Origin of the sequence: Lysobacter sp. CFH 32150 (assembly GCF_022758295.1) — a bacterium.
Lineage (GTDB): Bacteria > Pseudomonadota > Gammaproteobacteria > Xanthomonadales > Xanthomonadaceae > CFH-32150.
Window position 1 is genome coordinate 57,043 of sequence record NZ_JALDWJ010000004.1, and the last position, 56,519, is coordinate 113,561.

The 56,519-nt window shown below is 65.5% G+C and carries 55 protein-coding genes (2 of these 55 only partly in view); 27 read left to right on the top strand and 28 right to left on the bottom strand.

The genetic code is table 11. The features are described 5' to 3' along the window. The 4 genes in view from MO486_RS08365 to MO486_RS08380 are tightly spaced (at most 37 nt apart) and all read right to left on the bottom strand, a layout consistent with a single transcriptional unit that may run on beyond the window. Positions 1-132, bottom strand: partial view of a TRAP transporter large permease gene (locus MO486_RS08365; protein WP_242906166.1) — the 5' end (the start) only. Its footprint begins 1,149 nt before the window's first position; 132 of the gene's 1,281 nt are visible here — the first part of the coding sequence; the start codon lies at positions 130-132; its stop codon lies beyond the left edge, outside the window. Positions 133-134: 2 nt separating this feature from the next. Beyond that, on the bottom strand, positions 135-653 hold the full coding sequence (locus MO486_RS08370; protein ID WP_242906169.1) for a TRAP transporter small permease: 519 nt from the start codon (positions 651-653) through the stop codon (positions 135-137). Between the two features lie 37 nt (positions 654-690). After that, positions 691-1,683, bottom strand: coding sequence for a TRAP transporter substrate-binding protein (locus MO486_RS08375; RefSeq protein WP_242906171.1), 993 nt, complete (start codon positions 1,681-1,683; stop codon positions 691-693). Beyond that, positions 1,680-2,513, bottom strand: a complete 834-nt coding sequence (locus MO486_RS08380) for a 2-keto-4-pentenoate hydratase (protein WP_242906173.1) — start codon at positions 2,511-2,513, stop codon at positions 1,680-1,682. Before MO486_RS08380 ends, MO486_RS08375 begins: the two co-directional genes overlap by 4 nt. 110 nt (positions 2,514-2,623) lie before the next feature. On the opposite strand from MO486_RS08380, the gene MO486_RS08385 reads away from it, so the two are divergent. Both MO486_RS08385 and MO486_RS08390 read left to right on the top strand, forming a co-directional pair. Beyond that, positions 2,624-4,003 carry a hypothetical protein gene (locus MO486_RS08385; protein ID WP_242906175.1) on the top strand — a complete coding sequence of 460 codons (1,380 nt, stop codon included), beginning with the start codon at positions 2,624-2,626 and terminating at the stop codon, positions 4,001-4,003. A 17-nt stretch (positions 4,004-4,020) separates the two neighbouring features. Beyond that, a complete protein-coding gene (locus MO486_RS08390) occupies positions 4,021-5,610 on the top strand; it encodes a carboxylesterase/lipase family protein (protein ID WP_242906176.1) in 1,590 nt (529 codons plus the stop codon). A gap of 15 nt (positions 5,611-5,625) precedes the next feature. On the opposite strand, the gene MO486_RS08395 is transcribed toward MO486_RS08390, so the two are convergent. From MO486_RS08395 to MO486_RS08405, 3 genes are all read right to left on the bottom strand, one after another. After that, positions 5,626-6,417, bottom strand: coding sequence for a rhamnogalacturonan acetylesterase (locus MO486_RS08395; protein ID WP_242906177.1), 792 nt, complete (start codon positions 6,415-6,417; stop codon positions 5,626-5,628). A 4-nt stretch (positions 6,418-6,421) separates the two neighbouring features. Further along, positions 6,422-7,771: a hypothetical protein gene (locus MO486_RS08400; protein WP_242906179.1), complete on the bottom strand. Its 1,350-nt coding sequence runs from the start codon at positions 7,769-7,771 to the stop codon at positions 6,422-6,424. A 223-nt stretch (positions 7,772-7,994) separates the two neighbouring features. Next, entirely contained in the window at positions 7,995-10,826 is a 2,832-nt protein-coding gene (locus MO486_RS08405; protein ID WP_242906180.1) for a TonB-dependent receptor, read from the bottom strand. A 175-nt stretch (positions 10,827-11,001) separates the two neighbouring features. Between MO486_RS08405 and MO486_RS08410 the strand changes: the two genes are divergently transcribed. The 5 genes from MO486_RS08410 (at position 11,002) to MO486_RS08430 (ending at position 15,441) form a co-directional block, all read left to right on the top strand. Continuing rightward, the gene (locus MO486_RS08410; RefSeq protein ID WP_242906181.1) at positions 11,002-12,021 is read left to right on the top strand and encodes a sugar kinase; all 1,020 of its coding nucleotides are present in this window, start codon (positions 11,002-11,004) and stop codon (positions 12,019-12,021) included. Between the two features lie 271 nt (positions 12,022-12,292). Beyond that, complete coding sequence (locus MO486_RS08415) at positions 12,293-12,808, top strand: c-type cytochrome (RefSeq protein ID WP_242906189.1); 516 nt, start codon at positions 12,293-12,295, stop codon at positions 12,806-12,808. 88 nt (positions 12,809-12,896) lie between these two features. After that, positions 12,897-13,568, top strand: a complete 672-nt coding sequence (locus MO486_RS08420) for an alpha/beta family hydrolase (protein ID WP_242906190.1) — start codon at positions 12,897-12,899, stop codon at positions 13,566-13,568. Next, the gene (gene zapE, locus MO486_RS08425; protein WP_242906192.1) at positions 13,565-14,659 is read left to right on the top strand and encodes a cell division protein ZapE; all 1,095 of its coding nucleotides are present in this window, start codon (positions 13,565-13,567) and stop codon (positions 14,657-14,659) included. Before MO486_RS08420 ends, zapE begins: the two co-directional genes overlap by 4 nt. Before the next feature lie 29 nt (positions 14,660-14,688). After that, on the top strand, positions 14,689-15,441 hold the full coding sequence (locus MO486_RS08430) for a glutathione S-transferase family protein (RefSeq protein ID WP_242906198.1): 753 nt from the start codon (positions 14,689-14,691) through the stop codon (positions 15,439-15,441). Positions 15,442-15,496: 55 nt separating this feature from the next. Here MO486_RS08430 and MO486_RS08435 read toward each other — a convergent pair whose 3' ends face one another. Continuing rightward, complete coding sequence (locus MO486_RS08435) at positions 15,497-16,903, bottom strand: APC family permease (RefSeq protein WP_242906199.1); 1,407 nt, start codon at positions 16,901-16,903, stop codon at positions 15,497-15,499. Positions 16,904-16,920: 17 nt separating this feature from the next. On the opposite strand from MO486_RS08435, the gene queF reads away from it, so the two are divergent. The 6 genes from queF to MO486_RS08465 all read left to right on the top strand — a co-directional run bounded on the left by queF (position 16,921) and on the right by MO486_RS08465 (position 25,990). Further along, entirely contained in the window at positions 16,921-17,748 is an 828-nt protein-coding gene (gene queF, locus MO486_RS08440) for an NADPH-dependent 7-cyano-7-deazaguanine reductase QueF (protein ID WP_242906201.1), read from the top strand. A gap of 135 nt (positions 17,749-17,883) precedes the next feature. Next, a complete protein-coding gene (locus MO486_RS08445) occupies positions 17,884-18,213 on the top strand; it encodes a LysM peptidoglycan-binding domain-containing protein (RefSeq protein ID WP_242906202.1) in 330 nt (109 codons plus the stop codon). Positions 18,214-18,322: 109 nt separating this feature from the next. Next, positions 18,323-18,829: a hypothetical protein gene (locus tag MO486_RS08450; protein ID WP_242906204.1), complete on the top strand. Its 507-nt coding sequence runs from the start codon at positions 18,323-18,325 to the stop codon at positions 18,827-18,829. Positions 18,830-18,943: 114 nt separating this feature from the next. Beyond that, the gene (locus MO486_RS08455) at positions 18,944-19,651 is read left to right on the top strand and encodes a UPF0149 family protein (RefSeq protein ID WP_242906207.1); all 708 of its coding nucleotides are present in this window, start codon (positions 18,944-18,946) and stop codon (positions 19,649-19,651) included. A gap of 81 nt (positions 19,652-19,732) precedes the next feature. Further along, positions 19,733-22,768 (top strand): SBBP repeat-containing protein, encoded by a 3,036-nt coding sequence (locus tag MO486_RS08460; RefSeq protein ID WP_242906216.1) that lies wholly within the window; start codon positions 19,733-19,735, stop codon positions 22,766-22,768. 192 nt (positions 22,769-22,960) lie between these two features. Then, positions 22,961-25,990, top strand: coding sequence for an SBBP repeat-containing protein (locus tag MO486_RS08465; protein WP_242906218.1), 3,030 nt, complete (start codon positions 22,961-22,963; stop codon positions 25,988-25,990). A gap of 108 nt (positions 25,991-26,098) precedes the next feature. Here MO486_RS08465 and MO486_RS08470 read toward each other — a convergent pair whose 3' ends face one another. From MO486_RS08470 to MO486_RS08495, 6 genes are all read right to left on the bottom strand, one after another. Further along, the gene (locus MO486_RS08470; RefSeq protein ID WP_242906220.1) at positions 26,099-26,398 is read right to left on the bottom strand and encodes a hypothetical protein; all 300 of its coding nucleotides are present in this window, start codon (positions 26,396-26,398) and stop codon (positions 26,099-26,101) included. Beyond that, positions 26,395-26,958, bottom strand: a complete 564-nt coding sequence (locus MO486_RS08475) for a sigma-70 family RNA polymerase sigma factor (protein WP_242906225.1) — start codon at positions 26,956-26,958, stop codon at positions 26,395-26,397. Before MO486_RS08475 ends, MO486_RS08470 begins: the two co-directional genes overlap by 4 nt. Next, a complete protein-coding gene (locus MO486_RS08480; protein WP_242906226.1) occupies positions 26,942-27,280 on the bottom strand; it encodes a DUF6249 domain-containing protein in 339 nt (112 codons plus the stop codon). The genes MO486_RS08475 and MO486_RS08480 overlap by 17 nt, the downstream gene beginning before the upstream one ends. A gap of 26 nt (positions 27,281-27,306) precedes the next feature. Continuing rightward, complete coding sequence (locus MO486_RS08485; protein WP_242906227.1) at positions 27,307-28,806, bottom strand: alpha/beta fold hydrolase; 1,500 nt, start codon at positions 28,804-28,806, stop codon at positions 27,307-27,309. A 62-nt stretch (positions 28,807-28,868) separates the two neighbouring features. Further along, positions 28,869-29,393, bottom strand: a complete 525-nt coding sequence (locus MO486_RS08490) for a dihydrofolate reductase family protein (RefSeq protein ID WP_242906228.1) — start codon at positions 29,391-29,393, stop codon at positions 28,869-28,871. 33 nt (positions 29,394-29,426) lie between these two features. Beyond that, positions 29,427-29,942, bottom strand: coding sequence for a hypothetical protein (locus tag MO486_RS08495; RefSeq protein WP_242906230.1), 516 nt, complete (start codon positions 29,940-29,942; stop codon positions 29,427-29,429). A gap of 230 nt (positions 29,943-30,172) precedes the next feature. Here MO486_RS08495 and icd point away from each other — a divergent pair, with 230 nt between their 5' ends. Then, positions 30,173-31,501 carry an isocitrate dehydrogenase (NADP(+)) gene (icd, locus tag MO486_RS08500; protein WP_242906231.1) on the top strand — a complete coding sequence of 443 codons (1,329 nt, stop codon included), beginning with the start codon at positions 30,173-30,175 and terminating at the stop codon, positions 31,499-31,501. Positions 31,502-31,607: 106 nt separating this feature from the next. On the opposite strand, the gene MO486_RS08505 is transcribed toward icd, so the two are convergent. Next, positions 31,608-31,790 (bottom strand): hypothetical protein, encoded by a 183-nt coding sequence (locus tag MO486_RS08505; RefSeq protein WP_242906232.1) that lies wholly within the window; start codon positions 31,788-31,790, stop codon positions 31,608-31,610. A 130-nt stretch (positions 31,791-31,920) separates the two neighbouring features. Here MO486_RS08505 and aceK point away from each other — a divergent pair, with 130 nt between their 5' ends. Further along, entirely contained in the window at positions 31,921-33,660 is a 1,740-nt protein-coding gene (aceK, locus tag MO486_RS08510; RefSeq protein WP_242906235.1) for a bifunctional isocitrate dehydrogenase kinase/phosphatase, read from the top strand. A gap of 100 nt (positions 33,661-33,760) precedes the next feature. Here aceK and MO486_RS08515 read toward each other — a convergent pair whose 3' ends face one another. From MO486_RS08515 to MO486_RS08525, 3 genes are read right to left on the bottom strand one after another with little or no spacing between them, the layout of a single operon-like run. Continuing rightward, positions 33,761-34,060 (bottom strand): antibiotic biosynthesis monooxygenase, encoded by a 300-nt coding sequence (locus MO486_RS08515; RefSeq protein WP_242906236.1) that lies wholly within the window; start codon positions 34,058-34,060, stop codon positions 33,761-33,763. A 20-nt stretch (positions 34,061-34,080) separates the two neighbouring features. Continuing rightward, the gene (locus MO486_RS08520; RefSeq protein ID WP_242906237.1) at positions 34,081-34,392 is read right to left on the bottom strand and encodes a hypothetical protein; all 312 of its coding nucleotides are present in this window, start codon (positions 34,390-34,392) and stop codon (positions 34,081-34,083) included. A 15-nt stretch (positions 34,393-34,407) separates the two neighbouring features. Continuing rightward, entirely contained in the window at positions 34,408-34,602 is a 195-nt protein-coding gene (locus MO486_RS08525) for a hypothetical protein (RefSeq protein WP_242906238.1), read from the bottom strand. Between the two features lie 109 nt (positions 34,603-34,711). Between MO486_RS08525 and MO486_RS08530 the strand changes: the two genes are divergently transcribed. From MO486_RS08530 to MO486_RS08540, 3 genes are read left to right on the top strand one after another with little or no spacing between them, the layout of a single operon-like run. Beyond that, a complete protein-coding gene (locus MO486_RS08530) occupies positions 34,712-35,632 on the top strand; it encodes a LysR substrate-binding domain-containing protein (RefSeq protein ID WP_242906243.1) in 921 nt (306 codons plus the stop codon). 23 nt (positions 35,633-35,655) lie between these two features. After that, positions 35,656-36,528, top strand: coding sequence for a methyltransferase (locus MO486_RS08535; RefSeq protein WP_242906245.1), 873 nt, complete (start codon positions 35,656-35,658; stop codon positions 36,526-36,528). A gap of 1 nt (position 36,529) precedes the next feature. Continuing rightward, the gene (locus tag MO486_RS08540; protein ID WP_242906248.1) at positions 36,530-37,063 is read left to right on the top strand and encodes a pseudouridine synthase; all 534 of its coding nucleotides are present in this window, start codon (positions 36,530-36,532) and stop codon (positions 37,061-37,063) included. Between the two features lie 60 nt (positions 37,064-37,123). Here MO486_RS08540 and MO486_RS08545 read toward each other — a convergent pair whose 3' ends face one another. Further along, positions 37,124-38,071: a DMT family transporter gene (locus tag MO486_RS08545; RefSeq protein WP_242906250.1), complete on the bottom strand. Its 948-nt coding sequence runs from the start codon at positions 38,069-38,071 to the stop codon at positions 37,124-37,126. Between the two features lie 142 nt (positions 38,072-38,213). Here MO486_RS08545 and MO486_RS08550 point away from each other — a divergent pair, with 142 nt between their 5' ends. Next, on the top strand, positions 38,214-39,323 hold the full coding sequence (locus MO486_RS08550; protein ID WP_242906252.1) for a hybrid sensor histidine kinase/response regulator: 1,110 nt from the start codon (positions 38,214-38,216) through the stop codon (positions 39,321-39,323). On the opposite strand, the gene MO486_RS08555 is transcribed toward MO486_RS08550, so the two are convergent. Beyond that, on the bottom strand, positions 39,316-39,702 hold the full coding sequence (locus MO486_RS08555) for a hypothetical protein (RefSeq protein ID WP_242906253.1): 387 nt from the start codon (positions 39,700-39,702) through the stop codon (positions 39,316-39,318). The genes MO486_RS08550 and MO486_RS08555 overlap by 8 nt on opposite strands. An 88-nt stretch (positions 39,703-39,790) precedes the next feature. Beyond that, positions 39,791-42,292, bottom strand: coding sequence for an ATP-dependent helicase HrpB (hrpB, locus tag MO486_RS08560; RefSeq protein ID WP_242906255.1), 2,502 nt, complete (start codon positions 42,290-42,292; stop codon positions 39,791-39,793). A 128-nt stretch (positions 42,293-42,420) separates the two neighbouring features. Between hrpB and MO486_RS08565 the strand changes: the two genes are divergently transcribed. After that, positions 42,421-43,218 (top strand): TatD family hydrolase, encoded by a 798-nt coding sequence (locus tag MO486_RS08565; protein WP_242906263.1) that lies wholly within the window; start codon positions 42,421-42,423, stop codon positions 43,216-43,218. Between the two features lie 6 nt (positions 43,219-43,224). On the opposite strand, the gene MO486_RS08570 is transcribed toward MO486_RS08565, so the two are convergent. The 5 genes from MO486_RS08570 to MO486_RS08590 all read right to left on the bottom strand — a co-directional run bounded on the left by MO486_RS08570 (position 43,225) and on the right by MO486_RS08590 (position 49,587). Further along, entirely contained in the window at positions 43,225-46,038 is a 2,814-nt protein-coding gene (locus MO486_RS08570; protein WP_242906265.1) for a serine/threonine-protein kinase, read from the bottom strand. Positions 46,039-46,041: 3 nt separating this feature from the next. Next, positions 46,042-46,596: an ECF-type sigma factor gene (locus MO486_RS08575; protein ID WP_242906267.1), complete on the bottom strand. Its 555-nt coding sequence runs from the start codon at positions 46,594-46,596 to the stop codon at positions 46,042-46,044. Between the two features lie 187 nt (positions 46,597-46,783). Further along, the gene (locus tag MO486_RS08580) at positions 46,784-47,689 is read right to left on the bottom strand and encodes a DUF2167 domain-containing protein (protein WP_242906269.1); all 906 of its coding nucleotides are present in this window, start codon (positions 47,687-47,689) and stop codon (positions 46,784-46,786) included. Between the two features lie 120 nt (positions 47,690-47,809). Next, entirely contained in the window at positions 47,810-48,619 is an 810-nt protein-coding gene (locus MO486_RS08585; RefSeq protein ID WP_242906271.1) for an ABC transporter permease, read from the bottom strand. Further along, positions 48,616-49,587, bottom strand: coding sequence for an ABC transporter ATP-binding protein (locus tag MO486_RS08590; RefSeq protein ID WP_242906275.1), 972 nt, complete (start codon positions 49,585-49,587; stop codon positions 48,616-48,618). The genes MO486_RS08585 and MO486_RS08590 overlap by 4 nt, the downstream gene beginning before the upstream one ends. A gap of 108 nt (positions 49,588-49,695) precedes the next feature. On the opposite strand from MO486_RS08590, the gene MO486_RS08595 reads away from it, so the two are divergent. From MO486_RS08595 to MO486_RS08625, 7 genes are all read left to right on the top strand, one after another. Next, the gene (locus tag MO486_RS08595; RefSeq protein WP_345779206.1) at positions 49,696-50,448 is read left to right on the top strand and encodes an FAD-binding oxidoreductase; all 753 of its coding nucleotides are present in this window, start codon (positions 49,696-49,698) and stop codon (positions 50,446-50,448) included. Between the two features lie 122 nt (positions 50,449-50,570). Beyond that, positions 50,571-50,735 (top strand): hypothetical protein, encoded by a 165-nt coding sequence (locus MO486_RS08600; RefSeq protein ID WP_242906282.1) that lies wholly within the window; start codon positions 50,571-50,573, stop codon positions 50,733-50,735. Between the two features lie 3 nt (positions 50,736-50,738). Continuing rightward, a complete protein-coding gene (locus tag MO486_RS08605; RefSeq protein ID WP_242906283.1) occupies positions 50,739-51,314 on the top strand; it encodes a hypothetical protein in 576 nt (191 codons plus the stop codon). A gap of 7 nt (positions 51,315-51,321) precedes the next feature. Beyond that, complete coding sequence (locus tag MO486_RS08610; RefSeq protein WP_242906286.1) at positions 51,322-51,519, top strand: helix-turn-helix transcriptional regulator; 198 nt, start codon at positions 51,322-51,324, stop codon at positions 51,517-51,519. Between the two features lie 86 nt (positions 51,520-51,605). Then, the gene (locus MO486_RS08615) at positions 51,606-53,156 is read left to right on the top strand and encodes an alpha/beta fold hydrolase (protein WP_242906288.1); all 1,551 of its coding nucleotides are present in this window, start codon (positions 51,606-51,608) and stop codon (positions 53,154-53,156) included. Between the two features lie 31 nt (positions 53,157-53,187). After that, positions 53,188-53,937: an ATP-binding cassette domain-containing protein gene (locus MO486_RS08620; RefSeq protein ID WP_242906297.1), complete on the top strand. Its 750-nt coding sequence runs from the start codon at positions 53,188-53,190 to the stop codon at positions 53,935-53,937. Beyond that, positions 53,934-55,103 carry an ABC transporter permease gene (locus tag MO486_RS08625; protein WP_242906299.1) on the top strand — a complete coding sequence of 390 codons (1,170 nt, stop codon included), beginning with the start codon at positions 53,934-53,936 and terminating at the stop codon, positions 55,101-55,103. Before MO486_RS08620 ends, MO486_RS08625 begins: the two co-directional genes overlap by 4 nt. Positions 55,104-55,175: 72 nt before the next feature. On the opposite strand, the gene MO486_RS08630 is transcribed toward MO486_RS08625, so the two are convergent. After that, the gene (locus MO486_RS08630) at positions 55,176-56,120 is read right to left on the bottom strand and encodes an energy transducer TonB (protein ID WP_242906300.1); all 945 of its coding nucleotides are present in this window, start codon (positions 56,118-56,120) and stop codon (positions 55,176-55,178) included. A gap of 175 nt (positions 56,121-56,295) precedes the next feature. Continuing rightward, a protein-coding gene (mnmE, locus tag MO486_RS08635; RefSeq protein WP_242906703.1) for a tRNA uridine-5-carboxymethylaminomethyl(34) synthesis GTPase MnmE crosses the window boundary here: on the bottom strand, positions 56,296-56,519 show its end. It continues 1,132 nt past the right edge of the window; the window shows 224 of its 1,356 coding nt (coding positions 1,133-1,356); its start codon lies beyond the right edge, outside the window — the gene reads right to left on this strand; the stop codon is at positions 56,296-56,298.

Below are 56,519 nucleotides of genomic sequence, written 5' to 3' on the forward strand. Positions count from 1 at the left end.
CTGTGCGACTGCGATCGCAGGCAACCCGAGATACAGCAACGTCGCCAGCGAGGCGGCGAACAACGAGAACGCCACCGGCACGCCCAGCACCAGCAGGCCGAGGAACACGCAGAACAGGAGCGCGGTCGCCATCGTCAGTGTCCTTGCACGGGCGCCTTGCCCGCGAACAGGTGGTGCAGTGCGAACAAGGCGATCAGGACACCGCCTGCGCTCAAGGGCAGGTAGAACGTGCCTTCCGGGATGCGCGCGCCGGCCATCGGCACCTGCCAGCTGTCGATCGCGAGCCGCGCTCCCCACCACGCCAGCAGCACACCGGTCGCGGCGACGATCGCGTGGCTCAACGCCTGCATCGCGCGACCGATGCGTGGCGGCGCGGCCTGGCGTGCGATGAAGAAACCGAAGTGCGAGTCCGCGCGCACGCCGACCGCCGCGCCGAACATCATCGCGGTGTTGAGCAGCAGCAACGCCACCGGTTCGGTCCAGTCCGGCGATGCGTTGAGCACGTAACGCGCGAACACCTGCCAGGCCTGCACGGCGGCCATCGCCAGCAGCGCGCCACCGGCGGTCCACGCAGCCAGCTGCGCGATGCGATCCAGCCAGTCGGCCGGCGCATGGATGGCGTCGATGGGTTGTTGCAGTTGTTCGTCGTTCACCAACCCCTCCAGGCGATGTTCATCGTCGGCGCCGCACTCAGATCGCGGCGCGCACGTCTTCGTAGAGTTTTGCCAGCACCGGATCGCGCAGGTAATCGCGCGCAACGGCCTCGGTGGCGCGACGCATCGCGTCGCGATCGACTTCATTGGCTTTCACCGACGAGGCCAGTACCGTGCCGCGCGCCGCGCCTTCGGCCTTGTCCCACAGGCCGCGCATATACGGCACGGATGCCGCCGCAGCTTCGCGCACCAGCTCGCGATCGCCCGGCGCCAGCGCCTGCAATGCCAGTCGCGACATCAGCAACACGTCCGGCGTATACGCATGCCGCGATTCCGACCAGTAGTGCGCCACTTCGAAATGGCGGCTGGACTGGAAACTCTTGATGTTGTTTTCGGCGCCGTCGATCAGGTGCGTCTGCAGCCCTGAGAAAATCTCGCCGAACGGCAAGGGCGTCGCGTTGGCACCGAGGGCGTGGACCAGGCGCACGAAGATTTCCGAAACCGGGACCCGCATCTTCAACCCGCGCAGGTCGGCAGGTTCGTGGATCGGACGCTGCGTGTTGTACAGGTTGCGCGAACCCGAATCGTAGAACGCCAGGCCCACCAGGTCGCGGCGTTCGAAGCCGGCCAACAGTGCCTTGCCCAAACGCCCGTCGAGCGCACGGCGCAGGTGCGGCGTCGAATCGATCAGGTACGGCAGCGACAGGATGCGCGTGGCCGGCACTGAATCGTTCATCGCCGCCAGGAAAACCCGGGCCATCGCCAGCGCATTGAATCGCGTCAGGTCGACCGTCACCGATTCGCGGCCGAGTTGTCCGGAGTGATAGACCAGCGTGTCGAGACGGCCGTCGGTGCGTTCGCGCAGATAGCGTCCGATCCAGCGCACGGCTTCCACGGTCGGATATCCGTCGACGTGCACGTCGGCGGTGCGCAGCAGCATCGGAGCCGTGACGGAGAACGCGCGCAGCGGAACGGCTGCGCTGGCGAGCGTGCCCAGGCCCATCGCGATGAAACGGCGACGCGCTATCACGTTCCATTCCTCGGTTGCGCCGGCACCGCGACGCAATGGATCGTGCCGATGCCTGCGAACTCGACGCGGGCACGTTGCCCGGCATGGATGTCGTGGATGCCGGTGGCGGCACCGGTGGAGACCAGCTGCCCGGCCTTCAACGGCCTGCCGCGTCGCGCACAGCGCGCCAGCGCGAACCGCAACGCCGCCAGCGTGCCGCCACTGATGGAACTCGCGCGACCGGTACCGACCGAACGATCATCGATGAAGGTTTCGCACAACAGCGCATCCTCGGTCTGCCTGCGCCAATCCGGAATCGCCGGGCCGAGCACCAGGCCGGCATTGTTGCCGAAGTCGGACACGACCACGGCCGGCCCCCACGCGTTGATCATCGCCATCGGGCTGCCCGCCAGTTCCACGCCGACCATCAAGGCGTCGACCAGCGCGGCCGCCTCGGCGTCGCTCCATTCGTACTTGTTCGGCGGTGCGTCGGCGCCCAGGCGAAAGACGAACTCGGCCTCGACCGCGGCGAACCCGCCATCGATGACTTCGAAGCGCGCGGCCTCCGCATCGGTGGCCTGCTGAATCGCATCGACGAAGATCGGCCCGACCAGGCGCTCCTCACCCATCCGCGCCAGCCATTCGTCCGGGATGCGGCCGACTTTCCAGCCTGCGACCTGCGAGGGCCACAGGCCAATCGCCGCTTCCTGGCTGGCATAACCCGCGGCCAGGGTCTGCGGCCGGGTCCCGGGATAGGCCGTCAAGGACTCTGCCTGAAGCCGGGCGCGCACCAGGCGCCGGGCGATCTCCCAGCTCTCGCCGTCATCCCCTCCCAAGGCGATCCGATCCATCCCAGCCTGTCTCCGTATCCCGATTCGGTGTTTTCCAGTTGTATAGGAAACCGGTGTCATTGACAATCTGCGGTGCACCGTAACGATGGCGGCAGACCTTGGGAGGCGCGATGGGCATGCTGGGACAGTGGGGATCGCGGCAAGCGTGGGCGGCCGCCAGCCGCAGTGGCCTGATCGGCCTGGCGCTCTGCCTGCCAATGCTGCCGGCGACAGCCGTCGACCCGGCGCCATCAACGGCCGAAGGTGCACTCGCGTTCCCTGGCGCACAGGGCTGGGCGGCACGCACGCCGGGCGGGCGCGGCGGCAAGCTGCTGCGCGTGACCACGCTGGCGGCCGAAGGCCCGGGCTCGCTGCTGGAAGCGTTGTCCACCGCAGGACCGCGCACGATCGTGTTCGAGGTCGGCGGGGTGATCGACCTGCAACGCAAGACAGTGAGGATCACCGAGCCCTACCTCACCATCGCCGGCCAGACCGCACCGCAACCCGGTATCACGCTGATCCGCGGCGGCATCGACATCGCCACCCACGATGTCGTCATCCGCCATCTGCGCGTGCGCCCCGGCAGCACCGGCCTGGGCCGGATGGCCGGCGTGGATTTCGATGCGATTTCCACCGTCGCCGCGCACGACGTGATCGTCGATCACTGCTCGTTGACCTGGGCCACCGACGAAAACCTGTCCGCGTCCGGCCCACGCTTCGCCGGCGGTGCGCGCGACAGCGAAGGGTATGCCGACGCCACGTCGCGCCGCATCACCTTCAGCAACAACCTCATTGCCGAAGGCCTGGCCGACTCGACGCATGGCAAAGGCGAACATTCCAAGGGTTCGCTCATCCACGACCACGTGCGCGACATCCTGATCGTCGGCAACCTGTACGCGCACAACTACGAGCGCAATCCAATGTTCAAGGGCGGCGTGCACGGACAGGTGATCAACAACCTGATCTACAACCCTGGCCAGCGCGCGGTGCACTACAACCTGATCGCCGAAGAATGGCTCGGCCACGAGTACGAAACCGGGCGGATGGTGGTGCGCGGCAACGTGATGCGCGCCGGGCCGTCCACCGAGGAACTGGCGTTCTTCATGACCGGCGGCTCCGGCGATATCGATCTGTATGCAGACGACAACCTGGCAGTGGACCGCATCGGCCGGCCGGTGCCGCAGCAGGGTCGTTACACCACTACACCGGTCAAGGTGAATGCACTGAAGAAAGCGCCGGAATTGCCTTTCGGCGTCAAGGTGCTGCCTTCGCAACAGGTGCAGGACGCCGTGGTCGCCAGTGCCGGCGCGCGACCCTGGGATCGCGACGATGTCGATCGCCGGATCCTCGCCGACGTGATCGAGGGACGCGGCAAGATCATCGACAGCGAGGAAGAAGTCGGCGGCTATCCGAAGCCGAAGGAAACGCGGCAAGCCTTCGTGCCGGAAGACTGGAACCTCGACACGATGGAACCGCTGAAGCCGTTGCAGCGACGCGAACCCCTGCGCTGATCCGGGGTGGATGCGGCATGGACACAGCGGGCCGTCGCAGCTTCCTGAAATCTTTCGCACTGCTCGGCACCAGTGCGTTGTTGCCGGTTCCTGTGCGCGCATCCGCCTGCCGCGAATCGCTGGCCACGACTCGCAGCGGCCGCGTCCGGGGTTACTGCGACGACAACGTCCACGTGTTCAAGGGCATTCCTTACGGCGCCGATACCGCTTCGCGCCGCTTCATGCCGGCACTGCAGGAAACGCCGTGGAGCGGCGTCCGCGATGCAACCCGGCACGGTGCCGCCGCGCCGCAGGTCAAGGCCGACGAGGCGACGAGCGAGGATTGCCTGTTCCTCAACGTCCATACGCCGGGCCTGCGCGATGGCGGCAAGCGGCCGGTGCTGTTCTACATCCACGGCGGCGGCTACAACAACGGTTCCGGCAGCAGCCCGTTGTATGACGGCGGCAACCTGTGCCGACGCGGCGACGTGGTGGTGGTCACCGTCAACCATCGGCTCAATGCTTTCGGCTATCTCTACCTCGCACAGTTCGGCGAACCAGACTTCGCGTGCTCGGGCAACGTCGGCCAGCTCGATCTCGTGCAGGCGCTGCAATGGGTGCGCCAGCACGCGCATGAATTCGGCGGCGATGCCGGCAACGTCACCGTCTTCGGACAATCCGGCGGCGGCGCCAAGATCGCGACATTGATGGCGATGCCGGCGGCGCGCGGCCTGTTCCATCGCGCGATGACGATGAGCGGCCAGCAAGTCACTGCGGCGGGTCCGCGTGCAGCTACCCAGCGCGCGCAACTTTTCATGGAGGCGTTGAAGCTTGCGCCCAAGGATGTGGTCCGACTCCGCACGTTGCCCGTGGAGCGCTTGCTGGAAGCAACCGCGGTGCGCGACTACTCGCGCATCGAGGACACCTCGTTGTACTTCGGCCCGGTGATGGACGCGCAGTCGCTGCACCGGCATCCGTTCTGGCCCGACGCGCCGCCGCAGTCGGCGCACATCCTGATGGTGATCGGCAACACCCGGGACGAGACCCGCGCCTTCCTTGGCAACGATCCGGCCAACTTCGCATTGACTTGGGAGCAGTTGTCAGATCGGTTGCGTACCCAGCAATACATCGACATCGATCCGGCCGTCGTCGTTGCCGAATACCGGCGTTTGTATCCCGATTACACGCCCTCCGATGTCTTCTTCGCCGCAACCACGGCGGGACGCTCGTGGCGCGGTGCGATCGAGGAAGCCGAAGCGCGTGCGCGGCAAGGTGCCCCGACCTGGGTCTATCAGTTGGACTGGGGCTCGCCACTCGATGGCGGCAAGTTCGGCGCCATGCACACGCTCGATATTCCGCTGGTGTTCGACAACATCCGCGCGCCGGGTTCGCGCACCGGCGATGGCGCCGACGCGCAGAAACTCGCCGACCTGATGAGCGATGCGTTGATCGCACTGGCCCGGCACGGGAAGCCGACGCACCGTGGCTTGCCGGCGTGGAAGCCGTATTCGCTGGAGCAGCGCGAGACGATGCTGTTCGATGTCGAACCGCGCCTCGCGAACGATCCGCGTGGCGGCGAGCGCCGGCTCTACCAGCGCGCGCCGTTCATCCAGCGCGGTACGTTCTGACGCACATGACCCGCTTCATTTCGGCGGCATGCCACCCGCTTCCGGTTGCAACGCCGCGCTGAGCGGCAGATCGAGCTGGCGCAAACCGTCCGCTACGGCCTCGGCCATCCGCTGCGCGCCGATCGGTGAGAAGTGGGTGTTGTCCTCGAGCCCGGCGGGATAGTTTGGATGTTCGCCTGGCGCCAGCCACAGGAACATCGGTTTCGATCCGTCATCGCCAGCCGTGCGCAGGATGGTTTCGCTCCGCGCCAGCAGGTCGATCAGCGCGACGTTCTGCTCTCTCGCGATCGCACGCACGATCTGTGGATACTCGCCGTGGCTGGGCAGCAATTGTCCGTCATCGAACTTGCGTCGTGCCACCGGCGTCAACAGGATTGGCGTGGCCTTGCGCGCATGGACATCGGCGACGAAGCGTTCGAGGTTGCGGCGATAGTCCGCGGGCGGCGTGTAGCGATCTTTCTTCTGCACCGACCCATCGTTGTGTCCGAACTGGATGAACACGTAGTCGCCAGGGCGGATGTAATCGATCAACGCCTGCCAGCGCCCTTCTTCGATGAACGTCCGCGTGCTGCGACCGTTGCGCGCGCGGTTGTCGACGACCACCTTGCCCGGCAGGAACTGCACGCCGAGGTACTCGCCCCAGCCTGTTTCAGGACGTTTGCTCGCGAGCTTCTCGGCGATCGTCGAATCGCCGGCGAGGAACAGCGTGACGGGTTGTTCCGCAACGTCTGCCGGCGGCGACACCGGTGATTCGGCGCGCGCCGCCAGCGACAGGAACAGGCAGGCGATCGTGATCAGTTTGTGCATGGAATCACTTGAAAGGTCCAGCCCCTTGGATCACCGATGTCGGCACGGCGCCGGTCGGCTCGATCGGCCCGTGCAACGACGGCGTCCATTCGACACTGTCGATCAGGCTGCCGCCGCTGGTCTCATTGAACGCGGCCACCACGTCGACCGCACTGGCGGCGGAGACGCCATTGAGCAGGGTGCCGGTCGCGAAGATCCGCTGGCCGTTGATGCGATCGATCAAGAAGTCCGGTGTGACCGCATCGCTGACCCGGAAGTGATTGTTCTCGGCGTAGATCTGCGACTCGATGCCCACGCCCCAGCTGTAGCCGTAATGCGGAGCTGCTTCGTCGCTGATCTTGTAGTGGTTGTTGTAGACATGCACCTGGCCGTAGCGCACGCGCGGCACGCGCTGGCCGAGGTCGGCGAACAGGTTGTGGTGCATCGTGATGCGCAGCTTGCCGCGATCGGCAATCGCACTGTCGGAGGAACCAAACAGTATCGCCTTGTCGTGGTGGTTCAGGTGGTTCCAGGACAGCGTCACCAGATCGGATTCGTTGGTCACGTCGATCAGGCCGTCGTGCATCTGGTACAGCTTGCCAAAGTAGACCGGCAAGTTGGCATCAGCGGTGACGACATCTTCGAACCGGTTGTGGTCGATCCAGACGTGGGTGGAATTGCGCACCGAGATCGCGTCGTACTGCGCATTCCAGTTACCCGCTGCGCCGTCGGTCGGCGACCACTGCGGAAAACAATCGTAGGTATCCTCGAAACTCAGGTTGCGGATGATCACGTTCATCGGCTGGCTGCCGCTCGTGCTGCCCGGGCGCACGTCGAACCAGGCGCCGCGCAATCCGGCACCACGACCGACGCCGACAATCGTGGTGTTGGCCGGAATGCGGATGCGCACGCGCGCCTGCTGCGCGGCGACCGAAGCGACGCGTGCGCGCTCGAGCGGACCGCTGGGATTGGCCCGACCCCAAATGGCCGGGTCGTAGGCGGCGAGAAACGCCTCCAGCGAATAGACAATCCCGGTCTGCGGATCAGGGCGTGCGTAATCGACGCAGGACAGCGCTGCGCCGTCGGCACCGACGTTGGCATCGATCACGCCCTCGATGCGGATGATCTTCGGCGTCGCATCCGGAAAGGCGAGCGCGGCCACCAGCGCGTTACGGTCGTGCACGGTGTGGACGCGACTGGGATCGGCGGACGCGCCGCCGGTGGTCCCCTGCGGCAGCGCCGCGGTCGGCAAGGAGGCCCAGCCATCGCCGGCAGGCAAAGTGTCACGGTCCAGATCGGGAAGCGTCCCCGCGTGTGCGGTCGCCATCAACGTGGCCAGTACGAAGGCGACCAGCAAGGGCTTCGGATTGCTCATCGGTATCGCTCCTGAAGTGATCGCGCTGGGCTGATGCCGCGTACGAACGACGAGCGCGATGGGTGTCGAGGCGGCAACGGCATGCGCTTGCAAGCGACCGCGTGACGGGTGAAGTGAAGGGGGTGCTCACTCCGGTCCGGCACGCGGCCATGAAACGGTGCGTTATCGGTGTTGCGACCAGCTTTAGGACGGCCTTCGACCGTCCCCTTGTGGCTGGCCGCAATCAGAACTTGAAACGCGCTCCGACCAGGTACTGCCGCCCGCTGTGCGTGTAGCTCTCGACGCGCTGCGCGACCGAATCGTTCCAGGTGCTCGCCCATTCGTTGGTCAGGTTCAGGCCTTCCAGCGTGAGCTCCCAATGGTCATTGAGCTTCCACGACAACGACGCGTCGATGTTGGTGGTGCCATGCGTTCCCTGTACGTCGTTGCCGACGTCGGCGGCCGGCACCGCGGTCAGGTAGTCGTCGCGCTTGGCGGCACTGACGCGGCCCGAGAAGCGATTGCCGTCGTAGTACAAGGTTGCGCCGTAGGCGTTGCGCGACAGTCCGGTCAGGTCGGTCTTCAGCGACAAGCTGCCGGTGTTGTTCATGTACTGGATCTTCGAGTCGACGTAGGTGTAGTTGAACTGCACGCCGAGGTTGCTCCAGTTGCCCGGCAGGAAACTGAAGGGTTGCTGGTAGTTCAACTCCACGCCTTTCAGCGGCCCGCCTGGCGTGTTGAGCGGGATGGTGAAGGTGAATTCGTCCTCCGGTCCTGCGCCGGTGCCAGCGAGCAGGCTCACGGGCAATCCGCTGGTGCTGTATGGACGCGTTTCACGCGCGTTCTGCACGAAGCTTTCGATGTCCTTGTAGAAGAATCCCAATCCGAGCAATGCGCCTTCCTGGAAGTACCACTCGAAACTGAGGTCGCCCGTGGTCGCGCGGAACGGATCGAGGTTCGGATTGCCGCCGGTGACGGTACGTGCGCCGCCAGCGACGTTCACCGTCACGCCCGGCGTGAGGAAGCCCAGGCCCGGGCGCGCCATTACCTTGGCGCCGGCGAGGCGGATCAGGAAGTCCGGCGTGATCTCGGCGACGAGGTTGAACGATGGCAGGGTGTCGGTGTATTCGCGCTCCACCGTGGTCCGCACCGGCGTACCGCTGACGGTGGCGAAGCCGGTGGAGGTCTGCTTGGTCTTGACGTAGCGCACACCGAAGTTGCCCGACAGCGGGATGCTGCCGAGATCCATGTCGAATTCGCCCTGGATGTAGACGCCGTTGTCCTTCTCCTCGACGCTGCGTGTGTTCACCGGCCGGTCGGAGACGGCGAAGATGCCCGTGTTGCCATTGACGTTGAATTCGTTCACGAACTTCTGGTAGTCCGGAACGACCCAGGTCGAATTGCCGGGTGCATTGATGCCATAGAGGCTGGCCAGGACCACCCAGCTCGCTGGCACGGTAGTGGTTCCGTCGGAGAACGTCGGCACGACCAGTTCAGACGGGCGCCGCCATTCGTTCGAATCAAACACATACTTCTTCGACAGCACGCCGCCTTTCAGGCGGAAGCCCGGGCTGATGCCCCAGTCGAAATCCAGTTGCGCGTTGTCGAAGGTATTCACCACGCGCGATGGCCGCACGCGCACCTCGGCCAGCGTCCAGCCAGTTGGATCGGTGGGGCTGACGCCGTAGCTGATCACCGGCAAGCGGCTGTTGCCGCGGTAATCCCAGCTGTAACCATCGACATTGAGCTTGTCCATGATGATCGTGGTTTCGATTGGCTTGTCGAAGTCGGACTTGGAGCGTCCGACCAGGCCACTCATCGAGAAGTCATCGCTGAACTTATGGTCGAACGAAAGGCCGACCTGGGTGAACGTGGTGGTCGCCTTGTCGAAGCGCGATTCCGAGCGCACATCGACGTTGTCGAACAAGCCGTAGACGAGATTGTTGTTGCCGTCGATCTCGCCGTCGATCACCACCGTCTGCGGCTTGCCGCCTTGCGAGGCACCGCGGCTGAAGGAAATCGCCTCGATGTAGTCCTCGGTGCGGTTGGCCTTGAACTTCGCGTACAGCGCGTCGAGGCTGACCTCGGTGCGGTCACTCGGCGCGAACTGCAGCGAGGTCGTGATGCCGAGTCGCTTCTGGTCGTGCTCCTGCAGGATGTAGCGCGGGAAGCGCGGATGCATGGTGCTCGCCAGTCTTGCGGCCGCGAACGGCGAACTCGGGTCGAAGTTGCCGTTGCTGGTGCCCTGCGCCCAACGTCCGCTGCCCGCACCCTCTTCGACCGTCGTGCGATCCGTGTAGGCCACGGAGAACAGCGCGCCGAAGCGTTGGTCAGCCCAGGTATTGCTGATCAGCATGGAACCGCGCGGCTTGGCGTCGTCGGATAGATCGCTGTAGCCCATCTGGCCCGAAGCGCTGAAGGTGAAACCCTCATAGTCGAACGGGCGTGCGGTACGCAGGTCGACCGTCGCGCCGAGCGACCCTTCCTCGACCTCCGGCGATGCGGTCTTGCGCACGAGCATCTGGCTGAACAGTTCGGAGGCGAAGGTGTTGAAATCGAAGCTGCGGCCGCGATTGACGCCGCCGGAGCCATCGGTCGCACCGATCGTGGCCAGTGCCTCCATGCCGTTGATGCGCACGCGGGTGAAGTCCGCGTTCAAGCCGCGCACCGAGATCTGGCGGCCTTCGCCCGCGTCGCGCATGACGGTCACGCCGGGCACGCGCTGCAGCGATTCGGCCAAGTTCAGGTCGGGGAATTTGCCGACGTCATCAGCGACGATGGCGTCGACCACGCCTTTTTCGGTGCGCTTGATGTCTAGCGCCTTCTCCAGGCTGATGCGGTAACTCCCCGTTACCACCACGCTGTCCAGTTCCGTGCCCCGGTCCTGCGCTGGCGTCGCGGTTTGCGCGGGCACCGCTTGCGCGGCCGCGGGGTCGTTCCCTTGCGCCGGGGCATCGGTCGTGGCTTCGGTCGCCTGTTGCGCCAACACCGCGCCTGGTTGCATCTGCAGCGCCAGCCCGATCGCGAGCGCAAGTAAGGTAACCGGTGTCTTTTTTGCTTGGAAAGCCGTTTGCATGATCCCCTCCCAGGGAAGTCGATGCCGCCTTTGCAGCGGTTCTTGACTGGCTAATGGCGCTTGGTATGGTGTCTGGGCAAGCAAAAATGACACCGCTGGTCAAAACCCTAGCAAAAGGTTTCCGTCTAGGCATGCTGCGGTGCGGAAAAACCACCAACCGGGCGCTGGAGAGGACATGCCGAAAAGGATCGTATGTTTCGGGGAACTGTTGCTGCGCCTGGGCTCCCCCGGCCGGGAGCGGCTGTTGCAGACCCCCCGCCTGGAGGTCCATGTGGGCGGGGCCGAGGCCAATGTCGCCATCGCCCTGGCGCGACTCGGCCACGACGCTGCCCTGGTCAGCGTGGTCCCGGACAGCCCGCTGGGCGCCGCGGCCGTGGGCGAAGTGCGGCGCCACGCGGTCGATGTCGCGCCGGTGCGCACTGGCGCCGGCCGGCAGGGGCTGTACTTCCTGGCGACAGGCGCGCTGCATCGGCCGAGCGAAGTGCTCTACGACCGCGCTCATTCCGCCTTCGCCCTCGCATCGGCCGACGATTACGACTGGCCGACGCTGTTGGCCAACGCCGATGCGCTGCACGTGTCCGGCGTAACGCCCGCGCTCGGCGCTGCATGCGCCGAGGCCACCCTGTGCGCCGCGCGCGAGGCACGGGCGCGCGGTTTGCGCGTGTCGTTCGATGGCAACTTCCGTCAGAAACTATGGGCGGAGCGACGTAGCGAAGCGCCCGCCGTGCTGCGCGGAATCATCGCCGAAGCCGACACCGCCCTGGCCGACCACCGCGACATCGCGGTCGCGCTCGAACTGCAGCCAACCGGAACGACGGCTGCAGAGGCCTTCGCAAATGCAGCGCGCGCGGCGTTCGACGCCTTCCCGAACCTGCAACGGCTGGCCACGACGCTGCGCACCCAGCACAGCGTGGACCACCATGCGTTGACCGCGTTGATGGCCACGCGCAAGGGCGACCTGATCGCCGCACCGGAATACTCGCTGGCGTCGATCGTGGATCGCATCGGTGCCGGCGACGCTTTCGCGGCGGGCGTCCTGCATGGCCTGTACACGGGCATGCCCGAGCCGGACGCGCTGCATTTCGGACTGGCGTCCGCCTGCCTCAAGCATTCGCAACCCGGCGACTTCAGCCTGGCCGATGAGGCCGAGATCGCGGCCCTGGTCGCGCAGCAGGGATTCGATGTGCGGCGCTGACGACCTCGCCGGCCGGGTCGGGTTCTGTTCCGCTCCTGCGCCGGCGACCCGGGCGAACCGCCCCCTCCGAACTGCGACACGCGATGGATTCCGAGCTTCGCCAGGCCTGCCGGGATGCCCCCGCATGGTCACGCGCCTTGGCTGCTCTGGTATGCTGCGCGCCCCAGAAACCTGGGAAAAGCCCGTGATTCCACGAATCGCGGGTTCTCCTCTCTCACTCAGTACTTGTCGGTCCGGCACGACCTCGCTCGCGGCCGCACAAAGGTGGAATGTGCGTAACTACGACCTCGACTTCCTGAAGAAATTCTCGTTGGTGATCGGCATCCTGGCCGCGATCACCGTGATCCTGATCGTGTTCGCAAGCCATTTGCAGGACACCCTGCCGCGCGAACCCGATCCGGTTGCAGTCAAGCGCACCGAAGCGCGCATCGCACCGGCCGGCGCGGTCTATGCCGGCACCACCGGTGCCGCGGCGCAGGCCGCCGCCGTCGCCGCCGCTGCAGCGGCCGCCGCCTCGCAGGTCGCCTACGGCGGCACGCTGGATGGCTCGGTGATTTACAGCAACCTCTGCACCGGCTGCCACACCTCCGGCGCCGGCGGTGCTCCGACGCTGACCGCCGCTGGCATGGGCGCGCGTATGGGCCAAGGCAAGGAACTCCTCTACAAGCACGCCATCGAAGGCTTCCAGGGTTCGGCGGGTGTGATGCCCGCCAAGGGCGGCAACCCGGGCCTGACCGACGAGCAGGTCAAGGCCACGGTCGACTGGATGCTGGCGAACCTCAAGTAAGCGCACTTTTGTCGCTGCACTGACGCCGCCTCCGGGCGGCGTCGTTGTTTGCGCCGCTGCCGATGCAGCCTCTCGCTATCATGCACGCATGAATACGCCCGCCTTCCCCACCGAGTCCGGTCCGGTGACGCTCGCCGGCCCCGCGGGCCGGATCGAAGCCGTGGTGGAACTGCCTGCGCCCGCGGAGGCGCGGCCGCTGGTGGCGATCGTCTGCCATCCGCTCTCGACCGACGGCGGCAGCATGCACAACAAGGTCGTGACCATGGCCGCGCGCGCGTTGCGCGAAAGCGGCGCGACCACAGTACGTTTCAACTTCCGCAGTGTCGGCGCGTCCGAAGGCGAGTTCGATCATGGCGAAGGCGAACCCGACGACCTACGCGCAGTCGCAGCCTGGGTCCGCGCGCAGCGCCCCCATGACACGCTGTGGCTGGCCGGCTTCAGTTTTGGCGCCTATGTCACGCTGAGTGCGGCGGCGGAGTTGCAGCCCGGATTGCTGCTTTCGATCGCACCGCCAGTCGCCGGCCGCGGCTGGGACTTCACGCAGATCAAGCACCCCAACTGCCCCTGGCTGGTGATCCAGGGCGAGGCCGACGAGATCGTCGATGCCGAAGCCGTGTACGCCTGGGTCGAACAACTCAAGCCGCCGCCGGAACTGGTGCGCATGCCCGACACCAGCCACTTCTTCCATCATCGGCTGATGGACCTGCGCGGCGCGATCAAGAGCGGCGTACGTGCCTACCTCCCGCCCGCGAGCGCATGAGCGCAGGCGTGAATCCGTCGTCGGCCTACGCGGCCGGCGTCGCCCAAGGCGAGTGGCAGCACGACCCGGCGCAACAACCGGCACTGCACGAACTCGACCGCATCCACGCCGCACTGCTCGCGCCCGACAAACGCGGCCTGTTCGAACGCCTGTTCGGCGCCGACGGTCCGCCCGCGCCGATCGGTTTCTACCTGTGGGGCGGCGTCGGTCGCGGCAAGACATTCCTGATCGACCTGTTCTACGACGCCTTGCCGATCCAGGAGAAACGCCGCACCCACTTCCACCGCTTCATGCGCGAAGTGCACGAGCAACTGCGTGCGCATACCGGCGAACGCGATCCGCTCGCGGCGATCGCGAAACAGTGGCGCGAACAATTGCGCGTGCTGGTGCTGGACGAATTCTTCGTCAGCGACATCGGCGACGCGATGTTGCTGGCACGCCTGCTCGAACGCCTGTTCGCCGAAGGCGTGGTGCTGGTCACCAGTTCCAACGCCGCGCCGCAGGAGTTGTACAAGGATGGCCTGCAACGCGCGCGCTTCCTGCCCGCGATCGCATCGTTGCAGCGCCACTGCGCGGTGGTGCATCTCGACAGTCCGCAGGATTACCGGCTGCGCGCATTGACCCGATCCCCGGTGTACCGCACGCCGCTGGATACGCAATCCGATGCGTGGATCGCCGCGCGCTGGGTTGAGCTCAGCCACGGCTGTCCGCACGAGGATGGCCCGCTGGTGGTCGATGGCCGCGACATCGCGGTACGCGGCCTGGCGGAAGGATTCGCGTGGTTCGATTTCGCCGCGCTCTGCGAAGGCCCGCGCGGCACTTCGGACTACATCGAGATCGCGCGCGAATTCCATACCGTGCTGCTCGGCGACATCCCGCGCTTCGACGCCCACCGCGATGACGCCGCGCGCCGCTTCGTGCACTTGATCGACGAGCTCTACGACCGTCACGTCAACTTCGTCTGCACCGCCGCCGCCGCGCCGCCATTGTTGTATGCGGGCGAACGTCTGACCCACGCGTTCGAACGCACCGCTTCGCGTTTGATCGAGATGCAATCGGCGGAATATCTGGCGCTCGAGCATCGCGGGTAGACTGCGACTCCCCCATGCGGAGCCTGACGATGACGCAGCGTCTCAAGGTGATTGGCAATTACATCTCGCCCTATGTGCGCAAGCTGCTGGTGTGCCTGGAGTTGAAGGGACTGGATTACGAGATCGACCCGGTGGTGCCGTTCTTCGGCGACGAGCGCTTCTCGCAACTCAGTCCGCTGCGCACGATCCCGGTAATGATCGACGGCGACCTGGTGCTCAACGACTCTTCGGTGATCTGCCAGTACATCGAGGACAAGTATCCGCAAGTACCGCTGTATCCGACCGACGTCGCCGATCGCGCCCGCGCGCGTTGGCTCGAAGAGTTTGCCGATACGCGCCTGGGCGACGTGCTGGTCTGGCGGCTGTTCTACGAGAAGGGCATCCGTCGCCATGTGTTTGGCGAAGAGACCGACGAGGCGGTGGTGAACGATGCGCTGGAGCGCGCAATTCCATCGGCGCTGGATTACCTGGAAACGCAGCTGCCCGCCGAGGGTTTCCTGTTCGGCGCGTTGTCGATTGCCGATATCGCGATCGCCTGCTTCTTCCGCAACGCCGCATTCGTGCGCTACACCATCGACGCGCAGCGCTGGCCGCGCACGGCGACGTTCGTCGCGCGCGTGCATGCTCTGCCCGCATTCCAGAAGTTGGCGGTATTCGAGGAACGCAGCCTGCGCGTGCCGGTTCCGCAGCAGCGCGAATTGCTGATCGAACTCGGTGCGCCGGTCAGCGCCGAAAGCCTGTCCGGCACGACCCCGCGCAAGGGTGTCAGGCGAATTGCGTAGGGCGGGCCTTGGCCCGCCGCCACGTCCTCAACATGTCCCCATCAGCGCAGCGACTTCAGGCCCGCATTCCTCGCCGCGCCAACACAAGCCGCACTGCGTACAACACGACCAGCGCCACCAACGCGATCGCGATCGCCTGCCATTCCGCACCGGTGAGCGTGGTGACGATGGCGATCATCGCCGCCACCGCCATGGCCGGAATCAACGGACCGCCCGGCAACACGAACGGCTGGTCGCCGCGTTCACGCAAGTCGCGTCGCTGCCCGCGCCACGCGGCCACGCTGACCAGGCCGTAGACCAGGCAGATCGCGCCACCGGAAATCAGCGCCAGCTTGTCGAAGGTGCCACCGAGCGCGAGCAACCACGCTAACCCTGCGTGCACGATCAACGCCAGCAACGGCACGCGATGGCTCGCGCTGACGGCGCCGAAGGCACTGGGCAGGAAGCCATCGCGACCGAGCGCGAACACCAGCCGCGAAGTGCCGAGCAGATTGCCCATCAGGAAGCCGGTCATCGAAATGCATGCGGTGATGAGCAGCAACGTCCGTCCCGGCGCCCACAACGCGCCGGCGGTGTCAGCCACCGGCACCCCACTGCTGCCCAGTGCCGGACCCAGCAGTCCCTGCCCGACGATCTGCACGCCCATGTACAACAGCACCACCAGCAGGATCGCGACCACGGTCGCGCGCGGCACGTTGCGGGCGGGGTCGCGCAATTCGCCCGAGGGCACCAGTGCGGTTTCCATGCCCGAATAGGCGAACATCACCAGCACCATCGACGCGCCGAGCGCGCTCCACGATGGCACCGCGGCGAGACTGAAACTGATGTGGCTCCAGTCGACGAAGAACACGCCGATGCCCGCCAGCAAGAACAGCGGCGTCAGCTTCAACGCTGCCAGCGTGGTGATCGCGCGCGCCCCGAGTTTCACGCCGAACGCATTCAAGGCGAACAGCGCGCCGTACACCGCGGTCAGCAATAACGCACGCGGCACCGGCGGTGCGAAGGCCGGCACCAGGTTGGCGACCTGCACCGACAACGCCGCGGCCACGCCGGCGCTCGACGCCACGTTGCTGATCCACATCAGCGCACCGGCGAGGAATCCGGCGAACTGACCGAAGGTCGCGCTCAGGTAGGTGTAAGGTCCGCCCGTCGCGGCGACGCGGCTGCCGATCGCGGCGAAGCACAGTGCGATCGGGATGATCGCCAGTGCGCCCGCGACCAAGGCCAGCGGCGCGGCCGCTCCCATCTGCGTCGACAACGCCGACGGCATGCGGAAGATGCCGCCACCGACGATCACGTTGATCACCGCCGCGGTCAGTGCGAAGGAACCGACCGCGCGCAGCAACGCGGCATCGCCGTGCAGGGGTTTGGTCGTGGTCGTTGCGTCGCTCATCGGTCGGCCGCCCTTGAAGTTGCCGAAGCGTCGCACGGGACCGGCGCCAACGCGAGCCGGGGTCGCCATTGAGGGATAATCGCGGGATGACCTCGCAAGATCTCCCGCTCGGCCGCACCGTCGACTACCCGCGCCATTACGACCCGAGTTTGCTCTACCCGATCGCGCGCAGCCTCGGCCGCACGGCGCTGCAACTTGATGACACGACGCCCTTCATCGGTGCGGATCGCTGGCACGCTTATGAACTGTCGTGGCTGGACGCGCGCGGCAAGCCGCAAGTCGCGACTGCCACGCTCACCGTGCCGGCGGAGTCACCGAACCTGATCGAGTCGAAATCGCTCAAGCTCTACCTCAATTCGTTCAACGCCTCGCGCTTCGACGATGCCGCCGCCGTGCGCGATCGCATCGCCGCCGATCTGGCGCAGGCCGCGGGCGCGTCGGTCGCGGTCGCGTTCGGTTTGCCGGCGGTCGTCGGCGCTGGCGACGACACCGGGGCTCCTGACCAGGGACTCCTGATCGACACGCTCGAAGTCGCCATCGACGATTACGGTCCGCCGAATGCCGCGCATCTGCAGTGCGAGGACGAAATGATCGAAGAAACCCTGCGCTCGCAGCTGCTGAAGTCGAACTGCCCGGTCACCGGCCAACCGGACTGGGCCGACGTGCACATCGCTTACCGCGGCCCGCGCCTCGATCGTGCCGGGTTGTTGCGCTACCTGGTCTCGTTCCGCGATCACGCCGAATTCCACGAACAGTGCGTGGAACGCATCTTCATCGACGTGCTGACGCGTTGCCGCCCGCAGCAATTGTCGGTGGAGGCGCGCTACACGCGTCGTGGCGGACTCGACATCAACCCGTGGCGCGCCACCCCGGGTTCGGTCGCCCCGGTGCCAGGCCGCACGCCGCGGCAATAACCCGGGAATCACGCGGCAGTCGATTGGCATTCACTACCTTCGCGCCACCGCGATATTTCCTTAACACTTTTCGTGTCAGCTTGACGTTCGCCCGAGCCCCTAATCGGGCAAGCCCCCATCGGGGAGGAGCCTTGGATGAGCAACGACAAGAAGCCCGATTTCTCCAACGTGCAAAGCAAGGTGCAGAGCACCGAGAAGATCGTCGAGAAACCCGATTTCAGCAATGTGCAGTCGAAGGTGACCTCGACCGAGGACATCATCGGTGGCGCGAGCGAGCGCACTTATACGGTCGAGAAAGGCGACAGCCTGTCCAAGATTGCCAAGGAGCTCTATGGCAAGGGCAGCAAGTGGCACGCGATCTTCGAGGCCAACCGCGACCTGATCAACGACCCCGACAAGATTTTCCCTGGCCAGGTGCTGAAGATCCCGGCCATCGACCTCGATGGCGACGGCGATCCTGATTGATCGCTGCACGCTCGATGACAGCGCGCTCGATGACAGCGCGATTGGTCGATCGCAATCCGACATCGGCTTACGCCACCACCCGCTACGACCTGCACAAGGAATCCATCGCATGAATCGCAATCGCATCGCCCTCACCCATCGCGTCACTCTCATACTGCTCGTCGCCGTCCTCGGTGGTCTCGCGCTGGTCGGCTGCAAGAAGAAGGAAGCCGAAGTTCCGGTCGTGACGCCGCCGGTAGCGACCGAACCGACGCCTGCGCCGGCCCCGGTCGCCACCGCGTCCGTGGTTAGCGTCGATCTCGGCAATGCCGTCGGTGCCGACATGAAGGTTGCTACTCCGGTCACCACCTTCACGCCGAAGGACACCATCTTCGCTTCGATCGCCACCAACACCAGCGACGCCATGGCAACGGTCCCAGGCAAGCTCACCGCCAAGTGGACGCACGTGGACAGCAACCAGACCATCAACGAAGAAAGCAAGGACATCGCGTTCGCCGGCCCTGGTGTCACCACATTCCAGATCGCCAAGCCCGACGGCTGGCCGGCCGGCAAGTACAAGCTCGAAGTCTCGCTCGACGGCGCGGTCGTCCAGACCCGCGAGTTCGAGGTCAAGTAACCGGGCTGCAGAACAAAGTTTCCATCGCTTGATGGGCAAGCAACGGGCGCGGCGCGAGTCGCGCCCGTTTTTTCTTCCGTTACGCTAGGCGATCCCAATGCAGCTGGCAGTCCGATGAAAGCGCCTTCCTATCTCGACGACGACCAGATCGAACGCCTCGCACAACTACTCGAACTGCGCGCGGTGCCGTTCAAGGGCTTCAACCTCGAAGCGCTCGACGGTTACCTGTCGGCGTTGGTGGTATCGCCGGACACGGTGCCGCCCAGCGAGTGGCAACCGGCCGTGTGGGGTGGCAAGGCACCGCGCTGGGATGGCGATGACGAAGCCCTCGCGGTGCAGGCGTTGCTGCTCGGCCACTGGAACATGGCGTCCGCGCGCGTCCGCCACGACGACGACGATCTGCCCGATCACCTCGCGCCGCTGCTGTGGCTCCCCGAGGAACCCGACCTCGACCAGCCCGATGAACTCGACGTCGGCCGCGACTGGGCCTTCGGCTTCTTCCGCGGCGTCGAACTGCGCGAAATGGCGTGGGACCAGTGGCTCGACCAGTACGAATGGATGGACGAAATCTTCGGCCTCCTCGACCGTCTCGCCAGCGGCGAAGTCCTGGCCGAAGATCCGGCTGCCCCAGCGACGCCGATCACCTATCGTGAACGCCTTGAAATCATCGCCGGCCTTCCCGGCATGCTCGCCGACCTGCATCACCACCGCATCGATGCCTTGACGCCGCGCGAACCGATCCGCCGCGAAGCCACGCCGGATCGCAACGCGCCGTGTCCGTGCGGGAGCGGCAAGAAATACAAGAAGTGTTGCGGCGCGTGAAACGCCGCGAGCGACCGATCCAGCTCACCTGTGGTAGATAGCACCGTGCAGCGCTGACCAATCGCAACCAGGGGCTCTCCGATGACGTTTTCGCTCCGGCCGGCGATGCCGGTGATCGCCCTTCTCGCGTTGCTGGCACCCGTCATGATGTTCACCTCCCCGGGCGTGCCTCCGAAGATAGCGGAGCAGGCTGCGCCCAACGCGATTCCGGGTACAGCCGCGGCCAGCCTCGGCGCCCGATACGGGCGCGTCCCTCTCGCCTTCGAGCGTAACCAGGGGCAGACCGACGACGCGGTTCGGTTCTTCTCGCGCGGCCCGGGTTACAGCCTGTTCCTGACGCCTGATGAGGCGGTGCTGCGTGTGCACCCGATGTCCGGACGGCACGCGATGCGCCCCGGTCACCCGGCACCTCCAGCGGTGGTGCGGATGACGTTGACCGATGCCAGACGCGATGCGCAGATCGAAGGTCTCGAACCGCAAGCCGGCAAGAGCCATTACTTCCGCGGCAACGACCCGGCACACTGGCAACAGGATGTGGCGCACTACGGCAAGGTGCGCTATCGCGCGGTGTATCCCGGCGTCGACGTGGTCTATTACGGCAACCAGCAGCAGCTGGAATACGATTTCGTGCTGGCGCCGGGTGCCGATCCGGTGCAGATCGGCATGCGTTTCGAAGGCCCGCAAGCGGTACGACTCGACGGTGCCGGCAATCTGGTATTGCCGACTCCCCAAGGCAATCTGCTGCAGCACAAACCCATCGCTTATCAGGACATCGCCGGCCAACGCCGATCGGTGTCCGCAGAGTATCGCTTGCTGGCCGGGCACCAGGTTGGCTTTGCCTTGGGTGATTACGACCGCACGCAGCCGCTGGTGATTGATCCGGTATTGAGCTACAGCAGCTATCTGGGCGGCGGTCTCATGGATATGTACCCCTCGCTTGCGGTAGATGCGTCCGGAAACACCTACGTCCTGGGCATGACGGACTCCCCTGATTTCCCCACGGCTGCGCCCTTTCAGGCCACCACTCACACAGGTGCTCTGGAATTGTTCGTGAGCAAGCTCAGCGCAAGCGGCGATGCGCTGATCTACAGCACCTTCCTCGGCGGCGGCGCTAGCGAAACCGCTGGGGGAATTACTGTCGACCAGATGGGCAATGCCTACTTGACTGGATGTTCGGATTCGACCGATTTTCCCTTGCAGTCGCCGTTGCAAAGCACGGGCGGCAGCGCCGTTGTAGCCAAGCTCAATGCCAGCGGTAATGCGCTGGTTTACAGCACTTACCTCGGCGCCTCCCGCGATTGCGGCAACGCTATTGCGGTGGACAGCAGTGGTGCTGTCTACGTCGCCGGAATCACGGAGGGCGGAATGTCTTTTCCGCCCGGTTCATTCCAGCCCAATTATGGCGGAGGCATGAAGGATGCCTTCGTCGTCAAATTGAATGCCGCCGGCAGTGCCCTGGTATTCGGCACCTATCTGGGCGGCAGCGATGATGACTATGGCTGGGGCCTGGCATTGGATAGTTTCGGAAACACCTACGTGACCGGCGGGACCTACTCGCTGGACTTTCCGACCGTGAATGCAATGAGCCCGCAAGCCGGCGGCAATGGCTACACGGACGGCTTCGTGAGCAAGCTCAACGCCAACGGCACGGCCTTGGTGTACAGCACCTATCTTGGCGGCGGCAATATCGACTACGGCACGGAAATCGCCGTCGACCAAACCGGGAATGCTTATGTCGTTGGCGCGACATACGGCGATTTTCCGACCAAGAATCCCTTGCAGCCCTGGACCGGCGGCGCTGACGGTTTTGTCTGCAAGTTGAATGCGTCCGGCCAGGCCCTGATCTATAGCACCTACCTTGGCGGCAGCCTGGACGAGCTGGCACCCAGCATCGCGTTGGATAGCAACGGCAACGCCTACATCACCGGTTGGACCGCTTCAATCAATTTCCCGACAGCTTCACCCTGGCAAGCGGACTCCGGCAACGCCGGAGGCCTCACTCTTGACGCCTATGTCACCAAGATCAACGCGACCGGTACGGATCTTGCCTGGAGTTCATACCTGGTTGGTATTCCGCGCAAGGATCGCGGCATGGACATTGCGCTGGATGTTTCGGGCCGGGTGCATGTCACCGGAGACGCTGGCCCTAACTTCCCCACCCTAAACGCCATACAGCCCGCGTTTGGTGGCGGTCATGACGATGCCTTCATTGTCCGCATCACGGGAACCACACCGACCTCGCTGCGCTACCGCCACAACGATGCCAACGATGACGGCCGCGCCGACATCCTGTGGCGCAATACCAGCACGGCCGAGAATGTCTTGTGGAGCGCAGCCAACTACGACATCCAACGACCGGTTGCGCGGGTCGGCCTCGACTGGGTCGTCGCCGCCACCGGCGATTTCAATGGTGACCACAAGGCCGACCTGCTCTGGCGTAACCACAAAACCGGCGCAAATTTCATCTGGCGCTCGACCTTCCAGAGCAGCGGCCAGGGTGTAACAGGCGTGAACAACCTGGCCTGGATCGTCGCCGGCGTCGGCGACTTCGATGGCGACGGGAAGTCCGACATCTTGTGGCGCAACAGCAGCACCGGTGCCAACACGATCTGGAAAGCCGCCGACGCCGCCACCCAGCAAGCGGTCACCGGCGTCACCAACCAGATCTGGAAAATCGTCGGCGTCGGCGATTTCAATGGCGACGGCAAGGCCGACATCCTGTGGCGCAACAGCAGCACCGGTGCCAACACGATCTGGAAGTCGGCGAATTCGACCACCCAGCAAGGCGTGGCCGGCATCGCCAGCCAGGATTGGAAAGTGTTTGGCGTCGGCGATTTCGATGGCGACGGCAAATCCGACATCCTGTGGCGCAACACCGTGACCGGTGCGCACATGATCTGGAAGTCGGCCAATGCATCGACCCAGCAGGCGGTGACCAGCGTCACCAACCAGATCTGGAAAATCGCGGGCGTCGCCGATTTCAACGGCGACGGCAAGTCCGACATCCTCTGGCGCAACAGCAGCACTGGCGCCAACACCATCTGGAAGTCGGCGAATTCGACGACCCAGCAGGGAGTCACCGGCGTAACCGACCAGGCTTGGACGATCGTTCCTTGATGCCGGTACGAAAAGTGCGGGGCGTGGTGTCCCGCTCTGCGTGCGCTCGAATGCGCCTGCAACTCGTCACATTGCGCCTGCAACTTGTCACATGAAGATGGCCTTTCCTGTGGCCCTTATGGTAAATAGCCGCAACGGGGTGTGACGCTCACCCCGTTTTTCTTGTCAGGGGAAAAAATCCGAATGATTGCCTTGCACCAGCTACGTCTGGCGACGCCGCTTGTCGCCCTGTCTCTGTTGATCGCGCCGGCCATGGTGCCTGGCACCCGCCCGGCGGTTGCTTCGCCTTCGGCCTCGATCGCCACGGCCCCAATCCAGGCCCAGGCGCGCGTCCAGTTTGAACATCTGCCGCTCACGTTCGAGCGTAACCAGGGTCAGACCGATCCTTCCGTCCAGTTCTTTTCGCGTGGGCCGGGCTACAGCCTGTTCCTCACCCCCGGAGAGGCCGTCGTCAAGCTGAGCCAGGCACCCAGTCCACAAGAGCGACGTCCCGGCCAGCAAGCTCCACTGTCGAAAGCGCCTGCGGCCGTGGTGCGGATGGCACTGACCGGTGCACGACGCGACGCTCAGATGGAAGGCCTGGAACCGCAGGCGAGCAAGAGTCATTACTTCCGCGGCAACGATGCAGCCCAGTGGCAGCACGATGTCGAGCATTACGGAAAGGTGCGCTACCGCGCCGTCTACGACGGCATCGACGTCGTCTACTACGGCAAGCAGCAACAACTGGAATACGACCTGTTGGTGGCACCGGGCGCCGATCCGGCGCAGATCGGCCTGGCGTTCGATGGCACGCAGGACATGCGCCTGGATGACGCCGGCAATCTGGTGCTGGCCACGCCGCAAGGCGACCTGTTGCAGCACAAGCCGGTGGCGTACCAGGACATTGCGGGAGAGCGCCGCTTGGTCGCAGCGCACTACGAGCTACGGGCCGATGACCAGGTGGCCATCGCGCTCGGCGCCTACGACAAGAGCCAGCTGCTGGTGATCGATCCGGTCCTCAGTTACAGCAGCTACCTGGGTGGCAGTGCGGACGACTTCGCCGCGGGAGTCGTGGTCGATGGCTCGGGCAATACTTATCTGACCGGTTTCACCCAGTCGCTCGACTTTCCGCGGGCTGGCGGCGGGCAGGCGAACAATGGCGGCGGGGCGGACGCGTTCGTCACCAAGATCGATGCCAACGGCGCCTTGGTGTACAGCAGCTATCTCGGCGGCGCGGGCGACGACGTGGCCTACGGAATCGCGCTCGATGCATCCGGCAACGTCTACCTCACCGGCAATACGAACTCGGCCAACTTCCCTCTTCGCTCGCCGCTGCAGGGCGCCTTGCTGGGTACGACCAATGCCTTCGTCACCAAGCTCAACGCCGCGGGCAACGCCCTGGTGTACAGCACGTACCTGGGCGTCAATGAAGACTTCGGCAACGGCATCGTGGTGGACGGCGGTGGCAATGCCTATGTGTCGGGCTATACGAAGGGCGGCCTTGTTTTCCTCGGCACCCCGTTCCAGTCCAACTACGGCGGAGGCGATTACGACGGCGTGCTGATCAAGCTGAACGCCGCCGGCAGCGATATCGTGTTCGGCACCTATCTCGGCGGCAGTAGCTACGACATCATCAGTGACATCGCCCTGGACGCTTCCGGGAACGTCTATGTCGTCGGTTATACAGCCTCGTATGACTTTCCGACCTGGGCCGCCTTCCAGCCCTTCAATAGCGGTATCGACGATGCCTTCGTCGCCAAGTTCGATTCGTCCGGCAACCCGCACTACTCCACTTTTCTCGGTGGCGCCCTCGCGTTGGATCTCGCGCAGTCCGTGGCTGTGGACGCGGCTGGCAACGCTTATGTCGCGGGGATGACCTATCGCGGCGCTGGTGAGCTATCCGACTTCCCCGTATTCAATCCATTGCAGGAACACGGCGGCAAGTGGGACGTCTTCGTCACCAAGTTCAATGCGACTGGCCAGACCCTGCTTTACAGCACCTTCGTGGGCGGTAGCGAGAACGAGGATGCGACTGCGATCGCCGTGGACGCGGCAGGCAACGCCTATGTCGGCGGCAGGACCAGTTCGCCGAACTTCCCCACCGCTTCCCCGTGGCAAGCCTTCTCGGGCGGTGGTGATGATGCGTACGTCATCAAGATCAAACCGAACGCGACCGATCTGGTCTGGAGTTCATTCCTGGGCGGAACGCTTGCCGATCGCATCCTGTCGCTCGCGGTCGATGGTGCCGGCAAGGTTCATGCAACCGGACGCACCTATGGCGACTTCCCGCTGGAGTCACCCCACCAGTCGACGGGGAGCGGTCGGGACGCGTTCCTCGCCCGGGTCGGCGGCGTCACCCCCACTTCGCTGCGCTACCGCCACAACGATGCCAACGATGACGGTCGCGCCGACATCCTGTGGCGCAACACCAGCACTGGCGCGAATGTCCTGTGGAGCGCGGCCAACTACGACATCCAACGACCGGTTGCGCGGACCGGCCTCGACTGGATCGTTGCCGGCACCGGCGATTTCAACGGCGACCACCGCACCGACCTGCTCTGGCGTAACCACAAGACCGGCGCGAATTTCATCTGGCGCTCGGCCTTCCAGAGCAGCGGGCAGGGCGTGACGGCAGTGAACAATCTGGCCTGGGTCGTCGCCGGAATCGGCGACTTCGATGGCGATGGCAAGTCCGACATCCTGTGGCGTAATACCACCGATGGCGCCAACATGATCTGGAAGGCGGCCAACTCCGCCACGCAGCAAGCCGTCACCGGCGTCACCAACCAGATCTGGAAAATCGTCGGCGTCGGCGATTTCAATGGCGATGGCAAGGCCGATATCCTGTGGCGCAACAGCAGCACCGGCGCCAACACGATCTGGAAGTCGGCGAATTCGACAACGCAGCAAGGCGTGGCCGGCATCGCCAGCCAGGATTGGAAAGTGCTTGGCGTCGGCGATTTCGATGGCGACGGCAAGTCCGACATCCTGTGGCGCAACACCGTGACCGGTGTGCACATGATCTGGAAGTCGGCCAATGCATCGACCCAGCAGGCGGTGACCAGCGTCACCAACCAGATCTGGAAAATCGCGGGCGTCGCCGATTTCAATGGCGACGGCAAGTCCGACATCCTGTGGCGCAACAGCAGCACTGGCGCCAACACGATCTGGAAGTCGGCGAATTCGACGACCCAGCAGGCCGTCACCGGGATCACCGACCAGGCGTGGGTGCCAATCCCGTAAGCATTCCTGCTCCGATGCGTGCTGCCCTGTCAAAAAAGATAGGGCAGCACCATGTGGAGATTCCAACGCATCGATACGTACCGCGTGCGAAAGTGCCGGTGCGTAGCGTCAACGCGAAGACAGGCCCGACTCGGTGCCGATCCACGCAAGGCCGCACAGGGTCGCCAGCAGCAGCGCGGCGACGATGGTGCCGGGTGTAATCGCAAGATCGGCGGATGCTGGTGACAGGATCAATGCGATACCGGCGAGCGCCGTCGCCACCACGCCCGCACCGATCAGAGCGAAGCGCCGGCGACGCTGCTGCCGCTCCATCCTGATGACGAGTGCCGACGTAAACCCAAGGTCCGGCAGTGGCGCCACTTCGAGTTGCTGGCGCAGATAGGCATCGAGTTCATTGTCGGCGTTCATGTCGACTCCCTGGAATAGGTGGCTGCGTGCGCTTCCTGCAGTTTCAGGCGTGCCCGGCGGATCAGCGATTTCACCGTGCCCAGGGGCAGTTGCATGGCTTCGGCGATCTCCGGATGCGCGAGTCCGTGCCGGTAATGCAGCACGATGGCGGCGCGTTCGTCCGGACGCAGCAGCGCCATCATCCGATCGAAGAGCTGGTTGTCGGCGAGTCGTTCGCCGGCGTCGTCGGGCGCGTACAGCTCGTCCGGCAACGGCACGTGCATGACCTGGTGTCCGCTGCGTTCCTGGGTGATGAACAACTGATACGCGATCCGGAACAGCCAGCTCAAAAACCGTCCGCGCGCCTGGTAACCACCGATGTTGCGGTACGCCTTCCAGAACGTGTCCTGGGCGAGGTCATCGGCGCGACTCCAGTCGTTGCCGGTCAGGCGCCGTAAAAATTGCCGCACCGCGGACTGGTGCAGGCGCACGAGTTGCGCAAAGGCCGCGTGGTCGTCATGCGCGACCACGCGGCTGATCCACTCGGACTCGCGATGCCCGATGTCAGTACGAGCCGTCATCCAGCTTCCTGAAAAGCAGGTAAGCCGCACCGATCGCCACCGGGACGAAACCGATCTTCCAGGCCGGGCCGCCGAAGAAGAACGTCACCACCGACCATGCCAGCCCGATCGCGATCAACAGCAGGCCACGGCGCAAATCCTGGCTGCCCCGGGGGGCGAAACCGGCGGAGCGGAACAACGCATCGCCGGACACGCCTTGGTCGATGAGCTTCTGCAGCGTCTTCTGCTGTTCGATCTTGAGCCGTCCGGACACATAGACGACGACGGACAGGACCAGCGACATCCCGAGGATGCCGGCGATCACGATGAGGGTCTGTTGCATGTCGTGCTCCCAGGGAAGGTTTGGTCTTATCGCTCCGGCGCGGACGGGAGTTCCACTGCGGACAGGTCCACTGTATCGGGGAACTGCACGCGTTTGCCGGCAAGGAAATCGCGCAGCAATCCGCGCATCGGCGGCCAGCGCGCGTAGAGGTTGTAGAACGCGCTGTGTCCACGGCCGACGACCTCCACCAGCTGGCTGTTGCGCAGCGTGGCGGCAACTTCGCGCGCGTTCTCGATCGGCGTCGACATGTCCCAGGTGCCATGGAAAAGCACGGTCGGGATGGCGGAGACCACAGGTGCGCGGAACGACGCACCGAGCTCTTCGCTCGGCCACAGATCGCACAGCGCCGTGTATTCGAAGTTGATGTCGCCGAGCAGGGACGTGGCGGGATCGTTGCGATAGCGCTCGCGGCGCGCATCGCTGATACCGGACGCGCAATCCATCGAGTAGTGCATCGGGTCCTGCAGGCGCAGGTTGCGACGTGCGAGCACACTGCGGGCCGCGATCGCATAGTCGCCGCGATCCATCGCCAGGATCATCTCCGGCCACGCCCCGGGCGCCTTGTGGCGGCCCGCGTCGCGCCCTGCGATGTGCCGTACGACCGTAGCATCGACCACGACGCGCATGGATTCCGCGCCCTCCGTGACGGTGACGGTTTGCGGTGCCGACTCGAACCGCCCCAGCACCCGCGCCAACACCTGCAGCAAGCCGCCTTCCGGAATCCGTCCGGCTAACGCGGGATCGCGCTCGGCAGCGTGGGCAATGCGCTGCAACGTGGCGAGCCTACCTGCTGGATTGTCCCAGGTGTGGTCCGGCCCTTCGATGCCGAACAACACGGCGCGGTCGACGGCTTCGGGATACTGGCGCATGAACTGCAAACCCAAATGCGAGCCGTAGCTGCCGCCGACCAGGGTCACCTTGGCGTAGCCCAGGGCCTTGCGCAGCGCATCGACATCGGCGGCGTTCTCGACGGTGTTGTACGCCGCAAGATCGATGCCCTGCGCCAACCAATGATCGCGACATGCGGTCAACAAAGCGCGCATCGCAGTGCGCAAGACGGCAGGACCCAGCGCCTGGTCGACAGGCAGCTGCGTCGTCTGCGGACACTCCATCGCCGGCAGCGCGTGGCCCCCGCCGCGCTGGTCGAACACGACGACGTCCGCGATGGTTCGATAGAAGGCGATTTCCTGGAAAGACTCGGCGTTCTCCACCCGTTCGAGCCACGACGAACCCGGACCGCCGGCCAACAGGAAAATCGGCGCCGCCGGCTGCGACGCGGTGGACTTCAGCCGGTAGTACGGAATGGTCACCCGGCGCGCAGTCGGCCGTTTCCGGCTCTCTGGCACCTGCAGCGTGCCGGCCTCAACCTCGACGCGCGAACCATCGTCTATGACAACGGTTTTCGACGCGGACGTCAGCGCCGGCTCACCCGCCGACGCCACGGATATCGCCCACGCACACGCCCACAACAGCAGGTACCGCAATCGCAGACCCATCGCGCTCTCCGGCTGGAACGATCGCGGCATGCGACCGGTTTCCCACAACAGAACGCCGGACGAGGCGCTATGGATTCATCGGTTGCGCGCGCTCACGCGCCAACCAGGTACTCGCTCTGGACCAGGCCGCTCGGATAATGCCGTGTCGCCACGTGACGGAGTCGTATGTCGTGTGGGAGCGCGCCGAAAAGGGGGATGCCTGCTCCGATGAGCACGGGCACGCGCGTGATGATGAGGCGTTGGATGAGTCCCGCGCGCAGGAATCCCTGGATGGTGATCCCGCCGTCGATGTAGAGATGCCGGGCGCCACTGGCAGCGAGCTGCGCCGCGATCTCCGCCGGGGGCCCGCCCATCTGCTCGACCACGCCTCCGCGCACCTTGGAGACATCGACGGGGCGACTGCTCAGGACCACGACGCGCTTGTCGCCGTAGGGCCAGGCATCAAAGGACAACACCGTTTCGAAGGTCTTGCGACCGATGACGATCACGTCGACGCTGGCGATGAATTCGTCGTAACCGTGAGGCTCGCCGCCGCCTTCGGGCAGCCAGTCGAGCGCGCCGTTCGGTCGCGCGATGAAACCGTCGACGCTGGTACCGATAAAGACAGACGCTGCCATCGTCGCCTCCTCACCAACCGCATAGTCAGGCGGTCACTTGCGCTGCGCCGATCGCGCCAGAAGTATCAGGAAGACTGCGAGCACCAACGCCGACACCAGCAGCAGTGCAATCAAACTTCCCACGTACGCGGGGATCACCGACGCGCGCAACCCGCCCACAGCACCCGCGGCCAGGCAGACCGATGAAACTATGAGCAACAGGGCAACGGTAGAAGGGAACCACCGAATGCGGGGAGGATATCCCCCGCGGGTCAAGCGCATGCCCGTGTGGACCATCACCCATGCAAACATGCCGATGTAGAGGGACGCAACGGCACTGCTGGCCCTGTACACGAATGCTTCCGACCAGCCGAAAAGAGCCAGCCAGAGCGGGAGCAAGGCCAATACCAGCGCTCCAATGCTTGCCCCGAACATCCAGAACAAAGACCAGATGTCCCGCGGGTGCCAGCCATCGGGGGCGGCGATTCTGATCGCGGCGACAAGGCCCGAGAATCCGGCGAGCGCGACGGCGACCTGCGCGATGGCGATAAGAATGTCTGATGTGGGCATCCGCCTACCCCTGGCGGCGGTCGCTGCGCGCAGAAGTGGTACGGATCGCCATGGCAGTACCCGCAAGGTCGGGCAACGCCCGCGTCACCACTAGCAACGCATTCCAGCCGTGATTACGGCCCGGACACGGTGCCGGCTTTGCCCGAAAGCGCGTGAACCGCGACAATGGCGGCTTCGCCGTGCCGACCCCCGCGCGCGGCTTCAAACGATCGTCTCGCACGGAGATTCGCATGGCAGATTTCACCCCCACCCCGCCCGCCAGCGGCGCCAAGATCAGCAAATCGCCGACCGGCCTGAATGTTCCGGATCGCCCGATCATCCCGTTCATCGAGGGCGATGGCACCGGCCCGGATATCTGGCGTGCGTCGGTGCGCGTACTCGATGCCGCGGTCGCCAAGGCTTACGGCGGCAAGCGCAAGATCGAATGGATGGAAGTCCTCGCCGGCGAGAAGGCGTTCAACGCCACCGGCAACTGGCTGCCCGACGCCACCGTCGATGCCTGCCGCGACTACATCGTCAGCATCAAGGGCCCGCTGACCACGCCGGTCGGCGGCGGCATCCGTTCGCTCAACGTTGCGTTGCGACAGATGCTCGACCTGTTCGTGTGCCTGCGCCCGGTGCGCTGGTTCGAGGGCGTGCCGTCGCCGGTGAAGAAGCCGGGCGACGTCGACATGGTGATCTTCCGGGAGAACACCGAGGACATCTACGCCGGCATCGAATTCGAACCGGGTTCGGCCGATGCGCAGAAGGTGCTGGATTTCCTGCAGAAGGAATTCCCGAAACCCTTCGACAAGATCCGCTTCGGCACGCAGGCCAAGACCGACGCGTGGAACAAGGAACTCGAAGCCATCGGCGCGCCGCATCGCACGTTGCCGGTGCAGGTCGGCGTCGGCATCAAGCCGGTGTCGTACCTCGGCACCGAGCGCCTGGTGCATGCGGCGATCAGCTATGCGATCGAGAACAAGCGCAAGTCGGTCACGCTGGTGCACAAGGGCAACATCATGAAGTTCACCGAAGGCGCGTTCCGCGACTTCGGCTACCAGGTCGCCCGCGATTATTTCGGCGCGGTGGAACTTGATGGTGGCCCGTGGCACGTGATCCCGGAAGGCAAGCCGGGCGCGGGCCTGGTGATCAAGGACGCGATCGCCGATGCGTTCCTGCAGCAGATCCTGCTGCGTCCGCGCGAGTACGACGTGTCCGCGACGCTCAATCTCAATGGCGATTATCTGAGCGACGCGCTGGCCGCGCAGGTCGGCGGCATCGGTATCGCGCCGGGGGCCAACATCAACTACGTCACCGGCCATGCAGTGTTCGAAGCCACGCACGGCACCGCGCCTAAGTACGCCGATCTCGACAAGGTCAATCCGGGTTCGGTGATCCTGTCCGGCGAGATGATGCTGCGCTACATGGGCTGGACCGAAGCGGCCGACGCGATCATCGCGGCGATGGACAAGGCGATCGCCTCCAAGCACGTCACCTACGACTTCGCCCGCTTGATGGACGGCGCGACCGAGGTGAAGTGCAGCGAGTTCGCGGATAAGTTGATCGAAGTGATGTAACGACGCCGCGACAGGCGGTGCGACGAAGGCCCGGCATGCCCGGGCCTTCGTTTTTTAGCCGGAGGTGTTCGCGAGAGCGCTCAGGCTACGCGATCGTAGTCGGACATCAGGCACAGGATGTCCTTTTCCTCCTCGAAACATCGCCATCATCGTCGTTGCTGGCGATGCGCAAGTCGGGCAGGAACGATGCCGCGCGGCGGCCATAGCGGCAACCGAACGCAGGTTCGCGGTACGAACCCGCCACGTGGCGATGTTGTTCTTGCAACCACTGGCTCTTGAATAGACGCATGACTTCACTCCGTGGGGCCAGGCTCGTCCTGAGCGCCGCGCACGATAGGCGGCCTGCGTGACGCCGCGACGCAATCGGTCTTGCAGTTTCATGTCATCCAGCCCCGCAGCCGGCGCCGTAGACTGCCGTCATGCCGTCGTCCCGATCTTTCGTCGCCACCGATCCCGCGCAGCGCGCAGCGGCGCTGATCCACGACGCCTTCGACGATTACACCGCGCGCTTTTCCGATATCACCCGGCGTGCGCGGCGACGGTTCGAGCGACGCGACTGGCGCCTGGCGCAGGTCGATGCGGTCGCTCGCATCGATTTGTCCGAGGTCTGCCTCAAGGAAACCCTGGAGCGGCTGGAGCGGCTGCTCGATGAACGCCTGCGTTCGCGTCCGTTCTGGGCGCTCATCCGCCGGGCCTACGCCGAGCGCATCGCCACGCTGCCCGACCGCGAACTGCTGAAGACTTTTTTCAACTCGCTGTCGCGACGCTTCTTCCTGACCCAGGGCGTGGTACTCGATGTCGAGTTCCATGCGCTGGAGATCGAACCGGCCGGGGATCCCACGTGCCCCGGCGAGCTGGTGGGCTATCCCGCGCAACGCGATGCCGCAGCGCTATGGCGCGCCATCCTCGCCGATCGTGCGTTCGCCAATGGCTACGCCGATCTCGCCGGCAGTGCAGCGGCCATCGCGCAGACACTGCAGGCACGCCTGGCCGCGCAGGACGATGCGATCATGGGCATCGATCTGTTGCGCACCGTGTTCTATCGCGAGCATCGCGCCTACCTGGTTGGGCGTGTGCGTGGAATGCATCGCTATTGGCCGTTGGTGGTGGCGCTGATCAGCGACGCCGATGGCGTGCGCGCGGATGCGCTGCTGACGGATTCGGGCCAGGTCTCGATCCTGTTCGGCTACGCGCGTAGTTATTTCCATGCCGACCTCGCGCGGGTCAGCGACACGGCGGCGTTCCTGCAGACGCTGCTGCCGCACAAGCCGCTGGACGAGTTGTACACCGTGATCGGCCGCGCCAAGCACGGCAAGACCGTGCGCTACCGGCAGGTGTTCCGGCACCTGGCCGAGCATCCGCACGAACAATTGGTACGCGCCGCCGGCGAACGCGGCATGGTGATGTCGGTGTTCACGCCGCCGCACTATCCGGTGGTGTTCAAGCTGATCCGCGACCGCTTCGCCGATCCGAAGGACAGCACGCGCCGGCAGGTCGAGGAAAAGTACCGACTGGTGTTCCGCCGCGACCGCGTCGGCCGGCTGATCGATGCGCAGGAATTCCATCGCCTGCGGTTCGACGCGCGCCAGTTCGCGCCCGACCTGCTCGATGAACTGCTGCGCGAATGCGCCGAGACGGTGCGGCTCGACGGCGAGCATGTCCACGTCGCCCACTGTTATGTCGAACGCCGGATGCGGCCGCTGAACCTGTACGTGCGCGAGGCCACGCCCGAAGCGGCGCTGCGCGCGGTGCTCGATTACGGCCAGGCGATCAAGGACCTGGCGCGCAGCAACATCTTCCCGGGCGACCTGCTGCTCAAGAACTTCGGCATCTCGCGCAACGATCGCGCGGTGTTCTACGACTACGACGAGTTGTGCCTGCTCGAACAATGCCGCTTCCGCGCCATCCCCGTGTTGCGCGAGGAAAACGAGACGCGACCGCTCGACGAGTGGCTGTACGCCGCGCGTGATGACGTGTTCCCGGAACTGTTTCCGTCGTTCCTCGGCCTGCCCGCGCCGCTGCGCGCGGCCCTGCTGCGCGAGCACGGCGAGCTCTTCGATCCAGCCTGGTGGCGTGAAATCCAGGCGCGGCTACGCGCCGGCGAATACCTCGATGTGCCGCCGTATCCGGCTTCCGCGCGCTTGCCCAAGGGCGTGTAGGGGCGGCTTATAGCCGCGAGCTGTTGCAGCTCGCCTGAGGCGGCAAACGCTCGCGGCTATAAGCCGCTCCTACGTCCCATATCCCACGTAACCCCAGGGGCTAATCGATCAGCGTGTAGTGCTGCACCGTAGGCTCGAACTCGAGCAGGAACTCCACGTCCTCCGGGTAGTACTTGGCCCGCGCGATATCGCTGCCTGCGAACGCCGCGATCGCCTCCAGCGATTCCCAGTGCGTCAGCGTGATGAAGTGCGTCACTGCCCCTTCATCGCGCCGCAGGATGTACGCCGCCAGGTTGCCGGGTGTGGCGCGGTAATCCGGCAACGCGCGTTCGCGCAGGAACGCCAGGTAAGCGTCCGCCTTGGCGGCCGGGGTGGTGCCATGCCAGAGGCGTGCGATCACCGGACGTTCCTACCGCGACTTCAGTGGCAACCGAGCGGTTCTTGCCGCGCGAACTTCAGTTGCGCCGGTTGCGGACGCGTTGCCGACGACTTGCCAAACCTCTGTTCCGACGCGATGCGGTTGCCGTAGGTCTGGCCGTAGGTTTCTTCCTCTTCGCCGACGCGCGAAGTGATCGAACCGAGGCCACCGAGGTACAACAGGCTCTTGAAGAAGTTCATGTTCTCGCTCCACTGCGAAATCGGGGGTGCTGACGGACGCTCACCCAGTTCGATCGCCAGTTGCGGGTCGGCGACGTACCCGTGCAGGAACAACAAGCTTTTGAAAAGGTTCATGACGATCTCCTTGGTTCAGCGAATCGCGATCCAGGGCGCGGGGCGCCACAAGGGAATGGCGCGTCGCGCGGCTTCGGTTTCCTGATCCCGGTCCTCGAGCTGCGGCACCGATTGAACGCGACCCGCACCAACAGTCTGGGTGGACGGATCGGACCAACCGCCATCCAGCGGATGCCCGTTCAGCGACAACAATTGAGTCCAGATGTTCATGTGATGCCTCGGTGTCTCTTGAGTAACATCGAAGATAGGCGCATGCTTCGCCTTTGAAAATCGCTATTTCGGCAAGCCTGACTTGAATCTAATTCAAACCTGAGTCGTCATGAGCCGCCCCCCGCTCCATGCCCTGCAAGGCTTTGTCGCCACCGCCCGCAGCGGCAATTTGTCGCGCGCTGCGGAGACGCTGCACCTCACCGTCAGCGCGCTCAGCCACCAGATCCGCGGGCTGGAGGAACGGCTCGGCCAGCGCCTGTTCGTGCGCAATGCGCGCGGGGTGACGTTGACGGTCGATGGGCGCCAGTTGTTCGATCGCATCTCGCCGCATTTCGATGCGATCGAACAGGCGCTGCGCCCGTTCCGCGCGCGCCGCGACGACGTACTGACGATCACGCTGATGCCTTCGTTCGCGTCGAGCTGGCTGGTGCCGCGCCTGCCGCGCTTCCTCGCCGCGCATCCGCAGGTCGAAATCAACCTGCAGTCGACCATCGCCGTGGTCGATTTCGAACGCGATTCGCAGATCGACGCCGGGCTGCGTTACGGCCCCGGAACATGGCCTGGATTGCAGGCGGTGCATCTGTTCGACGACTTCATGACGCCGACGGCGAGCCCGGCGCTGATTGCGCGCCTCGGCATGCCGACACTGGAAACGCTGGGCTCGTACCCGTTGCTCGGCGCACCCGGTGGGCGCTGGAGCGAGTGGTTCGCGCAATTCGGCGGCACGCCACCGAAACGTTACGTCGCCAACTTCGATGATGCCGAAACGCTGCACCGCGCCGCGGCCGAAGGCCTCGGCATTGTGCTTGGACGGATGACGATGAGCCGGCCGATGGTCGAGGCCGGACGCCTGGTGGCCTTGTTCGATGCGTGCCTGAAGGCCGAGTACGCGCATTATCTCGTGTTCCCGCCGCGTTCGGAGGGCCACGCGGGGCTGGCTGCGTTTCGCGATTGGCTGCTTGCAGAAGCGCGTGCTTACTTGCAGCCCGATGGTCGTGGCAAGGTGAAGGCTTCCGACCGACGGAAATGATCCTCCTCCCAAAGGAATTGCATATGCGCGCACTGATAACCTTTGTCCCCATCGCATTGACGACCGCATTGCTTGCGGCCTGTGCCTCGACGCCGTCCGTCTCCACTGGCAGCGATGCTGCCGTCACGACGATGCCGGTGGCCGAAGCGGATGCCGCACTCGGCGCGGCCATCGCCGGCACCTGGCGCGATGCCAGAAACAGCGCTCGCGACGTGTACCGCCATCCGCAACAGACGCTCAACTTCTTCGGTGTCGAACCGACGCAGACCGTCATCGAAATCACGCCGGGCGGTGGCTGGTACGCCGAGATCCTCGCGCCCTACCTGCGCGATGAGGGCCATTACATCGCCGCGGTCTGGGACGACGCCATCCCCGGCCAACCCAAGTACCGCTACGACTTGAACAAGACGCTGCGCACCAAGTTCGCGGGCAACGCCACGGTATACGGCACGCCTGAGGTGCGCGTGTTCGATCCGAAAGCGCCCGGCTTCGGCGCTGCGAATTCTGCCGACACCGTGCTCACCTTCCGCAACGCGCATAACTGGGTCAGCGACGGCAACGCCGAGGCCTATTTCAAGGCGTTCTTCACTGTGCTCAAGCCCGGCGGCACGCTGGGCGTGGTCGATCATCGCGCCAAGCCCGGCACCACTCTCGATGCGATGAAGGACTCCGGCTATCTCACCGAAGCGCTGGTGATCGAACTCGCGCAGGGTACTGGCTTCGTGCTGGACGCGAAGAGCGAGGTCAACGCCAATCCCAAGGACAGCGCCGACCATCCGAACGGCGTGTGGACGCTACCGCCGACCAACCGCCACGATGCGACGGATGCGGCCAAGTACCAGGCGATCGGCGAGAGCGATCGGATGACGCTGCGGTTCAAGAAGCCGGCGGGCTGAGTTGCTGATCGCCTTCAACAAACCTTATGGCGTGCTGTGCCAGTTCACCGACCGCAGCACGCCGCCGCGGCGCACGCTGGCGGATTTCGCGCTGCCGGCCGATGTGTATCCGGCCGGCCGGCTCGACTACGACAGCGAAGGCCTGCTGTTGCTCACCGACGACGGCGCGCTGGCGCACCGGCTGACCGATCCGCGCCACAAGCAGCCGAAGACCTATTGGGTGCAGGTGGAAGGCGAGCCGCGCGACGAACAACTGGCGGCGTTGCGCAATGGCGTCGAGCTCAACGACGGCATGACGCGCCCCGCACAGGCGCAACGCGTCGAGACGCCCGCGATATGGCCACGCGATCCGCCCGTGCGGTTCCGCAAGACCGTGCCGGATGCGTGGCTCGCGCTGACGATCAGCGAAGGGCGCAATCGCCAGGTGCGGCGGATGACGGCAGCGGTGGGGTTGCCGACGTTGCGCCTGGTGCGCGTGACGGTCGGGCCATATCGGCTCGATGCGTTGGCACCGGGTGAGTGGCGCCATTTGTAGGGTGGCTTCAGCCCACCGCTAGCTGTGCCGGTGGGCTGAAGCCCACCCTACGCACAACCGCTATTCGCGGTCGTCGGTCGGCAGTGGTACCGAATTCGCCGCGGGCCGTGCCAGCAACAACACGCCACCGAGCACCAGTGCCGTGCCGCCGATCTGCAGCGCCGTGATTGGTTCACCCAGCAACCAGCCGCCGAGGAACAACAGCGACACCGGCCCCAGGGCCGAGAGTTGTGCGACCTGGCCAGCGCCGATGCGTGCCACCGCGGCCATGGTGAAACTCACCGGCAACACCGTGCAGAACACCGCGTTGACCAGCGCCAGTGCATACGCCGGCGCGGGCAGGTGCAACAGGTGGGCGGGATCGCGCGCGAGCAGGTAGTGGACGCCGGTGGCGGCGGTCGAGACGATCATCGCGTACGCCACCAAGCGCAATGCACCGATGCGCACGATCAGCTGGCCCGACACCGCGAGGTACATCGCATACGCCAATGCTGCCAGCAGCACCAGCGCGCTGCCGAACAGCACATGCTCGCCTTCGATGCGCAGGCTCTCGGCGAATACCAGCGCCACGCCGCAGTAACTCAGCGCCAGCGCGATCCATTCGCGCCGCGCCACCTTGCGCGCGAATGCGAACACGCCCAGCAGCAGCACGAAAGTCGGGTTGAGGAACAGGATCAGCCGCTCCAGCGACACCGGCACGTATTGCAAACCCCAGAAGTCGAGCAGGCTCGACAGGTAGTAACCCAGGACGCCCAACACCACGATCAGGCCGAGGTCGCGCCGCGTGATGTGCAGCCCGCGCTGGCGTGCGCGCCGCGTCTCGCGTACTGCAAGCACGGCGAACAACGGCAATGAGAAGCCCATGCGCAGCGCCATGACATCGAGCGCATCCAGCCCGTAGCGGTACTGGTATTTGGCCAGGATCGCCTTGGCCGAAAACAGCACGGCACCGGCGGCGGCCAGCGCGAGGCCAAGGCGCTGGTTGGCACGAATGGAGGCAGGAGACACGGGGATTTTGCAGCGGGAAAGCGCCCTGCATGATAGCGGAGCTGGTGGTTTTCCCCTGCGTCGGTGGGCATTGCTTTCTGCTACCGTCAGTCGTATTCATGCAGGTGTACGCCCGGCTGGAGGCTCGGCGCGCACTGGAAAGATGACAACGCTTATGACCATCGCCAGCAGCACGGGAAGGATCCTCGTCGTCGACGACCAGCCAGCCAACCTGCGGGTGGTGGCTGCGCTGCTGTCGCGCCATGGTTACGAGGTGCTGTCGGCCGGGACTGGCGCCGAGGCGCTGCCACTGGCGCAGCAACATGTGCCGGACCTGGTGTTGCTGGACATGATGATGCCGGGCATGGACGGCTTCGCCCTGCTCGCCGCGCTCAAGCAGGACGACGCCCTTGCGGCGATGCCGGTGGTGTTCCTGACTGCGGCGCATGACCGCGACCTGCTGCTGCGCGCCTTCGATGCCGGTGCGGTCGATTACGTCACCAAACCGTTCATGCCAGAGGAGCTGCTGGCACGGGTTGATGCGCACGTCGGCCTGAAGCTGGCCCGCGACCGGCTTGAGCGCGTCGCACGCGAGCGCCAGGAACTGGTCAACCTGGTTGCGCACGACCTGAAGAACCCGTTGAGCAGCGTGCTGTTCGCCAGCGACATGCTGTTGCACAACGGCTGCAAGCCCGAACGCATCCCACGTTACCTGCAGATGATCCACGACAGCGCCGGTGATGCGCTCGGCTACATCCGCCGCTATCTCGAAGCGCAAGCGCATGCGGCCGACGCGAGTGCGCAAAACCAGGCCACGGTCGCGCTACGCGAAGTACACGACTGGTTGATCGGTCGCTACGAATTGCAGCTGGAAAGCCGCGGGATGCGCCTGAGTTCGATCCTGCCCGAGCACTGCGGCAGGGTCGCGATCGACGGCTTGGTGTTGCGCCAGGTCGCGGAGAACCTGGTCAGCAACGCGATGAAGTACGCCGCGCCCGGCGGCGAGCTGCATCTGGAAACGCGCCCCGGTGCACCCGGTTACTGGCAATTGCGGGTGCAGGATCGCGGCGAGGGTATTCCTGCGGCGCGGCAGCGCGAATTGTTCCAGCCATTCGTGCGCCTGCACGAGGGTGGCGATGGCAGCGGTCTCGGCCTGTCGCTGGCACGACAGATCATCGTCAACGCCGGCGGCAATCTCTGGTACGAAGATCGCGACGGCGGCGGCGCGTGTTTCGTCGTCGAATTGCCGGAAGCGGCGCCGCTGACTACGTAGTCGCTTCGTGCTCGCTGCTACGCGCCGGCGTCTTGCGCGACCTAGCGGCGCTGCTGTGCGATTTGCCGTGACCGTTGCTGCCGACGCGCTTCGCCGTCACGCGCGTGGCGCTGCCTTCGAGTGCCTCATGCATTTCGCGCTGCGCGCGGCGTCTGGCCAGGTACCAGAGCAGACCGGCACCGGCGACTGTCGCGACCGTCGCTACCGGATGGCGGCGCACGAACGTGGTGGCCACGCGCGAGCCGGTCTTCAGCGCGCCGAGTGCGGCCCCCGTCTGCAACCACTTGCCTGCGTTGTCCGGCACCGCCTGCTTGAGGCCGTCGCCGACCTGGCTGACCAGTGCCAGCGCGCGATCCTGCAGCGAATTCAGTTTGTTCATCGTGGCGCTCCTCAACCGCGAACGGCATGTCGACGTCAGCAGTGTCGATGCGCGCACGTTCAAGCGACGTGATGCTGTTACTTGGCACTCACGTCCCGCGCGGCTTGGCCCGGTGCGTGGCGGTGGCCGACCAGGGATCGTCCGGCCACGGATGCTTCGGGTAACGGCCCTTCATTTCCTTTTTCACTTCCGGATACGTCCGGTCCCAGAAGCCCTTCAGGTCCTGGGTGATCTGCAACGGCTTGCCGCCGGGCGAGAGCAGGTGCAGCGTGAGTGGGACGCGACCGTCGGCGATACGCGGCGTATCGGCGAGGCCGAACAGTTCCTGCAGCTTCACCGCCAGCACCGGCGCGGCGGCGCCGTCATGTGCATCGAAGGCGTATTCGATGCGGCGCTCCATGCCCGAGGGCACGACGATGCGGGTCGGCGCGAGTGCATCGAGTTGCTGTCGTGTCGACCAGTCGAGTCGCGACTTCAGCGCGTCGGCAAATTCATTCTCGCCGAGCGCATCGAGCCGGGTCTTGCCGGCGAAGGCGGGCAGCAACCAGTCGTCGAGCGTGGCCAGCAAGGCGTCGTCCGACAAATCGGGCAGGGCGAGGTCCGGCAGCCACTGCTGCAACGAGCGCACGCGGGCGCGCCATTGCGACAGGGTTTCGCTCCACGGCAGCACGTCGAGTCCGAGTCCGCGTACCGCATCGGTCAGCGCCCGCGCCGCCTGCGCCGGATCGACGCGGCCGGCAGGTTTCGTCTCCAACACGATGCCATCGAAACGACGTTCGCGTTGCGCCACCAGCGCGTGGCGCGTGGCGTCCCAGCGCACGGCGTCTTCCTCGACGAAGCGCTGCGGGAAATCGCGTTGCAGACGCGATTCGTCCAGCGGTGCGCCGCGCAACAGCAACGCATCCTTGGCTTCGAAACGCAACTCGCTCGCGACCAGCCACGGCTCGCCGTACAACGCGCTGTCGTCGAACACGCGCAGCATGCGGCCGTTGGCGAGTTGGTAGCGGCGCGGGTCGCTGGCGTGCTGGTGTGCGATGCGATCCGGGAAAGCGTGCAGCAGGAGGTCGCCGAGCAGATGCGCGGGTGCCGATGCTGGCGGTGAGGCATCGAGCCGCAGTCGTCGGCGCCACTGTTTCGCGGCAGCATCGATCGCCGCCAATGCCGAACGACTCGCGTCCGTCGGCGATCGGCCATTGCGCCACGCGGCCAAGGCCTGCCAGCGTTCGGCCACGGCATCGCTGCGACTGCGTAACGGGTCGCGCGCTTCGAGCAACGCGGCGAGATCGCAAGCCAGCGCGCGCTCGCTGTCGTGATGCGGCGCCAGCAGCATCGCCGCCAGGCGCGGATGCGTGCCGAGCGCGAGCATGCGTCGGCCCAGTGGCGTGATGGCGTGCCTGGTGTCGAGCGCATCCAACCGCACCAGCAGATCGCGCGCCGCGGCCAACGCACCGGGCGGCGGCGCATCGACGAAGCGCAACGCTGCGCTGCCCCAGGCAGCGAGTTCCAGCGCGAGCCCAGCCAGTTCGACCTGCGCGATTTCGGCGCGACGTTGCGGCTCCAGCCGTTGCGATTGCGGCCACAGGCGATACGCCCAACCGTCGGCGACGCGACCGGCACGGCCGGCGCGCTGGTCGGCGGAGGCCTGCGAAATGTTCACCACGTCGAGCCGGGCGAAACCGGAATTCGGGTCGTAACGCGGTTCGCGCGCGAGGCCGCTGTCGATCACCACGCGCACGCCGGGCAGGGTCACGCTGGATTCGGCGACGTTGGTCGCCAGCACGATGCGGCGGCGGCCGTCTGGATCGGGTTGCAATACACGTGCCTGCTGTTCGACCGGCAACTCGCCGTGCAGGGTGAGCACGTCGACATCGGCTGCGACGGCATTCGCCAATACGGCTTCCACGCGCGCGATCTCGCGCTGCCCCGGCAGGAACACCAGCACGTCGCCTGGATGTGTTGCGAGCGCATGCTCGATCGCGCGCCGTGCCTGCGGCTCCAGCGCTTCATCGCGACGCGCGGGGAAGTGCGCGATCCCGACTGGATAACTGCGTCCCGCACTCGATAGCCGCGGTGCATCGAGGAACCGCGCCAGCCGTTCGCCATCCAGCGTCGCCGACATCACCACGATGCGCAGGTCCTCGCGCAGACCCGCCTGCACGTCGAGCGCGAGCGCGAGGCCGAGGTCGCCGGCGAGGTGGCGTTCGTGGAATTCATCGAACAGCAACGCGCCGACGTTTTCCAGCGACGGATCGTCCTGCAGCATGCGGGTGAGGATGCCTTCGGTGACCACTTCGATCCGCGTCCGTGCCGAGATCTTGTTGTCGAAGCGGATCCGGTAACCCACGGTGTCGCCGACCTGCTCGCCGAGTTGCCGCGCCATGAAGCCGGCAGCGGCGCGCGCCGCGACGCGGCGTGGCTCCAGCATCACGATCTTCCTGCCGGCGAGCCAGTCGGCGCCAAGCAGGGCCAGCGGGACCTGCGTGGTCTTGCCAGCGCCCGGCGGCGCTTCCAGCACCAGCCGCGTGTGCGTCGCGAGCGTGGCGTGGAGTTGCGGCAGCAGCTCGTCGATGGGGAAGGCGGGGCGGTTCACCCGCGCAAGGATACGTGTCCACGCCCGTCCTGTAGGAGCGGCTTATAGCCGCGAGCCTTTCTGCCACAAGCTCGCGGCTATAAGCCGCTCCTACAAAAGCGGCGAGAGGCGATTGCTAAACTGCACGCATGCAACTGCTCGACATTGGCGCCAACCTAACCCACGACAGCTTCGACCACGATCGCGACGCGGTGCTGCAGCGCGCGCGCGATGCGGGCGTGGCGCAACTGATCGTCACCGGCGCCAGTCGCGAGCATTCGCCCAAGGCGCTCAAGCTCGCACAGCAGCATCCTGGTGAATTATTCGCCACCGCCGGCGTGCACCCGCACCACGCCAACGAGTACACCGCGGAATGCGATGCCGAGATCCGTGCGCTGCACGCGCATGCGGAAGTGGTCGCGGTCGGCGAATGCGGGCTGGATTATTTCCGCGATTTTTCGCCGCGGCCGGCGCAGCGGCGCGCGTTTGAGTTGCAGCTGCAGATCGGCGTCGACACCGGCAAGCCTCTGTTCCTGCACCAGCGGGATGCGCATGCCGATTTCATGGCGATGATGCACAACTTCGAAGGCCGTCTCGGGCCGGCCGTGGTGCACTGCTTCACCGGCACGCGCGAGGAACTGTTCGATTACCTCGACCAGGACTGGCACATCGGCATCACCGGCTGGCTCTGCGACGAACGCCGCGGCCAGCACCTACGCGAACTGGTCAAGCACATCCCCGCCAACCGGCTGATGCTCGAAACCGACGCGCCTTACCTGTTGCCGCGCACGGTCAAGCCCGCACCTTCGCACCGCCGCAACGAGCCGATGTACCTCGCCCATATCGTCGAGGAGCTGGCGCGCGATCGGGGCGAGGACGTTGCCGTCACCGCGGCCAACACCACGGCGACCGCGCGCGCGTTCTTTCGCCTGCCGGCCTTGCAGTAGCAGGCGTCAGCGTGACGCGATGGGCCTGGCGATGGCGCGTTCGAGCAGCATGCGCGTGCGGCCGGGAACGTTGGGTTGCAGCAGGGCGGTGGCGACTTGCCCACGCAGGGCGCCGCAGTCCTTGGCGCTGCGCTTGCAGGCGACCTCCGCCAGCACGGCCAGGCCCTGCGAGTAACAACGATGGCTGCGACCCAAGCTGGCCTCGATCTCGGCCAGCGCGGCGCGCGCTTCGCTTTCGGCGCGCGCGCCTTGCCCCATGTCCTGCAAGACCAGGCTGCGGTTGCTGCGCATCGCGCATTGGCTGCTGGCGCTGTTGTCCTGGCCCGCATACATGGCCAGCGCTTCGTCGTAGTGCTTCAGCGCTTCGCGATACGCGCCGGTTTCCCGTTGCAGCTGGCCGAGCCTGCCCAGCGCGGAGGCGGTGTTCGACGACGCGCCGAACAGGTCGCGATACGTCGCCAGCGATTGTTGCGTCAGGCGTAATGCCTCGTCGCGCAGGCCCAGCTCGGCCAATGCTTTGGTGTAGTTGCCCAGGCTGATCACGGTCGACGTGCCGCGCGGTCCGTACAGCGCCAGGTAGAGGGCGTGGGCGCGGCGATGGGCTTCGCGCGCCTCGGCATAGCGGCCTTCGTTGAAATGCAGAGTGCCGAGATGGCCCAGGCCCAGCGCGACCCGGCCATCGCGCGGGCCGAACACCGCCTGCGCCTGCGCCAGGTATTCCTGGAGCAGCGTGAGCGCACGGGTGTTCTGGTCGGCGTTGGCATTGGCCTGGGCGAGGTACAGCAAGGTCTGCAGGGTTACGCCGTTGGCAACCGGATAGATGCGCTGCTGCAGGGAATGGGCGCGCTCGAGCATCGCAATGCCGCGCTGCAGGTCGCCGTTGCGCTCGTAGGCGTGTCCGAGCAATGCGTAGGCGTGGATGGTGTCGGCATGGGCCTCGCCGTGACGCCGGCGTCGCAGCGCCAGCGCATGCTGCAGCGGTTCGATCGAGGCGGCGTAATGTTTCTCGCGCATTTCCACCTCGCCGCGCATCAACCAGACTTCATCGCAGTGCTCCAACTGCAACGCGGGTTGGCGGCAAAGGGCCTCGGCTTCCGTGAGGTGCGCGCTGGCTTCCTCGTAACGGTCCTGCTCGGCAAGCCGGCCGGCTAGTTCCGTCAGCACGCCGGTCAATTCCGGCGATGCCGGGCGGTGCCGCCGCAGCAGGATGACGGCTTCCGTCAGCAGTGCTTCTGTCCGCTTCGGGTCGGGTGGCGTGAGTTGGTGCGACACCGCACCCAATGCAGCCAGCAGTTCCCCGACTTCGCCGCTGTCGCTGCCGAAGAGGCGGCGGCGTGCTTGCAGCGCCGCGACATACAGCTGCGCGGCCTGATCGTAGTTGCCGATGCGCTCGGCGACCTTGCCCAGGTTGAGTTCGACGCTGGCCAGCAGCGCCGGTTGCCTGGCCAATTCGGTCTGCGCGCGGTTGGCGGCGGCGGCGATGATTTTTCGTCGATCGAGTTCGCGCGCGTCCTCGGTGGCCGGTGCCAACACTTCCAGCACGCTGTTCAAGTAGCCGAGCTGCGCCTGCGATTGTTCCGCCGCCAGTGTCGCGCGCGCCGCTTCGGTGCGGGCGATACCGGCCTGCCACAGGATGCCGCCGAGGCCCGCCAACAGGACCAGCACCAGCGCCGCGCAGGCCGCCATCGCCCATCGGTTGCGGGCGATGAACTTGGTGGCCTGATAACGCCAGCTTGGCGGTTGCGCGCGTACAGGGCGCGCGTCGAGCCAGCGCCTGAGATCGTCGGCCAAGGCTTCGACGCTGGCGTAGCGCGCTTCGGGCGCGGTGGCCAACGCCTTCATCACGATGACGTCGAGGTCGCCGCGCAACACGCGCGCGCGTTGCTGTCGCTCCGCTTCCGGCACCGCGGTGTTGCGCTGCAGCGCGCGCGAAGGCGGCAGTTCCGGCCCTGCACCATGGTCTGCGCCAGGTGCGCGCGAGCCCGTGCCGGCCAACACGCGATACAGCAATGCACCGATGCCGTACACATCCATCGTGGTCGCCGCGGGCGCACCCACGAACTGTTCCGGCGCCGCATATTCGGGCGTCAACGCACGCAATGCCGTGACCGTGTGTTGGTGGTCGACATCGTCGACCAGCCGCGCGATGCCGAAATCGAGCAGGTGCACGTGGCCGTCGTCGTCCACCAGGACGTTGCCGGGCTTGATGTCGCGGTGGATGACCAGGCTGCGGTGCGCGCTGGCGACGGCCTCGCACACCAGCAGCAGCAGTCGCACGCGCGCCGCCGTGTCCAGTTCGCGCGCGTCGCACCAGGTGTCGATGCGATCACCTTCGACCCGGGCCATCGCCAGCCAGGGCGTGCCGTCGGCCGCGACGCCGGCGTCGTACAGCGATGCGATGCAGGGATGGCGCAACCGCAGCAGCGCTTGTTGCTCCTGCAGGAAGCGTTCGCGGCCTTGTCCGGCCAAAGCGCCCAGCGTCAGGACTTTGACGGCGGCGACTTGTCCCGTCGCGCCTTCGTCGGCGACGGCGCCGTACACCACGGACATGCCGCCACGGCCGATTTCCTCGAGCAACCGCCAGCGACCGAGGCGCCGTCCGACCAGCGCATCGCGCACCAGGGCGATGCGCACCGTCGGCAACGGCGATTCGAGCACGCCATCGCCGGTGGTATGCGCCGCCAACAACTGCTCCACGCGGCGGCGCAGTTGCGGCGTCAACGCGACCAGCCGGGCGGTGCGCTCTGCATCCGGCAAATCGAGGAGCTGATCGAAGATCTGGTCTGCGGCCTGCCAGGCCGCAAGCTCGGCCGCATCCATGGCTCAGGCCTCGGCCAGTTGCGCGTACAGGAACGCGCGGGCCCGCGTCCACTCGCGCCGGACCGTGCGTTCGGAGCATTGCAGCAACTCGCCGAGCTCGACGAAGTCGAGGCCGGCGAAGTAATGCAACTCCACCACTTCGCGCTGGCGTGGGTTGATCAGATCCAGCGCATCCAGGCCTTCATGCAGCGCCAGGACTTCAGTGCTTTCGGTGTCGGCCACCAGGCGCTCGCTCAGGGTGATGTGGGCAACGCCGCCGCCGCGCTTGTCGGCGTTATGCCGCCGCGCCTGGTCGACCACGATCCAGCGCATGGCCTTCGCCGCGGCGGCAAAGAAATGCCTACGGCTCGTCAACGACAGCGGCTGTGACGTGATCAGCCGCAGATACAACTCGTGCACCAGCACGGTGGGCGAGAACGTCGATTCGTGGCCACGCAACTTCGATGCCGCCAGCTTGCGCAGTTCCGGATACAACTGTTCGAACACTGCAGACAACTGCTCCGGCTTGCCGGTCTCCGCCTGCAGCAGCAGCCTGGTGATCTCCCCGTCGCTCGCCATCGCTCCCCCGCCCCTGGGCGTCCCGCCCGTGCATCCATGCTAGCCCAAGCGGGGAGCGCCGCAAGCGCGTGAACGTGAACGCGAGGGTGATGCCGGCCCCACGGCGATGGCGCCCTGCGTGAATGAATGAAATGAATGAAAACGGCCCGCACAGGCGGGCCGTTTTTGTCGTGCCTTTGGTGAGCACTCAGCTAACCGTCTTGCTGCGGTCCTTGTTGCCGGTGAAGAAGCCGAAGATCTTCTTGGCGAACGCGGCGATGACCAGCACGATCGGGATCAGCAGTTTCTTCAGGCCGAGCAACAGCAGGCCCAGCTTGCCGAACAGGCCGGCCTTGGCGGCGATGCCGCCGCCGATCAGCGCGGCCAAGCCGTAAGCGGCGACCTTGTCGGTCTTGGCATCGTAGTCGGCGTAACGCGAGCCGCTGTCGAACTCGACCATGGGCAACAGGTTCTGCATGCCCGCCTGCACGTCGCCGAGTTCGCCCATGCCGGCGATGGCGCTGAGGCTGAGATAGCCTTTGCGGCCAAGCACGCGGATGTCGTAGTTCAGCGTGCGTCCTTCGCTGCCCTCGAACTGAAGTTCCTTCGCCCAGTACAGCTTCTTGCTGGCCGCGTCGTAGCGTGGCGGCGCGGCCCAGCCTAGTAACTCCACGGTGCCGTAACCGGCTTCCTTGCGCGCCGCGTTCTCGTCCTTGGTTTCGCCCTGCATGTCCTTGAGCAGATCGTCGTAATCGATCTTGGCAGCGTCCTCGTCGGACACGTAGCCTTCGTCGGAATAGGTGACCACGACCGCCCACGAATTGTCGGCGAGCACGCCGCGGCCGCGCGGCACCACCATGCCGAGCACGCTGTCGTCCGGCGGATTGCCCCACAGTTGTTCAAGTACTTTGCGTGCATCGGCCGCTTCCAGGTAACGGAAGTCTTCGCCAAGCTTGAAGCGCGCCTGCGCACCCGGCACCGCGATTTCGCCATCGCGCCAGTTCAGCGATGCGACCAATGCCCGCGCCTGCTTTTCGCCTTCGCTTTCGGCTTCCTGCGCGTACGCGCCACCCGCCACGGCCAGCAGGCCGAGCAATATCCATTTCAACGACATTGGTTTGATCCCCGAAGCGGGCGTCCCCACGCCCTCGCCGCAAGTCTCGCGTGCGGATGGTGAAAAGCGCAAGTCCGTCGCACTTTTGCAGCAGCCGCTATTGCCTCGCTGTGTCCTCGATCAGGAGCGCAACCCCACACCGCGCTTGAGCAACCACAACCCCACCGCCGCCAGCACCGCGACGAAGCCCAGCATCAACGCATACGCCAGCCACAGCGGCACGTCGCTCACGCCGAGCAGGCCGTAGCGGAACGCGTTGACCATGTAGAAGATCGGGTTGAGGTGGGTCGCGGCTTCGGCCCAGTCCGGCAGCAGCTTGACCGAATAGAACACGCCGCCGAGGTAGGTCAGCGGGGTGAGGATGAAGGTCGGGACGATGGCGATGTCGTCGAACTTCTTCGCATAGACGGCGTTGACGAAGCCGGCCAGCGAGAAGATCGTCGCGCCGAGCAGCACCGTGGTGAACGTCACGAACGGATGCGGCAGCCGCACCTTGGTGAACAGCATCGCGATCAGCAGCACGATCGCGCCGACCATCAACCCGCGTAGCACGGCACCGGCGACGTAACCGCCGAGGATCACCCAGTTCGGCATCGGGCTGACCAGCAGTTCCTCGACGTGGCGGCCGAACTTGGCGCCGAAGAACGAGGAGCTGATATTGCCGTAGCTGTTCTGGATCACGCTCATCATCACCAGGCCGGGGACGATGAAATCCATGTACTTGATGCCATCCATCTCGCCGACGCGCGAACCGATCAGGCCGCCGAAGATCAGGAAGTACAGCGTCATCGTGATCGCCGGCGGCACCAGGGTCTGGCCCCAGATGCGCAGGATGCGGTTGACCTCGCGACGGACGATGGTCGTCAGCGCGACCCAGTTGCGTTGCGGGATGGTGAGTTCGCTGCCTTTGGATGGTGTGCTCACGCTCATGCCGCCTGCTCCCGCTTCGCCGCTGCTTCGTCGCCGGTCAGGCGTACGAACAGTTCTTCCAATCGATTGCTCTTTGTTCGCATCGAACGCACCCGGATGCCGGCATCGTTCAACGCGTCGAACACGCGGTTTAGGTCCATCGCGCGCGGCATGTCGAGATCGAGGGTGTGGTCATCCATGGCGTGCATCGTGGTGCCTTCGATGTTCGGCAGCGTCGCTGGCAAATGTCCATCGATATCGAACAGAAAACCTTCGACGTCGAGCTTGGCCAGCAGCGCCTTCATCGGGCCCTGTTCCACGATCGTGCCGCGGTCGATGATGGCGAGATTGCGGCACAGGCTCTCGGCTTCTTCGAGGTAGTGCGTGGTCAGGATGATCGTGGTGCCGGCGGCGTTGATTTCCTTCAGCGTCTTCCACATGCCGCGGCGGATCTCGATGTCGACGCCGGCGGTGGGTTCGTCGAGGATCAGCAGGCGCGGCTTCGTCATCATCGCCCGCGCGATCATCAGCCTGCGCTTCATGCCGCCCGACAACGTGCGCGACATCATCTGCGCCTTGTCCCACAGCTGCGCCTCCTTCAACACCTGCTCGGCGCGCGCTTCGGCTTCGGCGCGCGGCACGCCGTAGAACCCGGCGTAGTTCACGCAGATGTCGAAGGGCTTCTCGAACATGTTGAAGTTGATTTCCTGCGGCACCAGGCCGATCAGGCGCATCGCCGCGCTGCGGTCGCGACTGATGTCGACACCGAAGACCTGCACTTCGCCGCCGCTCTTGTTGACCAGGGAGCTGGCGATGCCGATCAGGGTCGATTTGCCGGCGCCGTTGGGGCCGAGGAGGGCATAGAAGTCGCCAGGCTGCACGGCCAGCGAGACGCCTTTGAGCGCCTGTACGCCGTTGCCGTAGGTTTTGCGGAGGTCGCGTACGGAGAGCGCGGGAACGGTCGCGCCAGGGGTCGAATCGAGGCTCATGCCACACCTGTGGCCGCGGGAAGTGCGGCGAAGCCATTAGTATAGGCGGCCCTGTGGCACCTTCTCCGCCACGCTGTGTTGCAGTTTTTTCAACCAAAATATCGCCCCGTGGCCATCATCCACTTCCCGCTCAAGCTCGTCTCGCGCCGCATGCTGGCGCCGACCGTTGCGCACCTTTCGTTCGTCCGCGACGACGGCCAGCCGCTCGATTTCATCCCCGGGCAGTTCGTGCAGGTGCACTTCCAGTACGCGGACGGCACCGCGACCAAGCGCAGTTATTCGCTGGCGACCATCCACGACCACGCGCTGGGTCCGGGTGAAGCGGTGGAGATCGCGGTGAGCTATGTCGCCGGCGGCGCGGCAACGGCATTGTTCGAGAGCCTGGACCTCGATGGTCGCATCGACGCCAGTGGCCCCTATGGTCGCTTCAGCCTGATGCCGGGCGATGCGAACAAGCGCTATCTGCTGATCGGCACCGGCACCGGCGTCACACCGTACCGGGCGATGCTGCCGCAGATCGAGAAGCTCATCAGCGAACGCGGCATCGAAGTGGTGCTGCTGTTCGGCGCGCGCACGCCAGTGGAATTGCTGTACGGCGACGAGTTCCGCGCTTTCGCCGATGCGCATCCGAATTTCCGTTTCGTGCCTTGCTTCTCGCGCGAGTTGCCGGCCGATCCGCATGCCGATGTGCGCCACGGCTACGTGCAGCAGTTCCTTGCCGAGTTCGCGCCGGATCCTGGAACCGACATCGCCTATCTGTGCGGCAATCCGAATATGGTCGACGCCTGTTTCGAGACGCTGAAAGGCTTCGGTTTGCCGGTGCCGCAGATTCGCAGAGAGAAATACGTCAGCAGCAAATAAGCGGTGTCGAATCGACGCACGCCGGGCGGATTGCCGTACCTGCCTGTAAAGGACGCTTGACAAGCGGATTTTGTGCCCTGTATCGTCCTGTCAAGGATGCTTGACACATCCAGGAGCCCATCATGAACAATCCCAAACAACTCAAGGGTGCCGGCTTGGCTTTCCTCGGCTGCGGCATTGCGTTCCTCGCGGTAGCACTGGCTACCGGGCAAAGCACGTTCATGGCATTGGGCCCGGCGTTCATCGCACTGGGCGTGGTGTTCCTGGCCAAGTCGCGGCAGGCCTGACCGATGGCGCTGCAAGCCCCGATGCGTTTCCTGATCGCCGGTGCGCTCTGCGCCGGCATGGCTTTCGCGACACCACGGGTGTGGCCGGTGCCGGAGACGGTCTCCGGGTTCCTGTATGGCATCGCAGTCGGCTGCGTGTTCGCCGCGCTGCTGCGCTGGCGCCTGCCGGCGCCCTGCGACACCGGCACGCCCGCGCTGCGCAGCCGCTACATGCGCGAGTTCATGCCGGCCATGGTCGCCTATGTCGTGCTGCTGTTTGCATCGGTGTTGTTGCTAAAGCGCGTCGACGAACTGGGCCTGCGCGCGCTGATCGCCTTGTTGCCGGTGCCCGCCATCGGCATGGCGTTGCGCGCGATCGTGCGTTACATCCGCGATGCCGACGAACTGCAGCAGCGTATCGAACTGGAAGCGGTCAGCATCGCCACCGCATTCGTTTCGTTGCTATACCTGGCCGGCGGCTTCCTGCAATCGGCGAAGGTGATCGACATCCCCGCCAGCGCGGCGATGATCTGGGTGTTTCCGCTCGTCTGCGTCGTCTACGGCCTGGCCAAGGTGGCGGTCTCGCGCCGCTATTCGTGAGCCGACGATGCTGAGCCGCGTGCGCGAATTGCGGGAGCGCCAAGGTTGGTCGCAGGGCGAACTGGCCGAGCTGCTCGCTGTGTCGCGGCAGACGGTCAACGCGCTGGAGACCGGCAAGTACGACCCGAGCCTGCCGTTGGCCTTCCGTATCGCGCGGTTGTTCGGCAAGTCGATCGAATTCATCTTCCTCCCGGATGGCGAATGAGACACGCCGAATATCCACCTGTTGCCATCTCTGTCGCGCAATACAGTCCTGTCGCTTTGAATACATCGCAAGGGGAACGCATACCGATGTCCCGTAAATTCAGAATCGTCCTCGTGCTGCTGGCCCTGGCGGGCTTCTATGGCTACCGCTACTACCAAGAGCACGCGGGTGCGCCCGACACGACCAAGGTCGCCGCCGCGAAGCCGTCGGCTCCTGCACCGCTGCGCAGGCTCGGCAGCATCGCGTTCACGCCGTGTACGTTGTCGCCGTCGTTCGGCGCGGCCAGCGTGGAGGCGCAGTGCGGCAAGCTGGTGATGGCGGAAAATCCGGCACTGCCGAACGGCCGCAAGATCGCACTCAACATCGCCTGGGTCCCGGCCGACGACGAGGGCGAGATAGCACCCGATCCAGTGTTCATGCTCGCCGGCGGCCCGGGCCAGGCCGCGACCGAGAGCTATGCGCAGGTCGCGCCGGCGTTCCGCGAGGTGTTGAAGAAGCGCCACGTGCTCCTGGTCGACCAGCGTGGCACCGGCGGCTCCAACAAGCTGGTGTGCAAGGATGATGCAGGCAACGCCACCGTCACCGACGAGAACAGCGACAACCTCGACGAGGCACGCCGTTTCACCGAGCGTTGCCGTGATGTCCTGTCGAAGCACGCGGACCTGCGCTACTACACCACCACCGACGCGATCCGCGACCTCGATGCCGTGCGCAAGGCCATCGGCGCGCAGCAGATCAACCTGGTCGGCATCTCCTACGGCACGCGCGTGGCGCAGCAGTACGCGCTGCGCTATCCGGCGGGTACGCGGACGATCGTGCTCGATTCGGTGGCGCCGAATACGCTGATCTTCGGCAACGATTTCGCCGCCAACCTCGAGGCCGCGCTCGACCTCCAGTTCGGCCAGTGCGGCAAGAGCCCGGCCTGTGCCAAGGCCCTGGGCAACCCGCGCTCGCGCCTCGATGCAGTGATGGCAAAACTGCGCAGCGATCCGCCGCTGGTGCGTTATCGCGATGCCAGCACCGGCGAATTGCGGGAGGAAAAACTGCTGCCTGGCGACGTCGCCGGACTGGCGCGCATGTACGCCTACGTGCCGGTCGCCGCAGCACTGCTGCCGCTGCAACTCAACGAGGCCGCGAACGGCCGTTACGACGGCCTAATGGCGCTGGCGAAAATGCTCCAGGGCCAGCTCTCCGACCTGATGGCATTTGGCATGCAGCTCTCGGTCGTGTGCAGCGAAGACGCCGCGGGGTTGAAGGCGAATCCGGGCGACATCGATTCCCTGCTCGGCAACCAACTGCCTGATTTCCTCAAGGCGCAATGCGCGGTCTGGCCGAGAGGCACGATGCCGAAGGATTTCCACACGCCACTCGCGACCAAGGTACCGGCGCTGCTGCTGTCGGGCGAATTCGATCCGGTGACACCGCCGCGTTACGGCGACGAAGTGGTGAAGACGCTGGCCAACGGCCGCCACCTGGTGTTGCGCGGGCAGGGCCACAACGTGATCGGTGCCGGGTGCATGCCGAAGTTGTTCGCGCAGTTCATCGATACGGCGAATGCCAAGGCGCTCGACGCCAAGTGCCTGGAGACACTGGCTTACACACCGCCGTTCACTTCCTTCAACGGATGGGAACCGTGAGCGCGCTCGCGCTCCTTAAGGACAACATCACATGATCGTTGCAGAACACCTACGCAAGACCTTCCCCGGCAAGGGCAAGGCACCCGTCATCGCGGTCGACAACGTCGGCTTCGAAGCGCGCGACGGCGAAATCACCGGTCTGCTCGGCCCCAACGGCGCCGGCAAGACCACCACGCTGCGCATGCTCTACACACTGATGCGTCCGGAAAGCGGGCGCGTGCTGGTCGACGGCCACGACGTCGCCGCCGATCCGGAAGCGGCGCGGCGTGCACTCGGCGTGTTGCCGGATGCGCGCGGCGTGTACAAGCGCCTGACCGCGCGCGAGAACATCGCCTACTTCGGCGAACTGCACGGCCTCGGCGCGGCGCAGATCGCCGAACGCACCCGCGCCTTGTCGACGGCGTTGCAGATGGACGATTTCCTCGATCGCCAGACCGAAGGGTTCTCGCAGGGACAGCGCACCAAGACCGCGATCGCCCGCGCGCTGGTGCACAACCCGAAGAACGTGATCCTCGACGAGCCGACCAACGGCCTCGACGTGATGACTACGCGCGGCCTGCGCGACTTTCTCAAGCAGCTGCGTGCCGAAGGGCGCTGCGTGATCTTCTCCAGCCACATCATGCAGGAGGTCGCCGCGCTATGTGACCGCATCGTGGTGATTGCGCATGGTCGTGTCGTCGCACACGGCAGTGCCGACGAGCTGCGCGCGCAGACTGGCGAATCCAACCTCGAGGACGCGTTCGTCCAATTGATCGGTTCGGAAGAGGGGCTGCACGCATGAAGGCGATGAACACGATCCTGTTGAAAGAACTGCGCGAATTCGTGCGCGACCGTCGGACGCTGGTGCTGGTGCTGGTGCTGGGTCCGCTGCTTGTCCCGGCGATCATGCTCGGCATCCTGTCGTTGGCCGAGACGCGCGCGAAAAGCCAGATCGAAAAAACGCTGGAAATCGCGATGGTGGGCGACGAGCACGCCCCCAATCTCGTCACGTGGCTGGCTGGCCACGGCATTCGCGAAAAGCAGGTCGCAGGTGATCTCGATGCGGCGATCCGCGACCAGTCCGAAGACGTCTATCTGAAGATCGGTGAGAACTTCGCCAAGGACTGGCGCGCCGGCACTCCGGCCCTGGTAGAGATCGTGCACGACAGCACGCGCCAGGATGCGGAGATCCCGGTCAGGCGCATCGAGGACGCGCTGTCGCGATATGGCCAGCAGGTCGGCGCACTGCGGCTGCTCGCGCGCGGCATCAATCCCGGTGTCGGTGCGCCATTGGCGGTATCGCACAAAGACCTGTCCACGCCCGAAGCCCGGCGCGGCATGTTGATGTCGTTCCTGCCCTATCTGCTGATCCTCAGCGCGTTCCTGGGCGGCGCCTATCTGATCATCGATGCCACCGCGGGCGAACGCGAACGCCAGTCGCTCGAACCGTTGCTCGCCACCCCCACCAGCCGCGGCGCGGTCGTGAGTGGCAAGATCGCGGCGGCGTGCGCGGTCGGACTGACATCGCTGCTGCTGACACTGCTCGCGTTCAAGATCGGCGCGCAGTTCTCGCCCGGCATCGGCCGGCAGATGGATGTGTCCGCGCCGGCGATCGGCAAGATGCTGCTGATCCTGGTGCCGATGCTATTCATCGGAACGTCGCTGCTGACGTTCATCGCCGCGGGCGCGAAGTCGGTGAAGGAAGCGCAGAGCTACATGAGCCTGTTGATGCTGCTGCCCATGCTTCCGACCATCGCGCTGATGGTCAGCCCGGTGAAGAACCAACTGTGGATGTTCGCCGTGCCGTTCCTGTCCCAGAACCAGATGTTGCTGAAGGTGATCCGCAGCGAGCCGATCGAGCCGCAGCTATGGGCGTTGTACCTGGCGGCGGGATTCGGCCTGGCGGCGGTGTTGTGGTTCGCGGCAACGCGGCGTTATCACCAGGAGAAGCTGGCGATTTCGGCGTAGCGGTTAGCTGCGTCACGCCAAACAGAAAGCCCGGCTCATGCCGGGCTTTTTGCTGTTCGGTATTGCTGGCGATCAGCCGCCTGGATTGAAGCTCACCGTGCGACGCGTCGTCACCGGCGCAGCGACCGGCTGGAATCGCCAGCGTTTGACCGCCGCCAGCGCTTCGCGATCGAAGACGCGCGGCGGACTGGCGCTGACCACGCGGGCGCTGGTGACCGAACCGTCGGTGCCGACGGTGAACTCGACCTGCACGTTACCGCTTTGCTGGCGGCGCGCGGCTTCGGCCGGATAGCGTGGCAGCGGCGTGCTGACCGCGGTCAGTTCACCGGACGCCGGTGCAGCCGCGGCGGCGGGCGGGCTGGCAGCAGCGGTCTGCTGGGCAGCGGCACGCTGTGCGGCTTCGCGTTGATCGGCCGCGCGTTGATCGGCGGCGCGCCTATCCGCGGCTTCCTTCTCCGCTGCTTGCTGCTGCGCCAGTTGCTGCGCGGCGGCCTGCTGGGCCTTCCTCTGGTCCTCCAGACGCTTGGCTTCGGCCTCGGCGTCGGTCTTGGCCTTGGCCTCGGCGTCGACACCGCGCTGCGCGATCAATTGCTGCTGCTGGGCGATGGTCTGCTTCAAGCGTGGCAGCGCCGGTGCCTGCGCGTCGGTCTTCTCCAGCAGCGCGTACAGGCGCTGCGCTTCGGTGAAGTCTTCGCGGCTGATGCTCTGTTCGGTGGCGATCAGCGTGTACGGCATCAGGTCGGTGAGCGCACTGGCCACCGCCGGATCGTTCGGCGACTTGTCGCGCAGCGCAAGGTAATACTCCATCGCGTTGTTGCCGCCCGGCGCGTACAAGCGCTGCTCACGCAAGGCCGCGCTGGCGGCTTCGCGTAGTTGCTCGGCGCTCATCGCCGCGACCGTGGCCGAGACAGCAGGCGGCGGCGGTGCAACGGCTTGGGTGGCGGCGTCCGGTGCCGTGGCCGCCTGGTCGGTCGCGGCCTCCTTCTTGCAACCGGCGATCGCGCATAGCAACAGCATGGCGAACACCGGCAAACGCGCCGCACGTAACGGCGACGACGACGGTTCTAGATTTACGACAAACATAACGGCACCACTCCCCTGTTCTGCGCGGCCCCACGCGCGCGTATGCGTAGGACGCGACAGTGCGGGCCGTTTGTCAACTCCCCGTCACCTGAATGGGTTACCGCAGCAACTACTTGCCGATGCAGAAGGCACTGAAAATGTGGCCAAGCAGGTCGTCCGGGGCGATCCGGCCGGTGACCTCGCCAAGGGCGTCGTGGCCCAGGCGCAATGCCTCGGCGGCAAGCTCCAGCGCCTCGTGTCCCAGTTCAGCCTCGGCCGCCGCCACCGCGCTGCCGGCGCGGCGCAGCGCCTCGACGTGGCGCGCGCGCGCGGTGAAGGCGCCATCGCCAGCGT

Coding starts and splice junctions, on each gene's coding strand:
- MO486_RS08380 (WP_242906173.1), bottom strand. CDS start 2,513: ATGGATCGGATCGCCTTGGGAGGGGATGACGGCGAGAGCTGGGAGATC.
- MO486_RS08385 (WP_242906175.1), top strand. CDS start 2,624: ATGGGCATGCTGGGACAGTGGGGATCGCGGCAAGCGTGGGCGGCCGCC.
- MO486_RS08390 (WP_242906176.1), top strand. CDS start 4,021: ATGGACACAGCGGGCCGTCGCAGCTTCCTGAAATCTTTCGCACTGCTC.
- MO486_RS08395 (WP_242906177.1), bottom strand. CDS start 6,417: ATGCACAAACTGATCACGATCGCCTGCCTGTTCCTGTCGCTGGCGGCG.
- MO486_RS08400 (WP_242906179.1), bottom strand. CDS start 7,771: ATGAGCAATCCGAAGCCCTTGCTGGTCGCCTTCGTACTGGCCACGTTG.
- MO486_RS08405 (WP_242906180.1), bottom strand. CDS start 10,826: ATGCAAACGGCTTTCCAAGCAAAAAAGACACCGGTTACCTTACTTGCG.
- MO486_RS08410 (WP_242906181.1), top strand. CDS start 11,002: ATGCCGAAAAGGATCGTATGTTTCGGGGAACTGTTGCTGCGCCTGGGC.
- MO486_RS08420 (WP_242906190.1), top strand. CDS start 12,897: ATGAATACGCCCGCCTTCCCCACCGAGTCCGGTCCGGTGACGCTCGCC.
- zapE (WP_242906192.1), top strand. CDS start 13,565: ATGAGCGCAGGCGTGAATCCGTCGTCGGCCTACGCGGCCGGCGTCGCC.
- MO486_RS08430 (WP_242906198.1), top strand. CDS start 14,689: ATGACGCAGCGTCTCAAGGTGATTGGCAATTACATCTCGCCCTATGTG.
- MO486_RS08435 (WP_242906199.1), bottom strand. CDS start 16,903: ATGGCGACCCCGGCTCGCGTTGGCGCCGGTCCCGTGCGACGCTTCGGC.
- queF (WP_242906201.1), top strand. CDS start 16,921: ATGACCTCGCAAGATCTCCCGCTCGGCCGCACCGTCGACTACCCGCGC.
- MO486_RS08445 (WP_242906202.1), top strand. CDS start 17,884: ATGAGCAACGACAAGAAGCCCGATTTCTCCAACGTGCAAAGCAAGGTG.
- MO486_RS08450 (WP_242906204.1), top strand. CDS start 18,323: ATGAATCGCAATCGCATCGCCCTCACCCATCGCGTCACTCTCATACTG.
- MO486_RS08455 (WP_242906207.1), top strand. CDS start 18,944: ATGAAAGCGCCTTCCTATCTCGACGACGACCAGATCGAACGCCTCGCA.
- MO486_RS08460 (WP_242906216.1), top strand. CDS start 19,733: ATGACGTTTTCGCTCCGGCCGGCGATGCCGGTGATCGCCCTTCTCGCG.
- MO486_RS08470 (WP_242906220.1), bottom strand. CDS start 26,398: ATGAACGCCGACAATGAACTCGATGCCTATCTGCGCCAGCAACTCGAA.
- MO486_RS08475 (WP_242906225.1), bottom strand. CDS start 26,958: ATGACGGCTCGTACTGACATCGGGCATCGCGAGTCCGAGTGGATCAGC.
- MO486_RS08480 (WP_242906226.1), bottom strand. CDS start 27,280: ATGCAACAGACCCTCATCGTGATCGCCGGCATCCTCGGGATGTCGCTG.
- MO486_RS08485 (WP_242906227.1), bottom strand. CDS start 28,806: ATGCCGCGATCGTTCCAGCCGGAGAGCGCGATGGGTCTGCGATTGCGG.
- MO486_RS08490 (WP_242906228.1), bottom strand. CDS start 29,393: ATGGCAGCGTCTGTCTTTATCGGTACCAGCGTCGACGGTTTCATCGCG.
- MO486_RS08495 (WP_242906230.1), bottom strand. CDS start 29,942: ATGCCCACATCAGACATTCTTATCGCCATCGCGCAGGTCGCCGTCGCG.
- icd (WP_242906231.1), top strand. CDS start 30,173: ATGGCAGATTTCACCCCCACCCCGCCCGCCAGCGGCGCCAAGATCAGC.
- MO486_RS08505 (WP_242906232.1), bottom strand. CDS start 31,790: ATGCGTCTATTCAAGAGCCAGTGGTTGCAAGAACAACATCGCCACGTG.
- aceK (WP_242906235.1), top strand. CDS start 31,921: ATGCCGTCGTCCCGATCTTTCGTCGCCACCGATCCCGCGCAGCGCGCA.
- MO486_RS08520 (WP_242906237.1), bottom strand. CDS start 34,392: ATGAACCTTTTCAAAAGCTTGTTGTTCCTGCACGGGTACGTCGCCGAC.
- MO486_RS08525 (WP_242906238.1), bottom strand. CDS start 34,602: ATGAACATCTGGACTCAATTGTTGTCGCTGAACGGGCATCCGCTGGAT.
- MO486_RS08530 (WP_242906243.1), top strand. CDS start 34,712: ATGAGCCGCCCCCCGCTCCATGCCCTGCAAGGCTTTGTCGCCACCGCC.
- MO486_RS08535 (WP_242906245.1), top strand. CDS start 35,656: ATGCGCGCACTGATAACCTTTGTCCCCATCGCATTGACGACCGCATTG.
- MO486_RS08550 (WP_242906252.1), top strand. CDS start 38,214: ATGACAACGCTTATGACCATCGCCAGCAGCACGGGAAGGATCCTCGTC.
- MO486_RS08555 (WP_242906253.1), bottom strand. CDS start 39,702: ATGAACAAACTGAATTCGCTGCAGGATCGCGCGCTGGCACTGGTCAGC.
- MO486_RS08565 (WP_242906263.1), top strand. CDS start 42,421: ATGCAACTGCTCGACATTGGCGCCAACCTAACCCACGACAGCTTCGAC.
- MO486_RS08570 (WP_242906265.1), bottom strand. CDS start 46,038: ATGGATGCGGCCGAGCTTGCGGCCTGGCAGGCCGCAGACCAGATCTTC.
- MO486_RS08575 (WP_242906267.1), bottom strand. CDS start 46,596: ATGGCGAGCGACGGGGAGATCACCAGGCTGCTGCTGCAGGCGGAGACC.
- MO486_RS08580 (WP_242906269.1), bottom strand. CDS start 47,689: ATGTCGTTGAAATGGATATTGCTCGGCCTGCTGGCCGTGGCGGGTGGC.
- MO486_RS08585 (WP_242906271.1), bottom strand. CDS start 48,619: ATGAGCGTGAGCACACCATCCAAAGGCAGCGAACTCACCATCCCGCAA.
- MO486_RS08590 (WP_242906275.1), bottom strand. CDS start 49,587: ATGAGCCTCGATTCGACCCCTGGCGCGACCGTTCCCGCGCTCTCCGTA.
- MO486_RS08600 (WP_242906282.1), top strand. CDS start 50,571: ATGAACAATCCCAAACAACTCAAGGGTGCCGGCTTGGCTTTCCTCGGC.
- MO486_RS08605 (WP_242906283.1), top strand. CDS start 50,739: ATGGCGCTGCAAGCCCCGATGCGTTTCCTGATCGCCGGTGCGCTCTGC.
- MO486_RS08610 (WP_242906286.1), top strand. CDS start 51,322: ATGCTGAGCCGCGTGCGCGAATTGCGGGAGCGCCAAGGTTGGTCGCAG.
- MO486_RS08615 (WP_242906288.1), top strand. CDS start 51,606: ATGTCCCGTAAATTCAGAATCGTCCTCGTGCTGCTGGCCCTGGCGGGC.
- MO486_RS08620 (WP_242906297.1), top strand. CDS start 53,188: ATGATCGTTGCAGAACACCTACGCAAGACCTTCCCCGGCAAGGGCAAG.
- MO486_RS08625 (WP_242906299.1), top strand. CDS start 53,934: ATGAAGGCGATGAACACGATCCTGTTGAAAGAACTGCGCGAATTCGTG.
- MO486_RS08630 (WP_242906300.1), bottom strand. CDS start 56,120: ATGCTGTTGCTATGCGCGATCGCCGGTTGCAAGAAGGAGGCCGCGACC.